This window comes from Ruegeria sp. AN11, assembly GCF_056536005.1.
Map to the genome: position 1 here is coordinate 901538 of NZ_JBQFJD010000002.1, position 57671 is coordinate 959208.

Below are 57671 nucleotides of genomic sequence, written 5' to 3' on the forward strand. Positions count from 1 at the left end.
CAGCTTCCAACATCGTCGCTGCGTGCAGATCGGTGAACAGATGATCGCGGGCCTGCATTCGAATACCCCTCCCCTGCAATTCTCTCTTTTCTGGTACAGGTCTTTATGTCATATGTCTATCCATAAAGCGGAGACACACATGACAGCCATATTCGCAAATCGCGCCCTGCTGCCCACTGGCTGGGCAGAGAACCTGCGGCTTGAGGTCGAAAGCGGGCGGATTGCGCGCCTGACCCCGGATTCCGCGGCGTGTGATGAAGATACCCGCGTCGACATTCTGCTGCCTGCCTTGTCGAACCTGCACAGTCACGCCTTCCAGCGCGCCATGGCCGGGATGACCGAGTATCGTCTGGCCGGTCGCGACAGTTTCTGGACCTGGCGCGATTTGATGTATCGCTTTACCGGCCACCTCAGCCCCGAACAGGTTCAGGCCATCGCGGCGTTGGTTTATCTTGAGATGCAGGAGGCCGGATATGCCGCGGTCGGCGAATTCCACTATCTGCATCACCAGCCGGACGGGACGCCTTATGACCGCCTTGCCGAGCTGTCGGACCGGATCATGGCCGCTGCCGCCGAGACCGGGATTGGACTGACGCATCTGCCGGTGCTCTATTCCTATGCGGGCGTCGGGGAAAAGCCGCTGGAGAGTGGCCAGCGCCGCTTTGGCAACGATGTGGACCGTTTCTGCAAATTGGTGGAGCAAGCCCGTGGCGCGCTTGGTGATCTGCCAGATGACTGCCGGGTCGGCATCGCACCGCATTCCCTGCGTGCCACCTCGCCAGCAGATTTGGCGCAGGTTATCGCCGCGCAGGGCGCTGGCCCGATCCACATTCACATCGCCGAACAACCGAAGGAGGTGGCTGAAGTGCAGGCGGGTCTGGGTGCGCGCCCGGTTGAATGGCTGCTGGACAATGCGCCGGTCGATGCCAACTGGTGCCTGATCCACGCCACGCATATGACTGAGGCCGAGACCTGCGCCATGGCTGGCAGCGGTGCCGTTGCGGGCCTCTGCCCCGTGACCGAGGCCAATCTGGGCGATGGTCCCTTTAACGGCCCTACTTACCTAATTGCAAACGGCGCCTTTGGCGTGGGTTCGGATTCCAACGTGTTGATATCCCTGACTGAAGAGTTGCGCACACTGGAGTATTCCCAGCGTCTGCGCGATCTGTCGCGCAATGTGATGGTCGTAGGTGAGGGCTCGGTCGGGCGGACGCTTTATTGCGGCGCGGCAGAGGGTGGCGCGCAGGCGCTTGGCCGCGATGCGGGGCAGATTGCCGAGGGCAAGCTCGCCGACCTCGTGGCTGTGGACGGCCAAAACCCAGCCTTGTGTGCCTTGCGCCCGGACCAGCTTCTGGACGGGCTAGTATTTGCCGCAAAGGACCATGTGGTGACAGATCTGTGGTCTGCCGGCCGCCATCGCGTGCAAAATGGCCGCCACGTGGCACGGGACCAGATCATCTCCGGCTACCGGGCCGCCATGGCCGGGCTTTTGTCTGGTCTCTAGGCCCGAACCTGTGCAAATCGGACAGACAGGACTATGGCATCAGGGGCCGGAGTGACGGTTAAGGCGTCTTCCGGCCATTCCGCCTCTCCCGCGATCAACTGAGCACCAACTGATGTGACAGCCAGACCCTTCGCAACAAAGACGAAGCTAAACGGTGCCACATCGAAATGTTGTGCACCGATATGAACATCCACGCTGGCCGTGATAGCCTGCGGATCGTAAATCACATTGAATGCCCGGCACGGCCCGCCCAGCAGCCGCGCATTCAGCGGCAACGCCCCATCGAAATACAGCGGCTTGAACGGCCGGGCCTTATAAATGTCGGTCGAGCCTTGCAAATTCAGCCCGGCCCCGTCGATGATCGTGTGCACCCGCGCCAGACCCGGAAAGCGCGAGAATGGCCCGTCACGGCCGATCTCGGCAACGCTTATGCGCCAGTCGAGTTGATTTTTGATCCGCTGGACGGCCAGTTCACGGGTCACGCCACCGCCATTGGCCCAGGGGGCGGCTGCCGTCTCCTCAAGCCTGATACGCATGCGGGTCAATTTCTTTGCATGTTGTCATTAATCTGGACATAATATGAATATGGGCAAAATGATATAGTGAGCAGAACTTGACCGAGCAGAAAAACATAGGCTTTCAGGCGATCCGCGATGAAGTGCTGAACCGCATCCAGACGCGTGTCTGGCCGCAGGGCAGCCTGCTGCCGACCGAGCTGGAACTGGCGGCTGAGTTCGGCTGCGCCCGGGCAACGGTCAACCGGGCCCTGCGCGAACTGGCAGATCAGGGGATCGTCACCCGTAAACGCAAGGGCGGCACCCGCGTGGTCACCATGCCGGTCAAACAGGCAAAACTGCCCATTACCGTGGTTCGTCAGACCATCGAAGAGATGAATGCCGAATACCGTTATGCGCTTGTCAGCCGAACTGTCATTGCCTGCCCGGCCTGGCTGCAGGCCAAGTTGGGCCTGCCCGAGGCGGCGCAGGTCCTTCATCTGTCCTGTATGCACCACGCCGACAACCGCCCTTTCCAGTTCGAAGAGCGTTGGATCAATATCGACGCCGTGCCCCATGTTGCGAACGAAGATTTCCTGACAGTTGGTCCCAACGAATGGCTGCTGGCTGAAGTACCCTTTTCAAATGCGGAAATCGCCTTTTCGGCCGTTCCCGCCACAGGCCCGTTGCAGGACTTTTTGTCCGTCCCGTCCGGAACACCGCTGTTTCAGCTGGAACGCACGACATGGTTTCAGAACAAACCCGTCACGTTCGTGCGCATGACATTCCACCAAGGCTATCAGATGCGCACAACCTATTGACTGTGGTCGCCCTCAGGCATTGTCCGGCAGTCGAAGAATACGGGTATATCCCAGTTGAAACCTGTTCAGCTTGAGACCAGCCTTCTAATGCCGACGCCTCAGGTTTCCGCAACAGCGCGCACAGGTGCATTTCCCGTCGCTGAATTATTTCAAGCGCGAAACAGAACAACCTACCTGAGCAGGAATTCTCTGGCGCAAATGCGCAGCAGCCAGTTGCGGAACTGGGTGACCGCACGCGACCCGTCGGCGCGGTACGAGGTCAGCAGGTAGTAGGCATTGCCGGTCGGAAGGCTCAAATCAAGGGGCGCAACCAGTTGGCCCTTACGCCGGCTTTCCTCACCAAAAGGGCGGCGGTCCATGGCCCAGCCCAGCCCGCTTTTGGCGGCCTGCAGTGCGTTCGAGCGATTGTCCATCTCGGCGACCGGTTTCCACGAAATCTCGCTCAGACCGGCTGCCGAAAACCAACGGCTCCACTCATTCGCGTGGTGGTTGCTGCTGATCAGAGGCTCGGACTGCATCTCTTCGGGCAAGGGAATGCTGCCTCTGGCTTCCAGATATTCGGGGGCGCAAACCGGCTGGATGATCTCATCGAACAGCTTGACGCAGCGGGCCTCCTGCGGGGGTTTGTCGGCAAAGACGATCGCCATGTCGATGTCGCTCCCTGCAAGGGTGATTTCCTCTGGCATGGTGATGATTTTGACGTTCACGTTCGGCGCTGCCTCGCGCAGGTTGGGCAGGTTCGGTATCAGCCACATATTGGCCAGTGACTGGTACATATGGACTGACACGGTCTGCTCGCTCTTGTCGCCGGTATATTCGGCGAAAGCGGCATCAAGCGTGTCCAGGGCTTGGCGCACTGGGCCGAACAGCGCTTTCCCTTCGTCTGTCAGTTCCACGCTCTGAGGCGCTCCGCGCTTCAATAGGGTCGTGCCGACAAAGGTTTCGAGTGACCGGATCTGATGGCTCACGCCCGAGGCCGTGATATTGAGCTCGCGCGCGGCCTCGATGTTGCGCCCCAGCCGTACGACGGCTTCGAACGCGCGAATGGCGGCAAATGGCGGTATCTTGCGTGACATCTGAACATCCGGTTAAGGGCCAACGTGCGGACCCTAGAACAAATGATACGCTGCTCCCAGCCCTGTCCCCTTATACGGGAGCCGTGCACAGATCGAACAGATGCCGCAGGTCTTGTGCTGCCAGTTGATCGAACTGCGCGGACAGGTCTCGGATTTCTTCGGCTCGGGTTTCACCCAAAACCGGAACGGCGAGCATGCGGAACTTTTGGGTGATCTGGTCGTCGCTGAGTGCCATGTCCGCGTCACCGCGCGGTGTGCGGGGCTCATCCACGATCCGCTGACCGTTCCTGAGGATGATTGTCACCTGCGCCCAGCGTTTGTCGGTACTTATGCGGGTCATTTCCGGATCGTCTATCAGCTTGATGGTGCGGCTTACGCGCAGGATGTCGGGGTCGCGTAGGGCTTCGGCGCTCAGTTCGTCGACGCCCACCTGACCGCGTACGAGCATCGCGGCGACGGGAAAGGCGATTGCATAGGCGAACTCATCCTGAGTTTGCGGTTCGTGACCGGCCAGCCGTGTTGCATAGTGGAAGGTGCGGATTTCGACGCTGTTCACCTGTTCGTGGGTGAAGCCGTGTTTCTGCATCATGTCGTGTACGGAATCGAGCGAGGGATGGGCCCAGCGGCAGCAGGGATAGGCCTTGTAATGCGTGTGGTCGACCAGCCGCCAGCCGGTGCCCAGATCGGCCCAGAATTCCGCGCCGTCTTCGCCCTCGCAGGTCAGCGCCGGGGCACCGGTGAACCCTTCCATTGCAAGATAAGCCGCCGTCACCCCCGAGGGCGCGCCCCAACCGACGCCATCGCGAACCATGGTGGGATGGTCGATGCAGCGCATCATCTGGCTGCGGGGGCCATGGTATTCCCCGATCCCCGCGGCCTGCCGGATCTGTTCCGCTTTACCACCCAGCAGTTTGGCTCCAGCGGCGGCGACCCCTACGGCGGTCCACGCCCCCGAGGTGTGATAATCAGCGCAGGTTGCGTGTTGCACCAACCCGGCACGGTAGGAGACTTCGTATGCGGTGGCGAGGATTTCGGCAAAGCGCCTGCCGTCGATCTGATTGCCGCTGGCCTGTGCCATTGCGATCAACGCCGGGAACACGGCTGAACCCGCATGACCTTTGCAAGGGGTGGTGCCGTCATGGGCGTCGATGCTGTCCACTGTGAATGCGCCGGCCATGGCGGCCCCGACAGGGCTGACCGAGCGGCCATCCATCAGCATCTTCGCCGAACCAGATGTGCCCGCCCCGAATATCATCGGTGCAACGCGGCGTGCGATGCCCGACATTTCGGTGGTCACGCCGACGGCCGCCACGCCGATCGTGTCGACAAAGGACCGGCGCAGCGTCCACAGGACGGTTTCGGGCAGATCATCATGGCGCAGATTGGCGGCGAACTGGTCGAATCTGTGTCCCATCAGCTCAGCACGTCCACGGCGGATTTCATGCGCTTCAAACCTTCCGATATGTTGTTTTCAGACGTTGCGATTGACATGCGATAGAACGGATCACATGAAAATCCGGGCCCGGGGACCACGACGACCCCATGTTCCAGAAAATAGGCCGCCAGTTCGGTCGAGCTGGTCAGTATCTTACCCTCGGGCGTCCGGCGTCCAAACAATCCGCCGCATTCGGGCATCAAATAGAACGCGCCGCCGGGGCTCTGTGTTTGCAGCCCTTCGATTTCGGCCAGCCCGGTCAAAGCCTGATCGCGGCGTTTCTGGTAGATGGCGCACCAGTCCTTCAGGAATTCCTGCGGCCCGGTCAGAGCCGCCACCGTCGCCGCCTGACTGATCGAGCACGGACCGCCATTGGTCTGGCTGAACAGGCTGCGAATGCCGTTGGTCCACCATTCGGGCCCACCGGCAAACCCGATGCGCCAGCCCGTCATGGCGTAGGATTTCGACACGCCGTTCACTGTCAGTATCCGCTGCTGCAGGTCCGGCGCGACAGCAGCCAGTGTCGCGAACTCCGCGCCATCGAAAATGATGTGTTCGTACAGATCGTCCGAGATCACATTGACCTGCGGATGGCGTCTGAGGACCACGGCCAGCGCCTCCAGCTCGGTGGCCGAATACACGGCTCCGGTCGGATTGGAGGGTGAGCAGATCATCATCAGCCGCGTCCGGGGTGTGATTGCCGTTTCAAATACTTCGGGCGTCAGTTTGAAGCAGCTGTCTGCAGTGTCGACCAAAACCGGCGTTCCGCCCACGGCCTGCACCATACCCAAGTGCGAGGCCCAGAGTGGTACAGGCAGGACCATCTCGTCCCCTGGGTTCAGGACTGCCTGAATGGCGGTTGCCAGCAATGGCTTCGCGCCTGAACAGACGATGATTTCTTGTGCAGAGAAGGTCAGGTTGTTGTCGCGGCGGAACTTTTCGATCACGGCCGCCTTGACGGCTCCGTTTCCGTCGGTCGGAGTGTACCGTGTGTCGCCCGCCCGAATGGCGGCAATCCCGGCCTCGCAAACATGGGCGGGTGTGTCGAAATCCGGCTCGCCCACGGAAAAGTCGATCAGATCGGCCCCGGCCTGCCGCATTTCGAAGGCTTTGTTGAAGACACCGATGATCGGTGATGCGGGCAGCGCGTCGACCAGTCGGGACAGCATCATGATGCCTCCGCCAGATCGGTCAGGGTCAGATTGGGGCCAAGACTGTCGGGGCCAACAAGAATATGGATGACGGCGGCTTTTCCGGATGCCATTGCGCGTTCCAGCGCGGGTGCGAAATCGGCGGTCGTCTCCACCCGCTCGCCATGTGCGCCATAGCCTTGCGCGACGACCGCGAAATCGGGGTTTGTCAGTGAGGTGCCCGAAATACGTCCGGGGTGCTTTCGCTCCTGATTGGTGCGAATGGTGCCGTACATGCTGTTGTCAACGATGATGAAAATAGGATCGAACCCATATTGAATTGCCGTCGCTACCTCTTGCCCGTTCATCAGGAAATCTCCATCCCCGGCGACGTAGACGGCCGGTGCATAGGGGCGCGCCACCTTGGCGGCGACCGCCGCCGGAACGCCCATGCCCATCGCGCCGGAAATCGGGGCCAGAGCGCCCAGAAACTGACGATAGTCGAAATGGATGTTGGGCCAGTCGGCCGCGTTGCCCGCACCGGTGGTCATCGTGGTTTCCCGTGGCAAAGCGGTGTTCAGCACGCGCATCACTTCGGCCATGTTGACCGGGCCGTGTTGGACAGGCAGGGTGCGCATAGCCTGGTAATCGGCACGCGCACTGGCAGGCGAGTGGCGTTTTGCGACCGGCAGCAAGGCCAGGGATTTTGCAGCTTCGTTCGGGTCGGCCAGAATGGGCAGGTCGGCCTGATAGAGCCGCTCCAGATCCTCGGGGCCCGGCAGGATGTGGACAAGCTTGCAATCCGGCTGGGGCGATTGGATGAGGCTGAATTTCAGTGTGGTCCCGTCATTCAGGCGCGCGCCCAGTGCGATCACCAGATCAGCAGATGTCGCGTATTCATTTGGCATCGGATTGCCGCCAAAACCCAGATTTCCGATAAAATTGGGATGGTCATGCGGAAACAGACCCTGGCGGCGGAACCCTACGGCAACCGGAAGCCCGTGGTCTTCGACAAAGCGGATCGCGGCGGCATGCCCCTTTTCGGTCCAGCAGGTGCCGCCCAACAGCAGCAGCGGGCGCTCGGCTTCGGCCAGAAGCGCGGACACCTGTTCCAGATCGGCAGGTGTGGGTGCGGGAGGGGTCAGTTTGACCTGCGGCAGATCGGCGGCGTCGGTCAGTTCGGCCAGCATATCCTCGGGCAGGGCCAGCGCCACCGGGCCGGGCCGTCCCGAAAGCGCGGTGCGAAAGGCGCGGTTCACATATTCCGGGATGCGGGCGGGATCGTCGATTTCGGCTACCCATTTCACCATATGGCCCAGAAACCGACGGTAATCGACCTCCTGAAACGCCTCCTTGTCGCGATGAGTGCGCGGGATCTGACCGATCAGCAGGATCAGCGGGGTCGAGCCCTGTTGCGCAGTATGAACCCCGATGGAGGCATTGGTCACCCCGGGGCCCCGTGTCACGAAACAGACCCCGGGCTTGCCTGTGGCGTCCGAATACGCCGCCGCCATGAAGGCCGCGCCGCCCTCTTGCCGTGTCGTGTAGTACTTTAGTGTGTTCGAGCAATCATGCAGCGCATCCAGGGCCGCAAGGTAACTTTCACCGGGGACACCGAAAATGGCCTCAACACCGTTGACCCGCAGCATGTCGATCAAAACCTGTCCGCCTGTCCGCATCACATTGCCTCCTGTTTCAGAGTCCATGTTTTTCAGTCGGAAGCAAAGATCGAAACTGAATTCTTCACGCCGGGATTGAGGTAAATTCATCCCGAAGGGGCGCCCGGAAAAACATCCAGGCCGTGCGACGTGCAAACGGGCGGCGCATGCCTACTCCGGGCCATGTCATGGGTGCATTTGTGTCGACCTTAGCCTTGATAATCCCATTTACACATCAACGCGCTGATCCGCGGCATCGAAGAAATGCAGGAATTCTGGTGCAAGGTGCAACCCAATTGTTGCGCCAGGCTGCAATTCGGTATCACCGGTGATGCGGACTGTAACTTTGTCTTCGCCACCACAATCGAGGATCAGGAATGTGTCTGCGCCAAGATACTCAATAACCTCGATAACGCCATCACACTGACCTGCACCTTGTGCCACGACTGTTATGTGTTCGGGGCGGATACCCAACCGTGTCGCAGCCACAGCCCGATCATAGGTGCCACTGCCACCCCCCGAAAGGCGGTAAAAACCATTGTCGGTCGTGCACGGCAGGATGTTCATTTTCGGGCTGCCGATGAATTGGGCTACGAACAGGTTCGCTGGACGCTCATACAACTCGCGCGGAGTGCCGACCTGAGCGATATGACCGTATTCCAGCACGACGATCCGGTCTGCCAGCGTCATCGCCTCGACCTGATCGTGCGTGACGTAGATCATGGTTCGTTTCAGGTTCTGGTGCAGCTTGGCGATCTCGTAGCGCATTTCGACGCGCAACGCGGCGTCGAGATTCGAAAGAGGTTCGTCAAACAGGAACGCGGTGGGGTCGCGCACAATCGAGCGGCCGATGGCGACACGCTGGCGCTGACCACCTGAAAGGTCCTTTGGTCTGCGTTCCAGAAATGGCGTCAGTTTCAGAACTTCGGCAGCCTTGCTGACCTGAGCGTCGATGTCTGTTTTTGGGGCACCGGCAACCTTCAGCGAAAACCCCATATTCTCGGCCACGGTCAGATGGGGATAAAGGGCGTAGGATTGAAACACCATGGTTAGCCCGCGTTTCGAAGGCGGGTGATCGGTGACGTCGTTGTCGTTGATCAGAATTGCGCCGCGCGAAGTATCTTCAAGGCCGCCGATCATACGCAACAGGGTGGATTTACCGCAGCCCGATGGGCCGACGAACACGATGAACTCACCTTCGTCTATGTCAAGGTCAATGCCCTTGATGACCTGAACGTTACCAAACCACTTTTCGACCGCGTTGAGCTTGATGCTGCCCATCAGTTCCTCCCTGCCCAGATCAGCCAAACGGCGGCTGTCCATGTAAACGAATTCCCGCCCGCGGGACTGCCGGTATTGGGATCGAAGTATTCAGCAAACCCGAAATTGGAAATCAACGCGGCGGTTTTGGCGCGCAGGTCTTCCGCTTCGGCCTCATGGCCCATTTCGGCAAGGCCAATGCCGATCATCATGTTCATGATCGCCCAGGTTGGTCCGCGCCAGTATCGGCGGGGATCGAATTTCGGGCTTTCTGTGTCGTGGCTGGGAATAGGGTGCGGGACCGTTTTCTGAACTTTTCGGAGCCTTTCCAGCATTTCGGGTGACTCGATGCCGGCAAACCAGCACATGAAGGAAGCGTTCGAGATACTGTTCGCCCAGTCGCCGCTATGGGCATCGCGCGAGTCAAAAGACCCCAGATCGGCATTCCACAGCGACCGCGCGCCCTCCTCCAGCCGGGCGATGTCGTTGCTCAAGCCGTCGGTTTCCAGACCGAGTTCGGTGCCTACGGCCAACAGATCGCGGGCCGCGCGTAAGGTGGTGAAGGTCATTGTCGGGTCCGCCACGCGGAACGGGTTCTTGCGGAGTAAGGTCTTCTGATCCCATCCGGCTTGGCGTCCGATCTGAACCAGCTTGATGTACCGGTCATAGTCGAACTTGGTGGGCCGGTCGTCGCTGTTGACGTGGCTTGTGTCCCGGCGGACATATTCGCCCACGTCCGAGGCATCCATACGTGCCATCGCCTTGTCCCAGTCCGGGGCGTTGTCGCGGCCCGCCTCCCAGGGGTGGGTGGTGCAGACAGCCCCCAGATCGTCCAGCCGCCATTTCATGATCCAACGGTGCCAGGCCAGCATGGCGGCGAAAAGGGGGCGAATACGAACTTCGCCCAGTGTCCGGTCCTTGTCCCAGATAAGGCGCGCCATGGTGGCCGCAATGGGTGGCTGGATGATGCCCGACGACGGGATCGGGCCGTTGCACCCCCAGACATCCGGACCGGGGAAATACCCAGGATCGGGTTTGTGAAACAGGATATGCGGGACCATCCCGTCAGCCCATTGTCCCGAGAACAGCGTCTCAAGCTCAATCCAGGCGCGATCTATGTCAAATTCGGCAAACCCAAGCGCGGCGATCGCGCTGTCCCAGTTCCATTGATACGGATACAGCCCTTCGGTCGGGATGGTGTAGCCTCCCCGGTCATTGGCGATCAGGATATTGCGCGCCTCGCGGTCGGGGTTCGTATGTTGGTTCATCTGTGTCATCCTTTGACGGACCCCGCAGTCAGGCCCTTGGTCATGAAACGTTCAAGCCCCAGGAACAGCGCCATGATCGGGACAGTGGCGATGACGGCACCGGCCATCAGGTGCTGACGGGGAATTTCTGAGGAATTCAGCATCGTGACCCCTCGGGTCAGGGTGAATTTTGACGGATCGTCCAGCAGCATGAAGGCCAGCAGGAACTCATTCCAGGCGATCATGAAGACGTAAAGCGAGACCGACGCCAGAGCCGGCAGGCTGAGCGGAAGGGTGATCTTCCAGATCACCGACAGGCGTGACAACCCATCCATCAAACCGGCTTCCTCGACCTCGGTCGGCAAGCCGCGAAAATAGCCTTGCAACATGTAGAGCGCGACCGGGATAGTTGTCACCGGATAGATCATGACAATGCCAAGGATCGAATTGCGCAAGCCGGTCAGAGAGAATGCGATATAGATCGGCAGCGCCAGTACGATCATCGGGACCATGTAGATCAACAGGATCGAGCGTGAGAACGCCTTTTGCCCCTTGAACCGGAACCGCGCAACAGCGTAGGCCCCGGGGACGCTGAAGGCCAGCGTAATGAATACCGTGAGGACCGAGACGTAGAAGGATGTCCACAAATAGGTGCCGAAATTGAAGTCACGGAACAGCTCGGTATAACTGCGGAAAAGTGCGGTGCCCTGGCTCAGGTCGACCGAGAAATCCAGCGGATTTTGCAGCAACGCCTGCTGGGATTTCAGGCTGGTCATCACCATGACGTAAAACGGGATGACCACGATGGCCGTGAAGAAAATATACCCGAAGCCGGTGCAGAACCGGATTACCGCATCCTCGAATTCGTGCCGGGTCAGCTCTCCGAACGGGGTTTCCCTGAGAATTGCAGCCAACGAGACGTGAATTACGGCGGCCATTGCCAGAACAGTAACCAGGACTGCCTGCACCGACGTGTCCGGGCCGATCAGAACGGGGCCAAACCCGGTCAGGCCGGACAGGCCCAGCATGGCCGATATACCCAGGCGGGCCGGTGCATGGTGCGCCGGGAACCGGATGTAGATCCATCCTGCCAGCGCACCCCAGATCAGGCAGAGCAGTATCTGGGGACGAAATGCCGCCCCGGTGGAAAACGACATGGTGACGGCAACGGTTGTCGCGATGACAACCAGCCAAAGCGCGCCCAGAATTGGGCCGGTTATATACCCTTTGCGCATCACAGACCCTCCTCACGGCTAATGAAGCGGAAGAAGACAAAGCTGAAGGCAATCAGGCACACCAGGATCACCACCGCCACCGCCGCACCGGCGCCGATGTTCGATATTGCAAAAGCCTGTTCATAGACATTCACGGTCAGCGTGCGAGTGCCCGCATTGCCGCCGGTCAGCAGGAAGATGTCATCGAATTTGTTGAACGTCCAAATGAAGCGCAGCAGGAACAGCACTGACAGGATACCCAGCAATTGCGGGATGCTCAGCCACCAGAATTTCTGGAATGGCGAAGCCCCGTCCATATCCGCCGCTTCATACATGCTGGAGTCGATAGATTGCATCCTGGCGAGGATGAACAGGAAGGACAGAGGGAAATAGCGCCAGATCTCAAACACTGTGACCATGATCAGGGCCAATGGGCGTTCACCGAAGAAGTTGATGGGATCGCTGGTCAGTCCCATCTGCACCAGCAACGCGTTGGCGGAACCTGAGAATGGGTCGAATAGCGTGACCCATGTGAAGGCGACCGCAATCACCGGGGCAACGTAAGGGAACAGGTAGAGGCCTCGGATGATGCCCTGCCCCCTGAAGCTTTTGTTCAGCAGCAGGGCCGCAAAGAGGCCCATGACCAGCGCACCGATTGTGCCGAATACAGTATAGAACAGAGTGACCCAAAGAACGCCCCAGAATTCTTTCCCGTCAAAGACGCGGGCAAAGTTTTCGAGGCTGAATTCAAGGCTGGTCAGTACATTCGGCCCGCTGCCGGTGACTTTCGGCTCTGATCCCTCGACCGCATCCTCGACCGCATCCGGGTCGCCGTCGAATGTGACCGGGATGCGGATACGCTCACGCTGTCCACCCTGCAAAGTGCCGAAATCGCAAAACAAGTCCTGCCCGTCCAGAACACATGGCGCAACGACTTCTCCGGCGGTCACCCCGTCAGGAAGAACATCGGCCAGGGTCACGCCTTCGATCGCGATCTCCTGGCTGGAGTTGCGCAAGCGGTATTCGATCCGCAGATCGTCGCCCGATCCGCGCAGACTTTCACGGACAACCGGCGCGGGTGGGCGCAGGTCGGACAGGGAAAATGGCTTGAAGCTGATCCAGATGATTGCCAGCAACGGCAGGATCACGACAAGCGACACACTGATCACGGTCGGAGCCAGCAGAGCCCAGGCCATACGCGCCTCGCGTTTGGCAAGTGCCCCGGTTCCGGTCGGTGGGGTTACCGAAGAAGACATGGAAGACCTCGGAGAGGGTTGGGTGCAGCGGCGCGCACGCCGCTGCGGTTTCCGATTGAGAGACGGTTCTACTGAACTTTGGCCAGTTCGTCGTTCATGGCCGCTACGGCCTGGGCAGCGTCGATTTCATCGTCGATATACTGACGAACGACACGGTTGATGGCCTGCGAGTTGATCATTTTTGATGCCAGGGACAATTGCCCCTCGGTCACGCCCCAGCGTTGTGCGACGTCAAGACCACCGACGATTTCGTCGATCATCGCCTGATCATAAAGCTCACCCAAGGGTGCCTTGCGATCCACCCCGACCGGCAATTCGGCCCAGGCTTCTGCAAAGGCCGTCGGATTTTCGGCATTGCCTCGGCGGACCGGGAACTTGCCCTCGGGCGCGATTGCCAGCGTCTGAGTATAGCCGTCATCCATGGCGTATTTCACGAATTCCATGGCTGCATCGGTGTCCGCGTCGCTGGTGATGCCGAAATACCGGACGTCACCCCAGGCCGCGCCGTCAGGATTGGAAGGGCCGGACAATTTGGTCACGATACCTGTCTTGCCCGCCAGATCACGCGAGGTCGGGTCGTCGTTGATGGTCGGCGGAGCGCTATCGCGCAGACCGGCCAGCTCGTCCAGAATGAAAGGCGACCAGATGATCATTGCCGCTTTGCCGTCAAAATACAGCTCGCGCGATTGCTTCCAGTACAACTCTCCCGGAGGTGAGGCTTTGGAAATCGCCTTGTAGAAATCCAGAACTTCGGTGGTTTTGGCTTCGTCCAGTGGTTGGAAGCCATCCGGACCAACCGGGCTGACGCCATTGGCGAGGAAAACATGCTCCAGAACCTGGCTCATGAAGTTCTCATCGACTTTGGTGGCGGACACGAACCCGTACATCTCGGGCGGATTGTGCAGTTTTTCCAATGCCGCCTGAATATCGGCAAAGGAATCCGGGGCTTCGAGACCGTTTTCCTCAAACAGGTCCTTGCGATAGACGACCATCTGGGTCCAGCCGTCTACAGGCACCGATGCGGTTTCATCGTTGAACGCGGCCATCGCGATCGCTCCGGGTGCGAATGTATCAGCGCCCAGTTCTTCGATCACTTCGGAAGCGGCTTCTGTGTCCAGAATGCCTGCTTCTGCCCATGGCAGGGCATATTGCAGGGTATGGTAAATCACGTCCGGCAGATCGCCGGCGGCAAACGCTGCGGTTGCGCGCGTGCCCAGATCGCTTTCCGTCACCGGGATCACCTCGACGGTGGTGCCTGTATCGGCTTTGAACTGATCAGCCATTTCCTGCTGTTTTGCCAGGCGTTCGGGCTGTTCTTCCGTGGTCCAGAAGCGAATGGTATCAGCTTGCGCCGACAGCGCTGACAAGGTCAGTGCAAGGGATGTGCCAAGCAAAAGCCTGGCCGTACGGGTTGCGATGCGAATAGTCATTTGGTTCCTCCCCGGATTATTCGACATGTATGGAAATCTTTTGCGCCAGTTCTTCTGGAGAACAGGTGGGCGGCCCGTCTGAAGCGCGCTCAACCAACGTGGCCTCACCCAACTCGCGCAGCGTATCTGCGGTTTCGCCCCTGATCTGACGGATCAGCAGTGTCACAAGCCTGTGCCCGGCTTGGCCGGAATCCACGTTGAAGGTGGTCAATGCCGGGTGGGCATGCTGGCTTTCGGGAATGCCGTCATAAGCAATGACCGAGACATCCCGACCAACCTGCAAGTTCAGATCAGCGGCCACGGTATAAAAGCCCAATGCAGCAAGATCAGTGGCAAAAACGATCGCTGTGGGCGGGCGGTTCAGCCGCATCAGTGCGCGGCCCTGCACGGCCCCTTCCTCTCGGGTTCGGGCTCCGTCGCGCACAAGTTCAAGATCATAGGGCAGACCTGCGATGCCCAGCCCCTCGACAAACCCGTCCCGACGCAGGTGACTGTAGTTGAATTTGAGATCGCTGCCGACATAGCCGATCCGCGTATGGCCGTGCCCGGCCAGCCTCAGGACTGCGTTACGCATTGCGCTTTCGCCGGAAATGTCGAACCAGGATGTACCTTCGGGCGGGTTCGAGCGTCCGTAACCGGTTCGTCCATACAAAATATGCGGCACCTCGAGATGGCGCAGAAGACGAACACGAGAATCATTCACGGCGGTCCGAGGCAGGATGAAGCCGTCGGCCTTGCGCTCCTCGACCAAACGGCTCAGGACTTTCAACGTGTCCTGCTCGGATTTGGCGGTCGAGATTGTCATGGTCCAGTCAAAACCGCTGGCGGCCTCGCACGCACCGGCAAGAAATTCCTGAAGGAACGGATTGTGCCCGTCCGGCTCTTCACTGTTGAGCACCATGGCGATGGCGCGAACACGTCCGGTTCGGATTGCCTGTGCATGGCTCAACGGACGGTAACCGAGCTTTCGCGCGGCGTTTTCCACCCTTTTTCGCGTTGTTTCGGCGATATCGGAATAGCCGTTCAGTGCGCGGGAAACGGTGCTTTTTGACAGCCCCAGATGTTCGGCCAGTTCGTCGATTTTGACGCGACCCGCCGCCGGGGGCGTCGCCCCGTTGTTTCTTGCCTTGGAAGTGGACGGATTCGCGTTCATGTGCTCAGGTTCGGTTTCGAAACCGGTTTCGGCAACAGTTTTGTGTGTGTTTTTTTGGATCGAGCCAAACCCGGATCCGCCGACTACTGATCCAAGTGCCAACATAGATGGTGAATTGCTGGCAACTCCGTCGCTCAGGACAGGCACAGGCTTCCCCGGCGCAAATCCAGCCTGATCACATACGAAACCATCGGGGCGATGTCCGTGGCGGTAGCCGCAAGTGGCCGATCAAGCTCGCAGGGCGATCTTATCCGCTGTGCGATGCAAGACCCAACGAACTCGCGGCAGCACGAAGCTCTGATGCGGCCTGGGCTGGCAGCCCATCCCCCTCGCTTTCGTCGAAAACCGCGTAGGCGGCATATGCGAACCGGGGGGCCGCCTTGACCAGCTTAAGCCACCCGCCTTCAAGTTCCGGTTCGATCACGCGTTTCGGAAAATAACCAGCGGCGGGAATTGAGCGCAGGTATTGAAGGCCGAGGGTTCCGATCCCCAGTTGAAGACGTGGCGTATCAAGCTCGGGAAAGTTCAGCAAATGGTCGGCCCGGAATTCCGGGCCCCAATCTATCAGGATGTAGGCGTTGCCGAGATTGGCTGGCAGGGCATCCGGGCCGCTGGTGACCAGTACAAACTCATCTTCGAAAAGTTGCACCGCAGATAGCCCTGACACGCTTCGCGGCTCGTACATTATTGCAAGGTCCAGGCCGCCCTCTTCGATTTCGCGGGTCAGGGTTGCGGAAGACGCGGCTGACGCTTTGATGGCAACATCGGGCATCAATGTCATCAACTTGGGCAGGGCGTCGGTCAAATAGCCGTCCCATAAGCTCGGCGCCGCACCGATCGCCAGCGCGGCTGTCATCGCCGCCGGAAGGCTTGCATCCAGCTTTGCCTGTGTCCAGGTGCGTACCAGAACCTGAGCGTGTTTGAGGAAATGCCGCCCCGCTGGCGTCAGGGTCGCGCCGGATTTGCCACGTTCAAAAACGGATTGGCCTAGCTGCTGCTCGAGCGTCCGAATCCTCATGCTCACGGTCGATTGTGTGACATGCACCTTGTTTGCGGCATCGAAAAAGGTGCCCGTCTCAACGACCGCCAGGAACGTGCGGGCAAGTTCAATATCCATGAGCCACCTATTTGATTGGTCGATATTATCCGTGATAAAAATTCGTTTTTCAATAAAATGAGGCCGTGCGATATTTTGTGTGTAGCGCGAAAGTGCCCCTGCCATATCGGATCACCAATCAACACTTCTAATTTCGTATTGCAGCACCCAAGCTGAGGAACCAATGAAGTCTGATACCCGAAGAAATTTCACCGGCACCGGTGCGCTACACCAACCTTGCAATGGGTAGTTGCCCATATCTGACGGAGACTAAAATGGGTCGAGATTCTGTTGTGTCACTGCTCTCGTCGCTGTTTGCCCGGCTTGTGTTCCCCATGCCCGCCGATCTGGATATGGACGGTGACGGCCTGGCCTCTCTGGCGGAGCTTCAGACGAAGTATCCTGCAGTCCCTGATGAATTCTTTCTGGAATTCGGCCCGGATGCAGATGGCTTTGTCAGTTGAGTCGAACAATCATCAGGTGCGAGGGAACCGATCCGAACTTCGGCCGTCTGCTATCTGGCGACCGCTTCGAACAAAAGCGCCTTTTGCGGCATGATCAGGAACTCGCCGTCGCGAAAGTGAGTGACCGCCTTTAGTATCTCTGAAGCAACAACGTTGGTGGCTTCCTCTCCCGCCGCGCGAAGCGCCTTTTCGTTCGGAGTTGATAACAGTTCGTCTCGCATGGCTTGCGCGTCGCAGCGCAGTTTTCGGTCGACGGAAATGGTCTTCGGTGCGGCGACGTTGAAACCAGCGGCTCCAATCAATTCGCGAACCTCATCGGCGTCGTTCCATGTGAAGGGTTGAACAGCCGTTGTGGCGGCCGTGTCACCAATGTGGACTTTCAGCACATCGGCAACGACCGCAAAAAAGGGCGGGATCGCTGACCAGCATGTCACGACAACCAGCGCGTCTGTCTTTACGATCTTTCTGATCTCGGCCAGGGCTGCGGGTTTGTCAGGAAAAAACTGCAAACCATGTTGGCAAAACGCCAGATCGACTGCCCCATCTTTCAAGGGCATCGACTGGGCCGGTGCCTCGATCCATTCAAATCGGTGCGGGCCGTCCGGCGTGTTTGCGCGGGCAACCCGGATCATGGCCGGGTTCAGATCGCATCCGACAATACGAGCGGGTGTGGTCAGCCGCTTGGCCACGGCGCGGGCCATGACCCCGTTCCGCAGGCCACGTCAAGCACGGTTTTTGCGGGGGGCAGCGAAATGGCATTCTGCGTGGCTTCTGCCATCGGGCCGAAAATGGCCGGGACGCGTTGTTTCTCGTATGTTCCCGCTGCAGAGGTCGAAAGATGAAAGGTGTTGTCTTGCGACATTGGATTGCCGTCCGAAGTTTGCTACGCGCGGGTATTGGTTGCCTTGACGGCCCAGGCGCGGGCCGGCAGCACGATCTCGTTCTCGCCCAGATCGGTCTTTAATCTGCCTTTCAGTTCGGCCTGTTGTTTCGGAGCGAGCTTTGCGAGGTAGCCCGGTGCCGGTCCAGCCCCTCGTGTGAACGGGTCCCAGAACGCTTCGAAGTCCGAAAATCGGGTGTCGCGCTGGATGGGTGCCACATCGCATTGCAGGCCCGCAGCCTTGCAAAGCTCGGCCAGCCCGTCGGGCGTGCATTGAGGAAACCGGGCCGCCTCGTCTAAACTGGCCGCGTTTTCATCAATCGATGCCGCAGCTTTCCAGAAAGTGCTGATGAAGCCCATGCCACCGCCGGGATAGTCCCAGACATAGAAGCAAACAGTGCCTCCCGGCCTTACAACGCGTATCATTTCCTGCAGCCCCGCAGTTGCATCGGGGAAAAAATTGACGGCCAGACCAGACGTCGCGATGTCGAACATCCCGGTCTCGGCAGGCAGATCTTCCGCACCGCCGACGGCAAACCGAGCACGATCATCTGCCGAGTTTTCGCGGGCGAAGGCGACGAAGCCGTCCGACGGATCAACGCCGAGCACGGATTTCGGGCGACAGTGGTCCAGAATGGTTGCGGAAAGCGCGCCGGTTCCGCATCCGACGTCTATCCAGTCGGCGTCAGGCGAAGGTGCCAGCCAATCCAGGAAATCGCCGGCGATCTGACGGCTCCACCGGCCCATGTAATGTTCGTAAGCATCACCGGCGGCCCAGCTGTCGAATTTCGCAGATGTGGTCATGACGATGCTCCGCCTGTGTCTTCGGGGATCACGGCATCCACTTCGATTTCGACCAGCCATTCCGGGTTCACGAAGCGTTCAATCGCCATGATCGTGTCCACCGGCCGGGAGTCCCTGCAATAGTGTTTCCGCGCCTCGATCGCCTCCTTCCAGTTGTCGATATCCGTCAGGATCACGCGGGTGCGGACAATGTCCTGCAAGCCGGATCCGGCGTCTTCGAGGGCCGCCTTGATGATTTCGAAACACTGTCTGGTCTGGGCATAGACATCGCCGATGCCGACCGTTTTACCGTTTGCATCGACCGGCGCAGTTCCCCCGACGGCGATGAACGATCCGACCCGAACAGCACGGCTGAACCCAACGATCTCTTCCATCGGGTTGCCGTTCGAAACGAGTTGCCGTCCCTTCATTACTGGTTCCCCCAAATTGATGCGCTAGTGTAGAGAATTCTTTTTTCTTGTCTCAGAAATAATCGACCCGGCAACCTGCGGGGACAGTTCTGTTTGACGGTCTTGAGGCAAGGCATTCTAAGTGCGATTCACACAAATCCGGGCTTCAAAAAGCAAGCCGCCGGAACAGTCCCGCGGCCAGTGTTTTCTAATCGTTTGGCCTCGGGCCCCTGCCCAGACAAGGAAGGGCTTTGGCACAAGGAAGACACACCTTCACGACGGGCAGACCGCTCTATCGACGGCCCTGCCCGCCCCGGCACAGGCCATTCGTGCCGCAGGTGAAGTCTGGTAGATGGTGCAACGGGTTGCGCAGAACGACTCACCTTTTGCTCTTAATGCGATCAGTCATAGCTGAGCGATAGGGTGTCCGTCTGCGGCAGCGACTGGCACGTCAGGATCGCCCCTTTTGCAATGTCTGCGTCTTCCAGCGCCATTCGCGCGCGCATGTGGACATCGCCTTTTGCCAGCTTGGCACGGCAGGCACCACAAACCCCGGACTGGCAGGAAAAGGGCGGTTTCAGTCCTGCGGATTTTGCCGCTTCGAGAACCGTTTGGCCGCTGGCCACGTCGACCGAATGCCTGACGCCGCCCAACGTGATCTCTGCCTTGGCAGCCAGACCTTCGACAGTGGTGTCAATCTCTACCGCGCCGCCATAGCTTTCCATGTGGATGCGATTGGCAGGAACATCCAGCGACATCAGCGATGCTTTCACGGCCTTGTTCATGCCGCCGGGTCCGCAGACGTAATACTGCGCGTCCTGTGCATAGGGCGGGTTTTCGGCAATCAGCGCCTCGATCGCGGGTTCGTCGATGATACCTCTGCGCCAATACTCGGCCGAGGACCAGAAACCGGGTTTGGAAAAGACATGGTGAATGGTCATCCGATCCGGATTGGCTTCCCCAAGGGCGTTCAGCTCGTCCAACAACAGGACAGAGTGCTCGTTGTTGTTGCCGTAAGCCAGATGCGCGAAGGAATTGGGCTCGGCCGCCATGACTGAACTAAGCATTGCGTAAAGCGGGGTGATGCCTGAACCTGCGCCAAAAAAGTAATGGGTACGCCGCGCTGTCGCTCCGGGGTCCAGGAAAAACCCACCGAAAGGTGGCATCACATCAATCACATCGCCCTTGTTCACAGTGTCATTGACGTGGTTGCTGACGAGGCCGTTCCGGACACGCTTTACGGTGATCCGCAGGGGATCACCCGTGAACGGAGACGAGGAGATTGAATAGCTGCGCCTTTGCTCCTCTCCGTTCACCACGAAGCGGAACGACAGGTGCTGACCGGGCCGCCAGACGAAGGTTTCGCGCAGGGCGTCGGGCACGTCGAACATGACTGTCTTGGCCTGGCCGCCGATTTCCTCGCGGGTATCGAGAACGGTCAGCGGGTGGAAGTTTCGCTGGTTCATTTGGCGTCCCCCAACCATTCGAGAACGACTTTCTGATGCTGCACGACCGGGCTTTCCCCAACCGCTGCGGGACCGGTTTCGAAATAAGGCGATTTCAGCGATTTTTGCTGTTGCTCACATGCGTAGATGTCTTCCCCCGTGAAGTCGCCCGCGACCATCGGGTCATCCTCGCTCATGGCGTCATGGGCTTCGTACTTGCCGCTCAGGCCAAACTTGGTCCAGAAATTCGAGGATTTCATCGAGTGCTTGGCAAACTCCCAGCCGGAACTGTTGGACACCCGCCCCCGGTTGGACACTCGCGTCAGTTCGGGGCCGAGCGGCTCAATGATGAAGATGTTCCAACCGTCCTCGGAGCCAGCCAACCCAATCCCCGGGAACAGCATCGGCACCCATGCGCCAGTCATGTCCTCGGGGATCACACGCGGGGCAATCAGCTTGCTTTCCTGATCCTTCAGAAAGTCTTCGACCGGGGGTTCCCAGAACATGTAATGGGGGCCTTCCCAGTGGTACTTCGCGGCCTTGTGATCGTACATTTGCAGCGTGTTCGAATGCAGGTGGCTCAGGTGGTAGACGTCGATGTAGTTTTCGACGACCACCTTCCAGTTGGCCTTGATCTCGTAGCTGTTGTTCAGGTCTTCATATTCGACCAGTTCCTCGGGTACGTGCGGGCCGATATGCGGTTCCACCGGCCCGAACCATTCAGCGATGGAGGGCGCGCCCGGGTCAGGATGCACAAATATCATCGATTTCCAGATGTCGACCCTGGCGGGTTTCAGACCCAGGCAGGATTTATCTACCTTTCCGAATTCCTCTTGTTCTTCGGGCACCGAGATCAGGTTGCCTTCAAGGTCATAGGTCCAGTCGTGATACGGGCATGACAGCGCCTTTTGCGTCTTGCCGACGGCCCGGATCAGTTGCGTGCCGCGGTGACGGCAAATGTTATGAAACGCGCGCAGTCGCCTGTCGCGGCCCATTACCACGAAAATGTTGTTCAGCCCGGCCTGAACGGTGATGTACTGGCCGGGTTCGCTGACATCCTCCATGAACCCGGCATAACGCCAGGTTTTCGAGAATATCTCGCGCATTTCGCGATCGAACCACTCTTGCGAAGTGTAGGCCTCGACAGGCAGCAGGTGAAGCATTCGGGTCATTCGGGTGTTCCCAAGATTGGTGTGAGCCCTAGCCGGGCAGAAAATCGGCGGTTATCAGCAAGATACCGAAGACGACCCAGGCAACCTGGATCAACCAGTACAGAACGGGGTCTTCGTCCCGCGTAACTTCAGACAACAAAAACGCATAGCCCGTGCGGTAACTCTGGACTGTCCAAAACAGGAACAGCAGCCCCCAGAGCGATTGATAGCCAAGTACTGTTGCAATCATCAGCACGGCGAAAGCGATGTAGTTGAGAGGACGCATCTGGATCATGAGCGGCTTTCCAATCCTTCCAGCAGGTTGCCCGCGAGGGATTGTGCGGCTTGCGGCCACTCCTGCGGCATGTTCAACGGTGCCAGAGACGCCACGTTCAGATATAGCGCAACGATGCCATGGGCCGCGACAGCGATCGCGTGATGGTCGGCTTGTGGATGGTCCGTGCTCAAAATACCTGCAATCGCGGCCTCGAACGCCAGAAGGGAGTCTCGGCAGGCGGCGCGCAGGTCCGCATCTTCTGCGGCACGCGCTGTCAGTGCCGCAAACGCCAGCACCATGTCCGGAGTCGATTCCATCGTGTCGGAAAATAGAAGCTCGACCAGAGCCGGCCCCGCGCCATCTTCCGGAAGCGCGGCCAACAGCGCTTCGGTCTGTTCGGCAAAGCTGCGCAGGACATAGTCCTGCAACGCCATGATCATTTCGTCCCGATTGCCCAGATGGTGTCGGATCAGTGGCCGGGTCAGCCCCGCATCGTCGGCGATTTGCGCAAGCGATGCGCCTTGAAGCCCGAAACGTGCCACGCAACGCACCAGTGCGTTCATCACCTGTGCACAGCGTTCGTCTCGGTTTGAAGGGCGCCCGGCCACGTCAGTTCCAGTACTTCAGCTGCAATGTTGATTTGGCCGTCGCGCCAGTGGTGACAGCCGCATCCTCGAATTTTGGCGGCAAGCCCCGTCGTCCCATGCCGGAAAACGCATATCCTTCGGTCGGCACTTCGCCTTTCATGTCCAGATCGCTGTCCAGGTCCTCGTCGTGCATCGCGGCGAAGGCATAGGTGCCAGCCGGAAGGTTGTGAAACGTGACCGAGACCGTTGCACCGGCAGCAGGGACCTGGGCCATCGCGATCGCCGTGGCCACGTCCATCGTCTCAAAACCAGCGGCCTGATCGAAGGCCGCCACGATCACTGCGCCATTGCCATTCCGCAGCCCGTCGACAGTCACCGAAAGCGGTGCGGTTTCGGACGATTGCGCAATGGCTGCGACTGCGGTGGCAGCAGCAAGGGCCGCCACTGAGACAAGTTTGAAAGGTTGCATCGGGTCACCAAAAGTTGTCAACGTTGACAATAATTAGGGTGGCCCCCGTTTATTGTCAATGATGACAGAATATTTTTTTGGAACGCCAAGCATCAACGAATCCGGGCGGCCTCGGCCGACGCTGTGCAGTGCTCTGCCATTCGTTCGGGATGAAAGGTCAGGTTTTCAAACAACGCCTGCGCCCAGTGTAGTGCCCCTGATGTCAGCAGGAACACTTCGGGCACGATAACCCACTCTCCAATCCAAGCGCCGCCGGACCTTTCGTGTTGGTGAAGGGTGATTTCCCCGATCTGTTCCGCTTTCTGCCGGCCGAGGCGCGACACCGCCTCCATGAATTCAGAAGCCCGCTGGTTGCGTTTATGGTGCATGGATGAGGACGCGCCTTTGCCGTTGGCATGTACTTCAGAGATCTCGGCAATGTCGGATGAGGACAGAAGGTTGATATTGTGGGCGATCTTGCAGAGCGTGGCGCAGAGTGATCCCAGTGCAGTCACCACATCCGCGATCCCGTCGCGGGCGTTTTGCCAGTGGGGCGCGACACTGCCCAGCCCCAGGCTTTCCGCAACCGCTGTCTTGACCCTCTCTCCCTCTGCGTTCTCGTAGCCTCGAAGGTCACCAACCGGGCCGCCGATTTGCACATTGAGGCCACGACCCGAAGCCTGTTCCATCGCCTTGTTGCGGCGCGCCAGTTCTGACCGCCACACCGCCAGTTTGGTGGCCAGCTTCATGGGAACCGCATGCTGACCGTTGGTGCGCCCCATCAGCCAGGTCGAAGGGTGGTCGCGGATATGTCCGTCCAGCAGTTTGAGCAGCCGGTTGATGCCAATCTCGATTTCCGCAAGGCCAAGCTTCATCTGCATGACCATGGCGGTGTCCATAATGTCCTGTGTGGTCGCCCTGTGGTGAACGTGATCTGCATGCGCGCGCACCAATGACCGAATCTGTTTCACCAGCCCCACGATGGGGCGCCCGACCAGATCCATTTCCGCAGCCAGTGCTTCGGTATCCAGATCAGAGATACCCACGGCTTCGATCGCCAAGGCCGCCTCGGTCGGGATCAGGTTCAGATCGGCCTGACAGCGCGAAAGGATCTGTTCGACCTTCAACCACGCAGCGATGGTGGCGGGCTCGGACCAGATCCTGCGCATTTCAGCGGAGGAAAAGCAGTTGCGGTAGATCCGGTAATCAAGCATCGCCCAGTCCACCGTCGGCGATACGCCGTTCATTCATGATTGACCGAATGCGGAACCCCATAGCCAAAAGGCCGAGCAGCAGGAATCCGGCGGCGATGGGGCGTTCGACAAAGATGAGCGCGCCGCCATCGGACATCAGCAGCGCCTGGCGGAAGGTTTCCTCGGCCCCCTTCGCTAGGACGAAAGAGATGACGAAGGCCGCCACGTTGAAGTCGAATTTGCGCATCAGCCAGCCCACAAACCCGGCCACAGTCATGACAGTCACGTCGAACATCGAACCTCGGGCGGAATAGGCGGCGACAAAAGCGGTCAGAAAGATCAGCGGATAGAGCACGTTGACCGGAACCTTCAGGATCAGGCGCGCAACCTGCGTGGCCCCAAAGTAGCCGATGATCCCGTAGGCAAAGATTCCCAGCATCCCGCAGGCAAAAAGCTGATAGACCAGTTCCTTGTCCGTGAGAAACAGGGTGGGTCCGACCTGAACGCCGTGGATCAGGAAAACGCCCAGCAGGATGGCCCCGATGGTCGAACCCGGGATGCCAAGCGTCAGCAGCGGCGCCATCGACGGCCCGGACACCGCGTTGTTGGCGGCCTCGGGCGCGGCGACGCCTTCCAGCGCACCCTTGCCCCATTGCTCGGGGTTCCTGGCGCGGCGCTTGCCTTCGCCGTAAGAAATGAAGGCCGCAATGGCCGAGCCGAGCCCGGGAAGAACCCCGATCCCCGCGCCGATGAATCCGCCCCGAATGGCGTGCGGGATACAGGGTTTATATTCTTCAAAGGTCAGGCTGTGCCCGGTAGGGTCGCTTTTGTTTCCACTGACTTCACCTTTGGTCTTCTTGCGCTCTTCCAGTTGGGCAAAAACCTCGCCCAGAACGAAGACGCCGATCATAAGAGGCACCAGTCCGATACCATTCGACAGATCAAACGAACCAAACGTGTACCGTTCTTCGCTGGAAATCGGGTCGAGACCGACCATGGCCACAAAGATGCCGAGCAGGGCCGAGATCAGGCCCTTGGTGATGGATTTTCCGATCACGGACCCGATCACCACGAAGGCCGCGAAGTAGATGGCGAAGGTTTCGGGCGGGCCGAGTTTCAGCGCGATGGCGGCGATGAAGCCGACACCCGCCACAAGCAGGATGTCCCCCATGAAATCGCCGATAACCGACGAGATCGTCGCAACCTTCATCGCCTTACCTGCCTTGCCTGCACGGGCCAGCGGATAGCCGTCGATCTGCGTCGCTGCACTTGCCGCCGTTCCGGGCGTATTGAACAGAATCGCGGCAACCGAACCTCCATAACGCCCCGATTTGCCAATCACATAGAGAAACGCCAATGCAAACAGAGGCGGCATGTAGAAGGTAATGGGCAGCAGCATTGCGATGGCCGCCGAGGCGGTCAGGCCGGGGGTGGCACCGACGATCATGCCGACGGCAGCAGCCAGAACAATGGCTAACAGGAGTGTCGGATCGGTGATGACCGACAGAAGGGCGGGAAAGATCTCCATTGTGTCTACCCTCGGAACCAGTCGAGCAGATCGAACACCTCGCCATAAGGCGGGAAGACGCCGAGCAACTCGAAAAAGATGATGTGGAAGATGAGCGGGCAGACGATCACGGATATGGCCAGCCCGATCCGACTGCGGACACCGAAGATATACAGAACCACCGGCGCGGTGATGGCTGTGGGCAGGACGTAGCCGAACCAGCGGAATGACTGCTGATAAATCAGAGCAATGGCAAACAGGATCAGGATGTTCAGCGTGCCCGTGTCGCCTTCTTCAACAGCGGCCTGTCGTGCCTGCACCAGGCGCAGCCCGTTCATCAGTACCAGGCCCGAGAGGGCGAGCAAGGCAACCGATGCGGCAAAGGGCACGATCCCGGCCCATGTGTCTCCGGGGCTTGCAGCCGGAACCTGCCAGGCCCCCCAGATCGCGACCAATGACAACAGCGCGAGTACAAATCCCTCGATCACGTCCCGCATGGTGTTCTCCTTCAGAAACATCTCGGGTGGAGCGGCCGGGCCGAAGCTGAGTCCGCCCCGGCCGTTGCCCACCTCAGTTATTCAGAGTCGCAACCAGCGGCACGGCATCCGCTTTCATCGCGGTCAGCGTAGCCTTGGCATCCGCGCCTGTCGCAAAGACCGGACCGGTGCCGCGCTTTGCCAGAAGCTCTGCAAATTCCGGCTTTGCCGTGATCTCGGCCAGCGCCGTTTCCATGGCGGAAACCACTTCGGCCGGCGTTCCCTTGGGCGCGAAAACGATCACCGGCGACGATACCGCGGCAAAGGGAACGCCCAGTTCGCCAAAGGACGGAACATCGGACATGATATTGTCCCGCTCGGCGCTGTTGACGGCCAGTGCGCGAAGCTGCTCTTCAAAACCGCGCAATTGCTGCACCCCGAGGAAACCGAAGTCGGCCTGTCCGCCAATCAGCGCAGCTCGGGTCGGGCCGCCGCCCTTGAACGGCACATCCTGCGCCTCGATTCCGTTGTTGGCCAGGAACCCGAGACCGCCCACGTGATGGAACCCGCCGCGCCCGGAATGGGCCCAACGCAATGACCCAGGGTTTGCCTTTGCCGCTTCAATAACGTCCTCTACGCTTTGATAGGTGCTGTCTGTGGGTACCATCAGCGAGGTCTGCAGCTGGCCGACCTGAGCGACGAAGTCAAAGCTATCCAGTGCATCAATGTCTGTGTCGCGTGTCATGGTCGACAGCAGGAAAGACCCGCCCGAGGTCATCATCATCGTATAGCCATCAGGCTTGGCCCCGACCACGGCGTTGGCGCCATTGAGGCCACCGGAACCGGGTTTGTTCACGACGACCACCGGAACGTCCAATACGCCTTCTGCAGCGGCGGAAATGGCACGCGCATAGGCATCGGTGCCGCCCCCGGCCTGATAGGGTACCACGATATTGATCGGGCGTTTCGGCCAGTCGGCGGCGAAGCTGGCGGTTGCCGTTGCGACCAGCGCGGTCGCCGCTGTGACGGCAGCAAGGAATGCTCTGCGTTTCATGTGGGCTCCTCCAAAAAGTGACGCAGCCTTTCTAGCAGGCCATTTGATTGCGATTTTTGCAAATGTAGCATTAAATAATGCAAATAATGAAAGAGTCCTGTCGATGAACATCAAAGCTCTCCGCGCCTTCCGCCATGCTTTTTCCGAAGGCTCCATTGCGGCGGCCTCGGACATCATGCATCTAAGTCAGCCTGCCATCAGCAGACTGATCAGCGGTTTGGAAGCAGAACTGAAGCTTAGGCTGTTTGACCGCAGCGGGCGCAGCCTGTCCCCCACCACCGAGGGGATCGCGTTTTACCGCGAAGCCGGGCGCATTCTGGATAACCTGGATGAGGTTCCCCGCATTGCAGCCGAAATCCGCGCTGGTCGCACCGAAAGCCTTCGGGTTGTGACGATGCCTCGGATCGCCCAATTTCTGTCGGCACCCGCTGTCGCGCAATTCACCCGGGAAAACCCCGAAGTGAGTGTGACCTTGGACGTCCGCGCGCGCCGGGACGCGAGCAAATGGCTGGCGGGACGCGAGTATGATATTGGAATAGCGGCCCTGCCGGTCAGCCATCCGGACATCAGAACGGTGCCGCTTGTCCGCGTGCGAGCCCTGGCAATTCTGCCCCGGGATCATCCCTTGGCCAATGAGGCATCGATAACCGCAGAGCAGCTTGCCAGTGAAACGATCATCCGCCTGATGCAGGGCTTGTTGCTTCGGGATCAGTTGGACGACGCTTTCAACTCGGCTGGCGTTGCGCCCGAAGTGACCCACGAAGTGTCCTCGTCCCAACTTGCTTGTGCCTTGGTGGCCGAAGGTGCAGGTATCACGATCGCCGATGAGATGGTGGCGGCGTCGTTCGGGGATCGCTTGGTATCAATCCCGATCGAGCCGGAAAAATGGATGACATTTGGAATGTTGCTTCCGAAGTATCAACAGTCGGGATCGGCGGCCAAGCAGTTCCAGGACAAGTTGGTGGAGCACGTAAAACGCGTATGCCGTTCCAGCGACACCATGCGCAGCGAGGTGTCCTGATCCACCGACTTACCGTTCAGGCGACTAATGTGGACCTGACTGGCTTGCCTGATTGGAAATCGCGCTCCAATCGAGGTGCGCGGTAGAAATCCTCGCGTTTTTAGTAGTTGTTATCGATCTAGCGAACTCAGGCAGGAACTCTCCTGACCGGCTGGCATGTGAATTGTGCCGGCATGAAAGCCTTAGTACAGTTTCTAGCAGTTCGAATTTTGGAAGCGCACTCCAGTACCGCTCCAAAACGGTCAAATTCTAACTTTCCCGACAAAGTTGGATACCGCAAACGCCAGTGACAGCCCCTATTCAGCGCTTGGAACCGGACGCGGAACTCCATTCTCGTCGATCGCAACAAAGGTGAAGATCGCTTCGGTCACCTTTTCACGGACGCCGATGAGGCCGCGCAAAACCCAGGCTTCGATGGATATGGCCATTGAGGTTCGGCCCACACGCGACACCTCTCCGTAGATGCATAACACGTCACCGACTTTCACCGGACGTATGAACTTCATCGCGTCAACAGCGATTGTGGCAACGCGGCCTTGCGCACGTGTAGCTGCAACAATTCCACCAGCGATATCCATCTGGCTGAGAACCCAGCCGCCAAAGATATCGCCGTTAACGTTGACGTCCGCCGGCATTGCTGCCGTGCGCAAGGTCAGTTCACCTCTCGGAGTTTCACTGCTCATCTTTTGTGCCCTTCTTCGGTTCAGGACACGGTCATCATGTCCGGAAGTTCTTGTCCTGCCATGAGCGCCAGAGGTGGATTGCACTGTTCAGTCGCGCGTTGCAGGCCGTTATGACGTTCCCTGGGTTCCCTTATAAGACGTTCCCTGACGTCGCCATAGCTGTGATCGCCGCAGTTCTTCACCCGAGCTTTTCCGGCGGTAGGGCTTTTTTCAGCACTTTCTCATTTATGCGACCGAACATGGCCGTCGGGCTGTGTTTGGCCATCCATATGGTCATTTTGTTCATCAGCCCCGGAGCCGTCAGGAACTTGCCACCCAGATTGCCGAGCGCTTCGGTGACAACTGCGTCTGCATTCATAACGCTTGATGGAACCTTGCTCCAATCCAACCCGGTACCGGCAGCCATCGGGGTATCGGTCGGTCCGGGCGACAGGACATGAACGTCAATGCCCTTCGGCCGAAGCTCGGCCCGCAGGGATGCGCCGAAGTTCAACACGTAAGCCTTGCTGCCTGCATAGTTTGAAAAATAGGGGTTCGGCATGTGGCCCGACAGGCTTGAGACCAGAACGATCCCGCCCCGTCCGCGCTTTAGCATTCCTTGGCAAAAGTGGTGGGTCAGGCGAAAGGTCGACAGAACATTCAGCCGCAGCAATGCCATTCCCTGATCCGCATCGGTCGTTTCAAACGCGCCGTTCACCTCGACACCGGCAGAATGAACCAACAGACCGATTTCTTCGGGGATGGTACACACCGCGTCGATGCCGGCCTCCGTTCCGAGATCAGCGGCGACACAGCGTACTTCCACTCCGTGGCGAGCGCTGAGATCGCTGGCCATAGCGTCCAGCACGTCGGCGCGGCGCGCCACGAGGATGAGGTTCATCCCGGCAGCCGCAAGCTGGTTCGCAAATTCGGCGCCAATTCCGGAACTGGCACCTGTGACCATCGCCCAATTGCCATACCTGTCCTGATACGTCCTGCCCATGCTACCCCGCCTCTCCCTTGCTTCGCTTCGTCGCAAAAACCATCGCGTGTATCCTGAGGGTCGGCACTTCTTTTGTCGATGTGGTCGCGGGTAGTTTATCGCGTCGGTTAGCGCCGTACCGGTCGACCCGCCCAGTTGAGTGCCACCCGATCCAACCTGTGCAATACACTTTCGCGCCGGCTGACGGTTATGTGGTTAGGCCCATTTGGCGTACAGCCAGATCGCGCATGATCTCTTCCGAACCGCCGCCGATGGCCATGATCTTGACTTCGCGATAAACGCGCTCGACCGGATTGCCGAGCATGTAACCTGCGCCACCAAAGATCTGCATCGATTCAGACGCCACAAATTCCAGCGATTTCGTCGCCTGTACCTTCGCCTTTGCGATTTCGGCGGCAGGCATTTGGCCCGCGTTGATGGTGTAGCAAATCTGATCCAGATAGGCCTGATTCATGTCTATCCGGGCCGAGATTTCGGCAAACTTATGGGCGATGACCTGATGATCGATCAGGCGTTTGCCAAAGGTCCTTCGTTCGCGCGCCCAGTCCAGGGAGGCGTTGAAACACAGCTTCATCATGCCCAGCGAACCGGCGATCAAAGCAAGCCGTTCATGATTGAAGTTTTCCATGATCGCAAGGAAGCCCCGGTTTTCAGGACCGATCAGCGCGTCGGCGGGAACGTGGCAATCCTTGAAGAACAAAGAGGCCTGTTCGGAACAATGCCAACCCATCTTTTCTTCGCCTCTAGTGCGGGTAAAGCCTGGTGTGCCGGCTTCGATCAGAAACAGAGAGATACCGCCCAGACCCGCATCGCCCGTCCGTGCGCCGACGACAAACCACTTCGAGGCCATGCCGCCGGTGATAAAGCACTTTTCACCATTCAAAACCCACCCGTTACCTGATCGCGTGGCGGTCGTGCGCATGTTGGCCACATCTGATCCGCCACTGGGCTCAGTGATCGCCAGCGAAGACGACATCCTGCCCGCGATAATTTCGGGCAGAACGGTGGTGCGGAAGTCATCTGATGCAAACCGCGCCATCGGCGCAATTGAAATCGCGCGCCCGCCCACGGCCGCCGCCACCCCCGATGCACCGCAGCCAAAGATCATTTCGTTGAAGTCGGCACGCAGAAAGGCATCATCCATTCCCATCCCACCGTATTCTACGGGCACCCCAAAGCCGAACACACCGAATTCGGCCACTTTTTCATCCAGTTCGGCGGGAACGGCTTTGTCGGCCTCCCACTTTTCGATGTGGGGGTGAATCTCGCTTTCGACAAATCGCTGGAAATTGTCCCGGAAGTGTTCGCGCTCGGGTGTCATAAAGGGTGAAATCAGCGCCATCTCGGCCTCCTAGCCATTCAGTACTTTCTCAACCGGCTGTTCGGATAATGCACTGGTCGCGCCCAGTTTGACCGTGTCGAGCCATTCATACCGATCTTTTGACCCGCTTGATCTCCCGGGTGTCCAGTGATTTGAAAGTCTCATGGCCGGGGAAGGCCCTTGCAAAGGTTCATCTCGGTCTCTGCTCAACGTTCGCAAGTACGTCGGGATTCTTCGTGTCTTTGTGTGAACATCATCGAAATCCCCTCAAAATGGTTACAGTGCCCGATCTGGGGCATGACTGCCTAGCTTTCGGAACTCACCAGCCGCACTTCGCTTCGCCGTTGCAGATGCGGGGTCAGCAGGTAAATGAACTCCTGCACGATTTCCGCGGTCTCAGCTTCGCTCCGGACAAATGAGTCATGTGTCAGCAAGCCACGATAGAAAATTCGGGCGATGGTCCACAGGCGAATAAATTTCGCATTGTCGCCATCCGTCGTCTTGAGATGAAGCAATGCGTTTTCATTGATGGTGTCGTTCCAGTCCAGCAGCGAGTCGTGGATCTGGTCCGCAAGCTCTTTATCCGTGCGGATCGCCACCAGAATCTCGTGCAGGGCGCGCATCGCGTCGGTGTTCATGACCTGCCGCCAAAGCCGTTCCAGATCCCTCTCGATTGTCTGCTCAGGTCGGTTTTCGCGGCCAGCCAGCCAGCGGATCGAGGCCTGCATGATCCAGTCGCTGGTCGCCACCATCAATGCGGTCTTCGAGGTAAAGTGGTGGGTCAAAGCTCCGCGCGAAAGCCCTGCCTCTTTGCACACACGCGACGTGCTGGTTTCGGAGTAGCCGTATTTCACGAGGCACCGCATCGTCGCCTCAAGGATCGTCTGCCGCGACTTTTGCGCCCTGGTCTCGCGTTTGGTCGGTTTGCTGTTGGCCATATTCCACCTTATTCAGCTTCGGTCTGCCCCTTTGCGATTTCGAAAGGTTTGATGCGACACGAAGCAGTTGACAAACAGAACGTTCTGTTTGTTTGATGGCATCAAAACTGACGCAGGTCCAGTGGATTCAAAGGGGAGTTCATGCCGAAACAAATCCGAATAGGCGGTGCCAGCGGATTTTGGGGTGAATCCGATATGGCCGTGCCGCAGTTTCTGGAAAACGGGCGGCTGGACTATATGGTGTTCGACTATCTGGCTGAAATCACGATGTCCGTTTTGGCGCGCGCGCGCGCAGCTGATGCAGACAAGGGTTATGCGGTGGACTTCGTGAATTCGGTCCTGCGTCAGAACCTGCCCGAGATCGCGCGGCAGAAGATCAAGGTCATTGCAAATGCGGGTGGCGTGAACCCCGAAGCCTGCGGCGAAGCCGTACGGTCACTCATTGCCGATCTGAGGTTGGATCTGAAGGTCGCCGTGGTTTTGGGGGACGATATTCTACCTCGCTTCAAGGCCGGGGAATTCGCTGACGCGCGCGAGATGTTTGTGAACACTCCGCTGCCGAAACCAGAAACTCTGCAAAGCGCGAACGCCTATCTGGGCGCCTTCCCCATCGCGCAGGCGCTGGCGGGTGGTGCAGAGATACTTGTAACCGGTCGCTGTGTGGATAGTGCCGTCACGCTGGGGGCCTGTATCCATGAATTCGGCTGGGGAGCGGATGATCTGGACCAACTCGCGGGTGGCAGCCTTGCAGGACACGTAATCGAATGCGGGCCGCAAGCCACAGGTGGTAATTTCACCGATTGGCGGGATGTGCCTGATATGGCCAACATCGGTTATCCAGTCGCAACGCTCACGGCCGACGGAAGCTTTACCGTCGAAAAGCCCAAAGGCACCGGCGGTTTGGTGTCCGTCGGGACCGTCGCTGAACAGATCATTTATGAAATCGGCGACCCGCAGGCCTATATCCTGCCTGATGTTGTCTGCGATTTCTCGCAGGTTGTCGTGACGCAGATCGGCCCCGACCTGGTCCGGGTTGCTGGTGCCCGGGGCCGCGCGCCAACCGAGTGTTATAAGGCCAGTGTCACTTTTCTGGATGGATATAAGGGCTCAATCATGCTGGTGTTTACCGGCTTTGACGCCGAGGCCAAGTTCCGCGCTTATGCGCAGGCGGCTCTGACCCGTGCTCGCGGAAAACTGGCCGCCAGAAACCTGCCGGATTTCGAAGAGATATGCGTTGAGCCGATCGGATCCGAAGCCAAATACGGCGATTATGCCCGAGAATTGGGCGTGCGCGAGATTGCGGGCCGGTTCACTGTAAAACACATGGATAACACCGGCGTCGCCCTTTTCTTGGCCGAGGTAATTGGCGCGGGCCTTGCAACGCCAGCCGGTCTGTCCGCCTTTGGCGGTGGCAAGCCAAAACCGATGCCGATCGTGCGCCTGTTTTCGTGCCTGATCCCGAAAGCGGATGTGCCGGTCCATGTCGTCACGGAGAGCGGCGCACAATCGGTGGATATAGCGGCGGGGCAACCATTTACGGTTTCCGAACCCCTGCCCGTTATCCCGGCTGTTTTAGAAGCCTGTACGGTTGAAGTGCCCCTGATCGATTTGGCCTTCGGACGTTCGGGCGACAAGGGCGACAAGGCCAATATCGGCCTGATCGCCCGCAAGTCCGAATACTTGCCTTATATTGCTGCCGCGGTAACCTCGGATGTGGTGGCGGCCCGCTTTTCCCATCGACTGAAAGGCGGGGTAGAGCGGTTTTATATGCCGGGCATGCACGCGTTGAATTTCGTGCTGCATGATGCACTGGGTGGCGGTGGCGCGGCCGCACTGCAGGACGATCCGCTGGGCAAGGCCTATGGGCAGATTCTGCTGGATCACCCCATTCCTGTTCCCCCTTCTGTTGCGGAGGCGCTCTGATGCCCGTTTTCCAGACCAGAATATCGACCTCATCCGAAGCGTTTGGGCAGAACCGTCGGGATATGCTGGCACTGATCACCGAACTGCGCGAGTACGAAGCGCGCGCCGTTGCGCGTTCGGACAGCCGCAAGGCCCGTTTCGACCAGCGTGGCCAGTTGACCCCGCGTGAGCGGGTCAAGCGCCTGCTGGACCCGGGTATGCCGTTTGTCGAGCTGTTCAATATGGCGAATTTTCTGGTCGACGACCCAGACCCGGAAACCTCCATTCCCGGCGCTTCGATGATCACCGGGATCGGGTATATCAGCGGCACGCGCTGTCTGGTCTATGCCGATGACAGCGGGATCAATGCGGGCGCGTCGACCAATATGTCAGTGAACAAAGGACTGGCCATTCTCAAGATTGCGCTGAAACAAAAGCTGCCCTTTGTGCATCTGGTGGAAAGCGCCGGGGCCAATCTGATGCAGTACACCGTAGAACTTTGGGCCAATGGCGGCGGGCTGTTTTACGGTCTGGCCAAACTGTCCGCAGCCGGCATTCCGACCTTTGTGGTTCTGCACGGGCCTTCCACTGCTGGTGGCGCCTATCAGCCGGGCATGTCGGATTACGTGATCGGTGTGAAACACAATGGTATGGCCGCGCTAGCCGGAGCCGCGCTGACGCAGGCCGCAACTGGTGAGGTGGCCGATGAGCGCGAACTGGGCGGTACCGAGATGCACGCTTCGGTTTCGGGCCTTGTGGAATACCTGGCCGAGGACGATGCGGATGGCATCCTGATATGTCGCGATCTGGTCGAGCGTCTGGACTGGAACAAGAACGCCCGCCCCCTGCCCCGCAAACAGGTCGAACCGCCGGTCTATTCTCCGGACGAACTCGCCGGTGTCGTCCCTGTGGATTACAGAACCGCCTTTGACTGCCGCGAGATCATGGCCCGGATCACCGATGGCTCGGACCTGCTGGAATTCAAACCCCGTTTTGGCCCCGCGACCGTTTGCGTTCAGGCCCGAATTTTTGGTCACTCGGTCGGTATCATTGGCAACAATGGCCCGTTGGACCCTCAGGGTGCGGCCAAGGCAACGCAATTCTTCCAGCTCTGCGACAGCGCAGACATGCCGATCATCTTTCTCAACAACATCACCGGCTACATGGTGGGTACCGAGTACGAGCAGGCGGGTATGATCAAGCTTGGCTCCAAGATGATTCAGGCCGTGTCAAATGTCCGCGTTCCAAAGTTTTCACTCTATGTCGGTGCCAGCTTTGGTGCCGGGAATTACGGCATGTGCGGTCATGCTTTTGATGCGGATTTCCTGTTCTCATGGCCCAATGCGCGCACCGGAGTAATGGGTGGCGAGCAGGCCGCCATGACCATGGACGTTGTTGCCCGCGCCGGAGCCGCCCGCAAGGGGGCCGAGATCACGCCCGAGATGGAAGCGAAGATGGCCAGGCAGAAACAGGCCATTCAGGACGTGTTCGAACCGCAGGAAAGCGTCTTCTACACCTCGGGCCGGATGTTGGATAACGGTATCATCGACCCGCGCGACACTCGCAAAATTCTGGGCTTTTTGATCGAGACCACATGGGAAGCACGCAACCGAGACCTGAAACCCAACACCTTTGGCATCGCAAGGATTTGAGAGGGCGCAACTTGGCTGATTTCAAGACCCATCAAACCTTCGATCTGGACAATCAGTGCAACAGCCGGACGCCGTGGTCCGACCAGGCCGAAGACACCTCCGAAACCGCAAAGGTCTGATCCATGCCGCGCTTCAACTCGATCCTTGTGGCCAATCGTGGTGAAATTGCCCTGCGGGTGATGAAAACAGCGCGTTGGCTGGGCTATCGCACCATCGCGGTCTATTCCGAGGCCGATGCCACCGCGCCGCACGTGAAATTTGCCGATGATGCGGTCTGTGTGGGTCCGGCACCGGTTGGCGAAAGCTATCTGCGTGCGGACAAAATCCTTGAGGCTGCCAGGAAGACTGGTGCGGGCGCGGTGCATCCGGGGTATGGTTTCTTGTCCGAAAACGCTGATTTCGCAAAGGCTTGTGTCGACGCGGGTTTTGACTTTATCGGTCCCACGGCCGAAGCGGTTGACCTGATGGGCAACAAGGCTGCCGCCAAGCGTCGAATGATTGAGGCGGGTGTGCCTTGTGTTCCTGGCCGTGAGGGCAAGGGTCAGTCGGACGAGCAACTGATCGCTGCCGCAGCCGAGCTCGGTTTTCCAATCATGGTCAAGGCTGCCGCAGGTGGCGGCGGGCGCGGGATGCGTCTGGTCCAGATGGCCGAGGAACTGCCCGCTGCGCTGATCTCGGCCCGGTCCGAGTCGCTAAACGCCTTTGGCTCGGACGAGTTGATTTTGGAAAAGGCCCTCATCCGCCCTCGTCATGTCGAGGTTCAGGTTTTTGCCGACGCCCATGGTAACGCCATCCATCTGGGCGAGCGCGACTGTTCCGTCCAGCGCCGACACCAGAAGATCATTGAAGAGGCTCCCTGCCCGATCATGACTCCCGAACTGCGTGCTGCGATGGGCACGGCCGCCGTCGATGCGGCGCTGTCGATCAGCTATCTGGGCGCGGGCACGGTGGAGTTCCTGTTGGACACCTCGGGCAAGTTCTATTTCCTGGAAATGAATACCCGCCTTCAGGTGGAACATCCGGTGACCGAGATGATCACCGGTCTCGATCTGGTGGCGCTGCAAATCAGCATCGCACAGGGCGAACCCCTGCCGTTGGTCCAGGATGATGTGCAGTTGAATGGCCATGCGATCGAGGCGCGTCTTTATGCCGAAGACCCGGCGCAGGACTTCCTGCCGATGACGGGTCATGTGGACCTTTGGCAACCCCATCGCGGCGAAGGCATCAGGATCGACAGCGGCATCCAGACCGGTAGCGTCGTCTCGCCCTATTATGACCCGATGATCGCCAAGGTCATCGCCTGGGGCCCGGACCGTGAAACCGCCACCGCGAGGCTGAGCGCGGCACTGGCCAAAACACGACTATTCGGCATCAAGACCAACAAGGGCTTCCTGTCGGCAATTCTAGACAAGGAAACCTTCGCCAAGGGCCAAGCTACCACTGCCTTCATCGCCGAGGAGTTCGGCGCAGAAGAAATGACGCCACCGGTGTTGTCCGAAACCGAAGCAATGATTGCGGCCGTTCTGCAGTACGACGACTCGCGCCACCGGAGTATGGCGGCCACGCTGGGTATCAACCCGGAACTGGCCAACTTCAGCTCAACTGGGCATCTGGAAACCGACTATCGTTATGTCAACGAAGGCAAGACCCGCGACGTAACGGTGACCGCCACTGAAAGCCGCTATCACGTGACCTGTGGTAAAACCCACGCCGCTATCACCATCGAGCGTCAAGAAGGCACCGAAGCCCGCTTGCGGGTGAACGGACGCATTGTCCCGGTCGGTATGCTTGTCACCGAACGTGGCCATATTCATCTGGACCATCAGGGCCGTACGTTCGCCCTGCGCAACGAGCTCGAATTTCCGGCTTTGGCCGAGGAGGCACGCGGCGGAGGCCGTGTGGCGGCACCGATGCATGGTGCTCTGCTGGAAATCAATGTGGTCGTGGGCGACACCGTCGCCAAGGGCGATCGTTTGGCGGTTCTGGAAGCGATGAAAATGCAGCACGCGATCGAAGCGGAAATCGACGGTACCGTGACCGAAGTTCAGGCCAGTGCCGGAGGACAGATTGCCGCCGATGAGGTGATCCTGATCATTGAACCCGCCGAGGAGGGAGAAGATGTTTGATCAACCGCAGGCCGTTCAGGTCGAGAGTCAGTCGCTTTACGATCTTCTGAAGGACCGGAGCGAGGAAGATCTGGCCCGCGCCACCCTGTTCAAGGGTTGGACCGCCAACCGGATCCTGGGCCATCTGCATGTCTGGAACATCGGTGCAGACCTGTCGCTGAGCAAACCCGAGGCTTTCGCGCCTTTCAACACTGACGCCATCGCCCACTTCAGCAGCGGTGATCTTGCCGGGTTTGAGGCGAAATACCTCGAGGGCTTATCGGGGCACGCGTTGCTGGATGAATGGATGTTCTACACCACTGGTATGTGCGACCGCTTTGCGCAGGCCGATCCCAAGGCTCGGGTGCCGTGGGTCGGGCCGGATATGTCCGTGCGATCGTCCATTTCTGCCCGGCTGATGGAAACCTGGTCGCACGCGCAGGCGCTTTACGATCTGTTCGGTGTCGCGCGGCAGGATCACGACTACATCAAGAATATCGTCGTTCTGGGTGTGAACACTTTTGGCTGGACCTACAAGAACCGCAGCTTGGATTTGCCCGGTACGATGCCCTATCTAAACCTGACCGCCCCTTCCGGTGAAGTCTGGGAATGGGGGGAACCCAATGAGGCCGGGCGGATCGAGGGCCGCGCCACAGAGTTTTGCCAGGTCGTCACCCAAACCCGTAATATCGCCGACACCGCCCTGCAAGTGACCGGCCCGGTTGCCACGGAATGGATGGGCATGGCGCAGTGTTTTGCGGGCCCCCCCGAAGTGCCCCCGGCCCCCGGCCAGCGCCATATGGCCCGAGGTCGTAAGAACACGTCTGGGTAAACCCCCCAAAAGTCGCCAGGTATGGCCGCGAACGTTTGGTGCGATCAGGCGACGCGCGACAGCATCTGGTGTCGGCCACGACCCTGATCGCAGACGGTATCCAACCTGTTGGTGTTTAGGTTCGAAAAACTAGCGTCCGGCACTTATTTCATTGGCTGCGAGCGGCCAATCGCCGAGCCTAATAACGAACACTACTCTATTGAGGCCAGCTAAAATCTCGGGCCGCACGGCGCCTCAATTGGCCGCAGAACGGGTCTTTTCCTGCTGGGGGCTACCCTGCGTCGCATGCTCTTGCCGTTCATTTTCTAGATTACACCATCACAAAGTAAGTAAGTTTTTGCTTTTCGATTTCAAAAATATTATGAATTGAAGCTGAATAGGATCCGCCTGCAATGAGTTCATGCATTTCAACCAACGGCCATCAAATCCCGAGAATGTGTGCAGCGAGCCTGATCCGTCTTGGCAACAGGTGCACAATCTCAAGTCTGCGGAAACCTGAAATGGCGGCTCGGGAGTTGGTAAATGGGCGATAGCGGCTTGAAAACATACGGCCCTTTCATCTCGGGTTCATTCCTGAACTGGCATGGTGAGACATTGCCGAGTGTTGACCCTGCGACGGGTCAGGAATGGTGTCGGTTTGCGTGTTGCGGGTCTGACGAGGTTGATCAGGCTGTTCGTGATGCGGACAAGGCGTTTCGAACCGGGCCCTGGGCCAATGCAACATCTTCGCAGCGCGCGGATATCCTAGATGGTCTAGCGGATGGGCTGCAGAGTCGCTGGGAAGAGCTTGTCGAGCCCGAAATCCGTGACAACGGCAAACGCATCGCCGAAGTCCGTGGACAGTTTTCCGGCTTGCACGGCTGGTACAGGTATTTTGCCGATCAGGCACGCCAGCTTTCGCCCGCGCCGCAATCGAACGGGGTGTCTGGTGTGGAAAGCACCGGCCATTGGATGCCTTACGGGGTGGTCGCCGCGATCACACCGTGGAATTCACCGCTGATGATCTTGGCGTGGAAACTGGCCCCCGCACTAGCCGCAGGGAATACGGTGGTGGTGAAACCATCCGAGATGGCGTCGGCCTCGACGCTGGAATTTGCGCGACTGGCGTGTGAATGCGGCTTGCCTTCTGGTGTATTGAACGTCGTGACAGGTCACGGGCATGAGGCTGGTGAGGCGCTGGTGCGCCACCCGCTGACCCGCAAAGTGACCTTCACCGGCTCTGATATCGGCGGGCGCAAGGTTGCCGAGGCGGCAGCGGCCGGAGTTGTTCCAACGACCCTGGAACTGGGTGGCAAGTCCCCGCAGGTCGTGTTTGCCGATGTCGACCTGGAAAATGCGGTCAACGGCGTCATGTCGGGAATCTTTCTGTCGAATGGTCAGACCTGTGTCGCCGGGTCCCGTCTGATTCTGGAGGAAACGGTTACCGCCGCCTTTACCAATCGCCTTCTGGAACGCGCCCGCATCCTTCGGCCTGGTGACCCGATGAAAACAGAGACGCAGATCGGACCGTTGGCGAACGAACCGCATTGGACCAAGGTTGCGGCCATGATCCGGCAGGCGAAGGCCGATGGCGCGATTTGCCTTCTTGATGGTACCGAGACAGGGGCCGGGTATCCCGGTTTTTATATCGGACCAACGATTTTCGCCGAAGTGACACCGGACATGCAGCTCTGGCGTGAGGAGGTTTTTGGTCCGGTCCTTGCGATCACCACCTTCGCAACTGAAGACGAGGCCATCGAATTGGCCAACGACACCGACTACGGCCTGGCGGGCGGAGTCTGGACCTCTGATCCGGACAAGGGCGCGCGCGTTGCCGGCGCCATTCATGCAGGCACGGTTTACATCAACCATTATCGAAGCGTCGATCCGGTAAGTCCCATCGGCGGGTTCAAACTGTCGGGATATGGCCGGGAATTGGGGCCGGATGCCGTCAAGGACTTCCTGCAAAGCAAATCGATCTGGACCGGATCTTCCCCGGTTCCCGACCCCTTCCCGGAACCGACGGAAACAACCCTTTGTGACCCGGAAAGTATGGAGCAATGACATGAGCAATCCAGCCGACGACACCTTGTTCGCAGTTCCCGAGGGTGATTTCCGAGGTCATGACCAGCAACAGGTATGGTCACTTGAGCATGATCCGGAACTGACCGAAGTCGGCCCCGGCACACCTTGCGGCGAGTATCTGCGGCGGTTCTGGATGCCGGTCGCGATGACGGATCAGATTGGCGATCTGCCCTATCGACTGCGCATACTGGGCGAAGTTCTTGTCCTGTTCCGGGAAAAGAAGGAAGGCAAGCTGGGCCTGACTCATCTGCACTGCTGCCACCGCAACATGAGCCTGGAATTCGGTATCGTCGAAGAGGGTGGAATCCGATGTTCCTATCATGGCTGGAAATACGGTCTGGATGGCACGGTTCTGGAAACGCCCTGCGAACCCCCTGCCAGCCAGGTCAGGAAAAAGGCCTGTCTGGGGGCTTATCCGGTGATCGAATACAAGGGGCTTGCCTTTGCTTATCTGGGTCCAAAGAACGAAATGCCGCCATTCCCAGTCATGGACACGTTCGATGATGAAGGAGACGAGCTTGTTCCCTATCTGATCAAATCTCCGTGCAACTGGCTCCAGGTGATGGAGAATGCTTGGGATCCGTTCCATGTCGTGTACCTGCACACGCTGGCCGCCCGCGTGCAGTTCACCGAAGCGTTCGCGCATATGCCGATGATTGAGTTTCACGACTGCGCCACCGGTGATTTCTATACCAACGTGCGCCGGGACGGGGACTATATCTGGGTGCGCGTGCACGACCACATGCTGCCCAGTTTCACTCAGAATGGCGGGCATTTTCCGGTGCCGGACCGGTCGCGCTATTTCGGTCGCGGCGGGCTGACGCGCTGGATCACACCGATTGACGACACCAATACGATGGTCATCGCCTGGCGGCACTTTCGCGCCCCCGAGTTCAATGATGACCCGCGAGGGCTGACCAATCGTGACGAGGTCGGGTTCGGCAAGACGGATTTCTACGGACAGGGTCCCGACCGCCCATATGAAACGCGCCAACGCGATCCAGGCGACTACGACGCCTGGGTCAGTCAGGGCCCGATCAATATCCATGCCCGCGAAAACCTGTCGTTTACCGACCGTGGGGTCGCCAAGGCGCGGCGGATGGTACGCAATGCGATCCGGGCGCTGCAAAAAGGCGAGCGCCCCGCACAGCCGACCGACCATTTCACCGGCAGGGTGATCCCAACCTACGCCGGTGACACGGTGTTGAAGATCCCGCAGCAGGAAGGCCGCGACGACGGTGCCCTGCAGAAAGAAGTCAGCTTCAAGGTCGCCGAAATCCTGAAATCGGGCGATCACCTGACCGGCAAACAGAGACGCGACTTTATCGTGAAGGAACTGAAGGTTTACGAATCTGGCTGGACTTGACGGTTAAGGGCAAGGCGACAGGAAAAGGGGATTGGACATGACGCGCATACCGCACAATCCGGGGCAGGTCGAGTGGTCGGGGGAAAACCCGGGCATCTACCTGAAGCGGGATCCGGGTAAGGAGAGCTTTGACACTCTGGCGCTTTTCTTCCGCGTGGTTGTATCGCCGTACGGACGGGGTCATGCGGCCATCGTGCTAGGTGCGCCGGATGACGCACTCGGCTGGCCTAGGGTGCCCAACCTGATCATGACAGATAATCAGCGTATGATGCGTTGGATCGTTGATGGCTGGGTGACGAAAATGCCGACATTCGTAGGCAAGGCCGGGCTGTCCGCGATGACATGGCTGGACTGTGACAGCGTTGAAAAACGTCCCGGAGACCTGAAATCCCGGTATTCGGAGACCCTGCGCGGGTCTGGCGTGACACTCGAGATGATCTGGCGGGATATGGGCCCGCCGCTGCCGGTCGAGGTGACCAAAGAGAACTCGGCGACCAAGGAACACGAGATGTATTCCGTTTTCCTTGAGGCGGGCAAGGCGGAGATCAAGATCAACGGCACAACCCTGCCCGGCCAAGTGGCGGAACGTCAGTTCTTTGGCCGCAGGATGAGCACCGCCTTTCTGGCCTTTTCAGAAACCTGGGTCACGCCGCAGGAGGATGCCTGATGCCACTGAATGAACCGATCACACCGGGCGTGGTTGACTGGACCGGGGAAAATCCCGGAATCCTGTTGAAAGATGACGACGGGAAATTTAGCGCGATGGCCCTGTTTTTCCGTGTTGCCTGGTCGCCTGTGGGACAGGGGCAGGTTCTGCTGCTGTACGGCACCCCGTCTCAGGTCGAAGGCACTTCGGATGCGCCGAATGTCATCCTCAGCGACAATCCCGATCTGACCGCTTTTCTGAAAAAGAACTTCATCAGCAAACTTGCAGCCTTTGCCAACGCGCCAGCTTTTGAAACCCTTCCGGAAATCGGCGCGCAGGTGGTTCGCAGCTCGGGTGACCCGATGAGCCATCGTTACTCTGAAACCATCGTGGGCGGAACCCTGACGGTTGAACTGGTCTGGGAGAAGCTTGAACCACCCCGCGCATTGGAGTTGTCCCCGCATGAGGTGGCATCGGGTGAACAGAACATGTTCTCGCTTCTGATCCCGGCGAAATTCGCGCAGATCATTGTAAATGGGCGTGCATTGCCGGGAAAATTGGGGACACGGGTTCAGGCCGGGTTCGAGACTACGACCGCGTTCCTCTATTTTTCGGAAACCTGGATCATCCCGCCGGAGGTCTCATGACTCAGCACCCCGCCGACCAGCTGGCGTTTGACCGGGCGATGGTGACGCAACCGGTCTGGAACCGTTTCAACACGGCCTCCGAAGCAGTCGGGTTGGCCGAAAACGTGTTGTTGCATGCTGGTCCGGCGTTCTCTGCGCCGGAACAAATCACTGTACCGATCCTGAATTCCGCCTGTGTCGCGGCAGTCTGGGAAGGGTTGGCCCGGGATTTCGATCAGGCCGAAGCGATGATCATGGCACAGGAAATCCTGTTGCAACCAGCGCAAGACCATGACGTGGTCACACCACTGGCTGCCGTTGTCTCCGCAAATATGCCCCTTCACACGATTTACGATGCGTGGCGGGGACAGACGCGGGTATTCACCCCGATCAACGGTGGCGCGCGCCCGTCCATGCGGCTGGGTCTCCGATCCCAGGCAGTGCTGGATCATATCCGCTGGCTGAACACGCGATTTCTGGACATCCTGCAAAACGGCATCGCCGAGGGCATTGCACTTGTGCCTCTGGCGGTCATTGGTCTGGTGGGTGGTGATGATTGTCACGGGCGAACCCCCGTCAGCACGGCTGCCCTTGTCGAGGAGTTGAAAGACCGCGGTCCGAAGGGCATTGATGACGCGGATGCGCTGGAATTCATGGCGACCTCACCGTCCTTGTTTCTGAACCTTTGGATGGCCGCAACCAAGATCATGATGAAGCTGGCCGAAGGGGTCGAAGGGTCCAGTTTTGTGACCGCGGCCGGCGGAAACGGGCGCGACGTCGGCATACAGGTATCTGGCCTGCCCGGGCGTTGGTTCACCATTCCGGCCGCTCCGCCATCAGGTAAGTTCGATGTCGATCTACCGGCCGAGCGTGCCCTGGGCGCCATCGGTGACAGCGCTGTGGTCGACGCGTTTGGGCTGGGCGCCATGGCCATCGAACACAGCCCTGAGCAGTTAAAGGGTTTGGGTGCCTTTTTGCCTGGCGATGCCAGGACCCGTACATCCGGCTTGTCCGTGGGCGCGCACCCGTATTTCAATGCTTTTGATATCCGTCTGGGCTCGACCGCCAGAGGGGCGGTTGCGCAAGGGGCAGGTCCGGTGGTCAGCCTTGGCATTCTGGATCGGCTGGGACAGGCTGGGCGCTTAGGCGGTGGGATTTATGACATGCCGGTCGATCCTTTTGCGGCTGCCTTGCGGGCGCTGTCTTCATGACAGAACTGAATGAGCTTGGGGCGTTTGAGCTTGCCGCGCTGATCCGGGCGGGCCAAGCCAAACCGTCCGAAGTAATGGCCGCCCATTTGCATCGCATGGCACGCAGAGAGCCTGAAATTGGCGCCTTCGAATACCTCGATGCTGAGCATGCCATGGAGCGGGCGATCCGAGCCGACGCTCTGCCTGTCAACGGGCCGCTGTTTGGGGTGCCTTTCGCGATTAAAGACATCATTGATACCGAAGACATGCCAACAGGATGGGGCAGTGACTTGTTTGCCGGGCGGCAGCCAACGCGTAATGCGGCCTGCGTTCAGACATTGATAGATGCGGGCGCGATTGCAGTCGGCAAGACGGTGACGACTGAGTTCGCCTATTTTCGCCCGGGCAAGACGGCAAACCCCCACAACACCTTGCATACACCCGGCGGATCTTCGTCAGGCTCAGCCGCAGCGGTGGCCGACTTCATGGTGCCGCTGGCCTTTGGTTCGCAAACGGCGGCTTCCCTGATCCGGCCAGCGGCCTATTGCGGGGTATATGGGTTTCGGCCAACTATCGGTGGCTATCCGCTGGACGGAGTCATGGGTTTGTCGCAAAGCCTGGATACCCTGGGCGTGCTGGCCCGAAACCCCCGTGATCTTTTGTTGGCGGATTCTGTCTTGCGGGGAACCCATGTGCCGCCGCCGCCAGACTTCCAAGACAACCTGCCGCGTATCGGGCTGATGCGTGGCCCACACTGGATGGATGGCACGGTCGAAATGCGCGATACATGTACTCGTGCGCTGGCTGCAATTGCGGCGGCCGGAGCCGACACAGCAGAGGTCGCCTGCCCGCAGGTGTTTTCCGGACTTTCCGACGCCCAAAACACCGTCATGAGTTATGAGGCCGCCCGGTTGCGCGCTGTCGAATACAGCGCGGGCGAGTCCGCGATCAGCCCGCAATTCCATTCGCTGATCGAGAACGGCCTTGGGGTGCGTGATACGGACTACCGGCAGGCGCTGACAATCCGCGACAGCGCGTCTGTCGTTCTGAACCAGTTGTTCCGGGATATTGATGCCTTGCTGGTGCCATCGGCTCCGGGACCTGCACCTAAGGGGTTGGAAGCCACCGGCGATCCACTGTTTTCCCGAATGTGGAACCTGTTGCAGGTCCCGTCCTGCGCCGTACCGTTCGGGGCTGATCCAAGCGGCCTGCCGTTGGGATTTCAGTTGATCGCACCATGCGGTGCCGACGCGCGGTTGTTGGGCATTGCGCAATGGGTTCATGATATTCTGCAGGCTGAGCCATAAAATAATGGGCACGAATCCCGGTCCAAGTGGCGTGTAGGTTGCTGGCTATTTGGTTTTCAGTAGTCCTTTGCTGGGGCCACGGGGTCCGCTTCAAAACAAAATTCTGTCGCACGACTATCGGCCGAGCGAGCAAGTGCATGTCGCTAACGAGAACTTCTGTCGCAAATCGGCTTGTCGAAGCATTGGCGCGACGGCAAGATCAATCGCATGAGAGCGAGTCACATCTTGAACCCTCTGGACCGTCGCGCGACCGGTTGCGATCTGGTCGCGTCAGCCTGAAGCGCGGGCATCTGCCCGGGCTCATCTGCGCTGTGACGATCATATCCGGAAAACTTCATGACATTTCAAAGACTGCGTCTGGCCATCGATATTGGCGGCACATTTACCGATACGGTTCTGGTATCCGGTGAAGAGACGATACTGGCTTCGACAAAAACGCTGACCACGCACCAGAACCCGGCAGATGGCGCGATGGAGGGCGCGGTGCGCGTAATGGCACAGTCCGGGCACGACCTGAATGAAGTAACAGGGTTCATTCACGGGACCACCCTTGCAACCAATGCACTGATTGAGCGGCGCGGCGCTGTTGTGGCGACGGTGACGACCGAAGGGTTCCGGGACATCCTTGAGATCGCGTACGAGCGGCGGTACTCGCAATATGACATCAATCTGGAAAAGCCCGATCTGCTGGTGCCGCGCGAACGGGCGCTGACCGTTCGTGAAAGGATGGCGGCGGATGGCAGTGTGCTGATCCCTCTGGAGGATGACGCGATTGATGCATTGTTGGCCGATCTAGACGCCAGCGGTGCCGAGGCGGTCGCGATCTGCCTGATGCATGCTTATGCCAATCCCGACCATGAGCGGCGCCTGCGCGATGCGCTAGCCGAGAAACGCCCCGGTCTGACGGTTTCGATCTCGTCCGATGTCAGCCCCGAGGCGCGTGAATTCGACCGTCTCTGCACCACGGTTGCCAATGCATATATCCAGCCGCTGATGGAAAGCTATCTAAGGCGGTTCGTCGCCCGGTTCGAGGCCGAAGGCGTGACCTGCCCGATCCTGATGATGACTGCAGGGGGTGGCATGTGCACGGTACGAACCGCCGCCCGGTTTCCGATCCGACTGGTGGAAAGCGGACCAGCGGGCGGTGCCATCCTTGCCGCGCGCATCGCGGCGCGGGCTGGGATTTGCGATGTTCTGTCCTTTGATGTGGGCGGCACAACCGCCAAGCTGTGCCTGATTGATAACGCCCGGCCCCAAACCTCACGCCAGTTCGAAATCGCGCGCGCAGCACGGTTCATCAAGGGATCGGGTATGCCCGTGCGCATTCCGGTGATCGAAATGATCGAGATTGGCGCGGGCGGTGGTTCTATCGCCGGTGTCGATCGTCTGGGTCGGTTAACCGTTGGCCCGAAATCAGCAGGGTCGGAACCCGGTCCCGTAGCGTTTGGTCGGGGCGGCACAGAACCAACCGTAACCGACAGTGATATCACGCTGGGTTACATCGTGCCGGACACCTTTGCAGAAGGATATATCCAGCTCGATCCCGAAGCCTCAAAAGAGGCCCTGACCCGTGTGATCGGATCACGCCTGGACACTGATGCGACGGGATCGGCCGATGGGGTCAGCCGGATCGTCGATGAAAGCATGGCCAGCGCTGGCCGGATGCATGCCGTGGAATCGGGCAAAGACCTCGGTTCTCGCACCATGATCGCCTTTGGTGGTAACGGGCCGCTGCACGCCAGCCGTGTGGCGCGTTCGGCCGGGGTCAGCCGGATCGTGATCCCGCCCAATCCGGGCGTCGGCTCGGCGGTGGGTTTCCTGTTCGCACCAGTCAGTTTCGAAATCGTGCGCTCGCGTTATTCGCTGCTGGAAACGCTGGATTTTGATGGGATCAACACCCTGTTCGCCTACATGATTGCCGAGGCCAGCGGCGTTGTTGCACAAGGTGCAGGCGATGCGCTTACCGAGACGCAACGCACTGCCTTTATGCGCTACAACGGTCAGGGTCACGAGATCGAGATTCCCCTGCCCGACCGTGCCTTAACGGCGGATGATATCAGCCCGCTGATAACGGCGTTCGAAACGGAATACCGCAAGCAGTTCTCGCGCCCGGTGCCGGGGATGCAGATCGAGATTCTGAACTGGGCCGTGCGCGTTGCCACGCCGGATGCCGAGTTGCCGGATATTCCGACAACACCTGATCTGACCACGATCACACCTTCCGAGACGCGCCCCATCACCTGTGATGTTGACGGACAGAAAAAGCAGGCAAGCTTTGTCCCCCGCGACAGCCTGAGACCCGGCGACCGGATACATGGCCCGGCACTGATCATCGAACCGCAGACCACAACATTGGTCTCGGCTGATTTCTCGGCGCATGTGGACGCCATTGGAAACCTTGTCCTGATCCAGGACCAAAAAGGAGGCGCATGATGACTGCCGATCATTCTCCCGCCCGCCTGCAAGTGATGTGGAACCGTCTGCTGGCAGTGGTCGAGGAACAGGGCCAGACCCTGATCCGTGCAGCGTTCTCACCTATAGTACGGGAATGCGGCGACATTTCTGCCGGGATATTCGACGTTCATGGCCGGATGTTGGCGCAGGCCGTCACCGGCACACCGGGCCATATCAACACCATGGCCGAAGCGGTGATGCATCTGCGCGAACGTTTCCCGGTGCAGAATATGAAGCCCGGCGACATCTATATGACCAATGATCCCTGGCTCGCCTCGGGGCATCTGAACGATTTTCTGCTGATGATGCCTGCGTTCAAGAACGGCAAGGTCCTGGGCTTTACCTCGTGCACCTCGCATCTGGTCGATCTGGGTGGCCTCGGCATGGGGCCAGAGGGTTCGGACATCTATGACGAAGGTCTGCTGATCCCGCCCTGCAAACTGGTCGAAGAAGGCGTGCCGAACGCGCTGCTGCTCGACATCGTCCGCGCCAACAGCCGCGAGCCAATTGCAAATGAGGGTGACATCTACGCGCTGATCGCCTGCTGCGAGGCGGGTGTGACCCGGTTGGTCGACATGATGGACGAGTTCGGCATCGACGATCTGGACAGGCTGGGAAGCTACATCATCGACACCTCGCGCCGCGGTACGCTTGAGGCGATCGCCGAAGTGCCGGAAGGCGTCTACAGGAACGCGTTGAAGATGGACGGCTATGAGAACGAACTGGAACTGCACGCGACACTGACCGTAAGCAAATCGGGCATGCATGTTGATTTCACCGGCACCTCGGGTTGTTCGCGCAAGGGTATCAACGTGCCGCTCAACTATGCCACCGCCTATACAGTGTTCGCACTGCGTTGCATCGTCGGCTCTGACATCCCCAACAATGCCGGGTCGTTGGAACCGTTCACCGTGGACGGACCAAAGGGCTGTATCCTGAATGCACAGCGCCCGGTGCCGGTCGCCATGCGGCATACGCTGGGACAGGTGACGCCTGATCTGGTGCTGGGGTGTCTGCATCAGGCGCTTCCCACTGCAGTGCCGGCCGAAGGTGCCTCGTGCATGTTCGACCTGCCAATGCGCCATGCCCCCGAAGTGGCCCGTGACGGTGGGCGCGAGTTTGCGGTTGAACCGGTACATAATGGCGGCACCGGCGCTCGGCCACACGCGGATGGCCTGTCGGCCACTGCTTACCCTTCGGGCGTATTCGGATCACAGGTCGAGATCACTGAAAGCGTGGCGCCCGTCACCATCTGGCGGCGCGAACTTCGCCCCGATTCCGGCGGCGCAGGCACGTATCGCGGCGGATTGGGTCAACGGATCGAGATGACCTCGGCCAACGGTGCACCCTTCATCGTATTCCTCTCGGTCGAACGGCTGAAGTTCCCCGCCCTGGGCGTATGGGCGGACGGCCAGGCGCACCCGGGCGCATCCGTTTCCGCGACGGAGAAGGCGACATTCCCGGCAAGGGCGAGTTGCGGGTCGAAGGCGGCGACTATCTGATTTTCGAAACCCCCGGCGGAGGTGGTTTCGGAGATCCCTCCAAACGCGACGCACAGGCACTTGCGCTGGATCTGAAACGCGGCCTGATCAGCGAGGACGGCGCCAAATCCTACGGCGTTGTGTCATGATCCGCCCGGTTTCCCATGTCGGCGCGATGGCGGCGTATGCGCTGGCCGATCTCGGCGGCGCGGACACCATCTCGCTGGCCCAGAACGAAAGTGCCTTTCCTGCAAGCCCCGCTGCCATCGCGGCGGGACAGGCTGCAATGAGTGATTTGCCACTCTACCCCGATCCGGAGTGGCCGGAACTGCGCGCCGCTATTGCCGATGTGCATCGGCTGGATCCGGCGCGAGTGTTATGCGGTGCCGGCTCGATGGAACTGATTGGTTGCCTGATCCGGGCCTATGCCGGACCTGGCGATCGGGTTCTCGGTACGGACTATGGATATGCGTTCGTCTCGTCCGCTGCGGCGCAGGTGCAGGCTGATTATGTCAAGGCCCGCGAAATTGACCTGACTGTATCCGTTGACGACATTCTGGCTGCGATGTCGTCCAAGACGCGGATCGTTTTTGTCTGCAACCCCGGCAACCCGACGGGCACCTTGATTCCGAACTCCGAGATCCTGCGCCTGCGGGACGGGTTGCCCGCAGATGTTCTGCTGGTCGTGGATCAGGCCTATGCCGAGTTCTCTGACGAAACCAATGACCCCGCCGGGATTTTTGCCCTGACTGACAGGGGCGATACCGTGGTCATGCGGACGTTTTCCAAGGTTTATGGTCTTGCGGGTGCTCGGGTGGGCTGGGGGTATTTCCCGCCGGCGATTGCGACTGAGATACGAAAGCTTCTGAATCCCAACAATATCTCGATCGCCTCGCAAGCCGCCGCAACCGCCGCGATGCGCGATCAGGCGCATATGCGGGACGTGATTGCCCGAACCGCCGGCATTCGCGACCGCTTCGCCGATCAATGCCGCGCCATGGGCCTGCGCGTCCCCGAAAGCCACACCAACTTCGTCCTGCTGCGTTTTGCCTCGGCCGAAGAAGCACAGCGTGCTGATGCGGCGCTGCGTGCTGAAAATCTGTTGATGCGCGGAATGGGCGGCTATGGGCTGAGCGACTGCCTGCGCGCCACCATATGCGAGGCACCGGTCATGGATCGATGCCTGGCGGTGCTAAAAAAGGTGATATCATGATTTGCGAAACGCGAAGACGAGCCAAAATCGGCGTCCTTGTGCCCTTCACCAATACCAATCTGGAGCCGGATATGGAATTGATGCGCCCGCCGGACACCACCGTCCATTTCCAGCGCATGGGTGGGTACGACGTGGACGAGATCCGGGATCGGACCAGATGGCAGGACTTGGCGCCTCCGATATCAGTCACGACCTGCGAATGATCGCGGGCGTTCGGCCGGACGTGGTATTATACGGTTGCACTTCTGCCACGCTGACTCATGGCCCGTCATTTGACGCGGATCTTGCGCGGCAGATCAAATCCGGTTCGGGCGCGCTTTCTCTGACCGCCGCAGGGTCACTGATTGCGGCGATTACAGCGCTGGGAGCTGCCAAAGTCGGGTTTTCCTCGCCCTACCTGGGGGAAATCAATGCACAGGCGATTGATTTCATGTCTCAAAACGGCATCGAAACCGTTCGTTGCGCTGACATAGGCAGCGAACTGGGAAATTTTGGTCAGGGTGAACTGACTCCGGATGAGGTTTTGATCTGGCCTGTCAGGCCGATCATCCCGACGCGCAGGCAATTGTTCTCAGCTGCACGGACATGCGATCCGTGGAAGCAATTGACCGGATCGAAGAAAAGCTGGGCAAACCAGTGGTGACGTCCAATCAGGCGATGATGTTCTGCCTTATGCGGGCCCTGAATCTTCCGCGTCACGATGCGTTGCCAGGCCAGTTGTTCGAGTGGCTTTGATCTTCGCCCGTATTCAAGTGCTGTTGGCAGCGTCGTAGATCAGTGCGCCAAGGTCCGAGAACTTTGATCCGGCTTGGTTGAGCCCGAGAACCGCGTCCCGAATGGCGACGGCCCGTTCTGTACCCAGCGACGGGCTGGCGAATTCCATGAACTTTCCGACAACCTCGTCCTGATCCATCGGTGCTTCGGGGCCGCCGCGCGCGTGTACGTCACCCGAGTTCAGCACCTGTCCGTCGGTCAGAGTTATGCTGACATCGGCAGTGCGGCTTTGCGGGAAGCGGTCAGAGTGGCGTGCGGTTTCCGCAACCGTGATGCGCTCGACAATGCTGGCCACCAGCGGGTCGGACAGACCTGCGCCGGTGATGTGCTCGACACCGATCCGGCCATGTGCCGCCATTGTGGCGACCGCAAAAGGCAGCGAGTATTGCGCCTTGGACGTATCATCCGGCATGCCCCGGAACAGGCAGGCGCTTTCCTTGAAGGTGTTCACGTGGATGGCCGCGATATCCTGATGGCTCAGGTTGTTTTCGCGCATCAATGCGCGGGTTGCGTCAATGGCAGCGTGAGCCCAGCGGCAAATCGGATAGGGTTTCACATACTGATGTTCCATCTGCCAGAACTGGCCCAGGTCCTGCCAATGCGCGGCGGCCTCTTTCGCCTCAATGGTGATGGCAGGCGCACCGGTAAAGCCCTTTTCTGCCAGAACCGCCGAGGAAATACCCACCAAAGCCCCCCAGCCCGAGCCGTCGTGCAACATGGTCGGGTTAGCGATCTCTCGCATCATCTGACTGCGCGGACCGTGATATTCGGCGATGCCCATTGCCTGCCGCATCTGTTCAGCGCTCAGGCCGCGAAGACGGGCTGCAACCGCCACCACGCCTAGTGCGTTCCAGGCGCCCGACGTATGATAGTCGCTGACCGTATCATGCAGAGCAATCCCGGCCCGTCCGGCAACTTCATACCCAATCGTCACGGCGGCCAGCGCTTGAGGCCCCGAGAAATCGGGCACCGTTTCCGCCAGTGCCGCCAGGGCGGGAACCACGACGACCCCGATATGGCCCTTTGTCGGGTTATACCCGTCATGACCGTCCAGATTGTCTGTTTGGGTCGCGGCTGCGTAAGCGGCTCCGGCCACGCTGACCCTGCGGCCATCGAACAACATGCGTGCGCTCAGCCCCTGTTCACCGGCACCGTATAGGGCTGCCGCGCAGTCTCTTGCGATTTGCCCGGCCTTCATGGGGCCAGCGCCGATGGCGATGCCCAAAGTGTCGAGCAGCATCAGAGCCGCCGCATTGAGAGTGGAGTCCGGAATGTCCTGCGGTTGGCGCCCCAGTGTGAAATCGGCAACGGCTTGAAAGGTGTCTGTCACGGTGTCCTGCGGGCGTTTTCTTTTGACTTCCCGAAAATTCTAGCAGGGTTTACGATTGGCAGAACGAAAACTATCGGGGGCATTGGCCCTTGATTTTTTGCGACACTTTCCAATCTTTGCGGGACCAAAAAGGACCGTTCAGGCGTCGCTGACGGACAAGAAGGTGCACAGTATGCGCTTCACTTTGGTTCTGCGTCCCATCTGAGATACCGTTGCCATGATGAATCTGCCCCACCTCACCTTCCTGCGCTCGTTCGAGGCGGCAGCGCGCCATCTGAGCTTTACCAGCGCGGCGCAGGAACTGAACTGCACGCAGTCGGCGGTCAGCAACCACGTGCGCTCGCTTGAGGAATTTTTGCATCGTCCGCTTTTTGTTCGCCATGCCCGGTCATTGACCCTGACAGATGTGGGTGAGGCCTATCTGCCATCCGTGCGCCATGCCCTGAACGAAATCGACGTGGCCACGCAATCCGTCATTCTGAACACGCACAAGCGGCGGGTCGTGGTGTCCTGCCCTGTCAGCCTGGCGGAAAACTGGTTGCCGGATGTAATCCGGGGCTTCAACGCCGTGCATCCGGATATCGATCTGACGGTCCATGGCACCGTCTGGACAGATGTCGGCGCAAATGTTTCTGATATTTCTCTGACGATCAATCATGCTGAAGACGTGGCGGAAGGTGCCAGATGTCTTTGGGTTGAAAAGCTGGCCGTGGTCTGTGCTCCTGATTTTTTGGTCGATGGAAGACCCCTGACCGTCCCCGCCCAATTGCAGGATGCGTCACTGATCCACATTCTGGGTCGCCCCGCCTATTGGGAGCGTATTGCGCAGCATTTCGGATTATCGGATCTGAACCAAAAGGACGGCTTGCGCACCAATATTTCGAACCTGGCAATGGAGATGGCGGTCAAGTCTCTGGGGTGCATAGCACTACCCCGTTCGCTTGCGCGACCCTATGTCGACAGGGGATTTTTGGTTGAACCCTTTAGCTTTGAGCTGGAAAGCCCATGGGCTTATTTCATACAGCTCAAAGAAAAATCGGCCTCGCCTCCGGTCAGGCTATTTCAGGACTGGCTTTTGAAGGCTGCCGCTGAATTGAATACCTGACCGGAACAAGCTGCACTGTTTGTTATGCGCCGACTTCTTCCACAACCGGGGCCGTGTCGCGTAGGCGGTGCCCTGCGGGGTCAAAGGGCGGCTCAGCCAGGATTTTGGCCTTGTGCGGTTTCCCAAGAATGAAGACATCGACCGTATCGCCGGGCTTGGCGACAGCGGGGTTGGCATAGCCGATGGCAAGGGATTTGCCGACTGAATAGCCGTAAGCGCCCGAGGTCACGCGACCGACTGGCGTGCCGTCCGGGGTAAAGATCGGCTCGCCGCCTGTCGCATCGGCATCGGTTACGTCGACCTCGAAGATCGACAGAATTTCGCGGGCGGCGTTATCCTTGATGGCCAGATAGGCGTCCTTGTGCAGGAAATCCTTGTCCAGCTTGATCAGGCCCGCCAGCCCGACCTCCTGCGGCCAATATTCCTGTGAATACTCGCGACCCCACGAGCCATAGCCCTTCTCGATCCGCAACGACCCAAGCGCACGGCCGCCCACCGGGCCGCCATTGCAATCCTTCGCCGCCTCAAGCAGCGCAGAGTAGAGCCTGATCTGGTCCTCTTCGGCGCAGTGCAACTCCCACCCCAGGTCACCGGTAAAGCTGACACGGATCGCGAGGCAGGACACGCCTGCCACCTCGATCGTGGCCGATCGCATGAAACGGAAGGACTCGTTCGACAGGTCCGCATTGGTCAACCGCTGCAGAAGGTCACGCGATTTGGGCCCTGCGACGTTGAAACCCGCGATCCGGTCTGTCGCCACCTCGAACGTGGTGCTCTCGGGCAGGTCGATCATGTTGAAGAAGCGCTGATGATAGCGTTCAGCCATGCCCGAGCCGATCATCATGTAATCGTCGTCAGCCACCTTGGTGATGGTAAAGTCTCCGGCCACACCGCCACGCACCGAGATCAGTGGTGTCAGGCAGGACCGGCCAACCTGGTCGGCACCCGGTTGGCGACCAGCTTGTCCAGCCACGCATGGGCGCCTGGTCCCTTGATCACGTAGTTTGCAAAGTTCGAGATGTCGATGACCCCAACGCTCTCGCGCAGCATCTTCACCTCGCGGCCCACCGGTTCCCACCAGTTCTGTCGTGTGAAACCGTTGGCTTCGACCGCCCCGGGCTGATCTGCAAACCAAAGCGGGTGTTCCCAGCCGCAGTTCAGGCCAAAGACACAACCCATGTCCTTTTGCATCTCATAGGCCGGGCGCACGCGGGCCGGTCGCCCGGCACTGCGTTCCTCGTTCGGGAAATGGATGGCGAAGCGGTGGGTATATTGGTCCTCGACCCGCGCCTTGGTGAATTTCTTGTCCGCCCAGTCGCCGAACCGGGCCAGATCCCAGGCAAACATGTCGTATTGCGGCTCTCCCTCGATCATCCACTGAGCCGCAAGCAAGCCCAGACCGCCCGATTGCGAGAAGCCGGGGATAATGCCGGTGCAGCAGAAATAGTTCCGCAGCTCCGGGACCGGCCCCCAGATCGCGTTGCTGTCCGGGGACCAGATCATCGGTCCATTGATCACCCGCTTGACCCCGGCCGTGGCGGCCACCGGCACACGCTCGGTGGCGCGGATCACATTCTCCATGATCCGGTCCAGGTCATCGGGGAACAGGTCATGGGCAAAGTCCAGCGGCGTACCGTTTTCTGCCCAGAACTTCATGTCTTTTTCATAAGCTCCGATCAGCAGGCCGTTGCCTTCCTGGCGGAAGTAGTATTCGCCATCCCGGTCGGCGATCGAGGGCAGACGTCGGCCCAGGCTCGCGACCTCGCTAATCGCCTCGGTCACGAAATACTGGTGTTCGGTCGGCTGCAATGGCAGCTCGATCCCCGCCAACGCCGCGACTTCGCGTCCCCAGAGGCCCCCGGCATTGACCACCCATTGAGTATGGATGTCGCCTTTTTCGGTGCGCACGATCCACGAACCGTCGGGCTGTTGTTCCGTCCCGATGACCGGGCAAAACCGCTCGATCGATGCGCCCATTGCGCGGGCCCCTGCGGCATAGGCGTGGGTCACACCCGAAGGGTCAACATTGCCGCCGTCGGGTTCGTACATGATGCAACGGATGTCATCGAACTGCGCCAGTGGGTGCAACTCCTTGGCCTGCTCGCGGCTGATTTCGTGAAAGTTCAGCCCGTAGAACCGCGCTTTGGCCTCCTGCAGACGCAACTGGTGTTCACGGTTCTCGGTCTGCGCCAGATACAGCGAGCCCGGTTGGAACACGCCGCAACCCTGTCCAGTTTCCTTTTCCAGCTCTTTATACAGGTTCATTGTATAATGCTGGATGCGGGTGACGTTGTTGTTATCGTGCAGCCCGTGAATATTTGCCGCCGCATGCCAGGTCGATCCGCTGGTCAGTTCGTCCCGTTCCAGCAGGACAACGTCCCTCCAGCCCAGCTTGGCCAGGTGATACAGGATAGAGCAACCAACAAGGCCGCCTCCGATCACTACAGCCTGCGCGTGCGTCTTCATCGGTGTTCCTTCTCGAAATCAAAGACGTCAGATATTCTGAGTCATCATGGTTTTGGTCATCCGACCATTTCTCGTTCGTCGGATAACGGCACGATTCGTGACAAAACTAAACGATCACCTGTTGCTCGACCTGCAAAATATTGTGGGGCAAAGCCCCGGAGATTTTCCATGCATACTGATTGAGAATGAACATGCGGGACCAAAGCTATTGGATCATCACAAATTCGATGGGTTGAGGTGTCAAAAAGAAAATGCCCGGCAGATTCAGCAATTGGTATCAATAGGTTCGACATGTCCTGCGTAGGCCGTCATAGTGGCTTTCAAGAGGCAGTCGCTTTGACTCGCCAGTCATCCAGGGGGTTGCAATGACTTTGGTCAGAGGTTTTTTGCCGATCTTCGACACGGCGCATTTTATGCCCCGCGACAACGTTCTAAGATGCCGGACGCTGCAGACGGGATCGTCTGCGTACCGCAATAAGCAAAGGCTTGAACTGTGAACCCGGATTTCAGGATGTCTGCGTCCCCCAGACACGAGTTGCGCAATACCCGCAATCAGGGAACGACGTTCCCGGCACTCGCGTTTCTGTTCAGTGTTTTTGTCAATCTGCTGATGCTGACCGGGCCATTGTTCATGTTGCAGGTCTATGACCGGGTTTTGGGATCGCGCGCGGTCGAGACGCTGACGGCTCTGTTCCTGCTGGTTGCACTGCTTTATGTCCTGATGGCCATGCTGGATTATGCACGCGGCAGGATTGTCGCCCGGT

The 57671-nt window shown here is 59.2% G+C and carries 51 protein-coding genes and 2 pseudogenes (2 of these 53 running past the window's edge); 22 read left to right on the forward strand and 31 right to left on the reverse strand.

All coding sequences use genetic code 11. The annotated features are described in order from the left end of the window. Positions 1-58 carry the 5' end (the start) of an imidazolonepropionase gene (hutI, locus tag ACR3EQ_RS23985; RefSeq protein ID WP_480492355.1) on the reverse strand. Its footprint begins 1154 nt before the window's first position, so the window shows 58 of its 1212 coding nt (coding positions 1-58); its start codon is at positions 56-58; the stop codon falls past the left edge of the window. Positions 59-139: 81 nt separating this feature from the next. Between hutI and ACR3EQ_RS23990 the strand changes: the two genes are divergently transcribed. Beyond that, positions 140-1504 (forward strand): formimidoylglutamate deiminase, encoded by a 1365-nt coding sequence (locus ACR3EQ_RS23990; RefSeq protein ID WP_170614031.1) that lies wholly within the window; start codon positions 140-142, stop codon positions 1502-1504. Here the strand turns inward: ACR3EQ_RS23990 and ACR3EQ_RS23995 are convergent. Continuing rightward, the gene (locus tag ACR3EQ_RS23995; RefSeq protein ID WP_170614032.1) at positions 1501-2040 is read right to left on the reverse strand and encodes a HutD family protein; all 540 of its coding nucleotides are present in this window, start codon (positions 2038-2040) and stop codon (positions 1501-1503) included. The two genes, ACR3EQ_RS23990 and ACR3EQ_RS23995, sit on opposite strands and share 4 nt — an antisense overlap. A 77-nt stretch (positions 2041-2117) precedes the next feature. On the opposite strand from ACR3EQ_RS23995, the gene ACR3EQ_RS24000 reads away from it, so the two are divergent. Beyond that, on the forward strand, positions 2118-2819 hold the full coding sequence (locus ACR3EQ_RS24000) for a GntR family transcriptional regulator (RefSeq protein WP_170614033.1): 702 nt from the start codon (positions 2118-2120) through the stop codon (positions 2817-2819). A 170-nt stretch (positions 2820-2989) separates the two neighbouring features. On the opposite strand, the gene ACR3EQ_RS24005 is transcribed toward ACR3EQ_RS24000, so the two are convergent. The 11 genes from ACR3EQ_RS24005 to ACR3EQ_RS24055 all read right to left on the reverse strand — a co-directional run bounded on the left by ACR3EQ_RS24005 (position 2990) and on the right by ACR3EQ_RS24055 (position 16795). Beyond that, entirely contained in the window at positions 2990-3895 is a 906-nt protein-coding gene (locus ACR3EQ_RS24005; protein ID WP_170614034.1) for a LysR substrate-binding domain-containing protein, read from the reverse strand. A gap of 70 nt (positions 3896-3965) precedes the next feature. Then, the gene (locus tag ACR3EQ_RS24010) at positions 3966-5309 is read right to left on the reverse strand and encodes an MmgE/PrpD family protein (RefSeq protein WP_170619355.1); all 1344 of its coding nucleotides are present in this window, start codon (positions 5307-5309) and stop codon (positions 3966-3968) included. Next, entirely contained in the window at positions 5309-6502 is a 1194-nt protein-coding gene (locus ACR3EQ_RS24015; RefSeq protein ID WP_170614036.1) for a pyridoxal phosphate-dependent aminotransferase, read from the reverse strand. Before ACR3EQ_RS24015 ends, ACR3EQ_RS24010 begins: the two co-directional genes overlap by 1 nt. Further along, a complete protein-coding gene (locus ACR3EQ_RS24020) occupies positions 6499-8139 on the reverse strand; it encodes a thiamine pyrophosphate-dependent enzyme (protein ID WP_480492358.1) in 1641 nt (546 codons plus the stop codon). Before ACR3EQ_RS24020 ends, ACR3EQ_RS24015 begins: the two co-directional genes overlap by 4 nt. A gap of 207 nt (positions 8140-8346) precedes the next feature. Further along, positions 8347-9399 (reverse strand): ABC transporter ATP-binding protein, encoded by a 1053-nt coding sequence (locus ACR3EQ_RS24025; protein ID WP_480492416.1) that lies wholly within the window; start codon positions 9397-9399, stop codon positions 8347-8349. Next, the gene (locus ACR3EQ_RS24030; protein ID WP_480492360.1) at positions 9399-10646 is read right to left on the reverse strand and encodes an MGH1-like glycoside hydrolase domain-containing protein; all 1248 of its coding nucleotides are present in this window, start codon (positions 10644-10646) and stop codon (positions 9399-9401) included. Before ACR3EQ_RS24030 ends, ACR3EQ_RS24025 begins: the two co-directional genes overlap by 1 nt. A 5-nt stretch (positions 10647-10651) precedes the next feature. Then, the gene (locus ACR3EQ_RS24035) at positions 10652-11860 is read right to left on the reverse strand and encodes a carbohydrate ABC transporter permease (RefSeq protein WP_170808044.1); all 1209 of its coding nucleotides are present in this window, start codon (positions 11858-11860) and stop codon (positions 10652-10654) included. Continuing rightward, positions 11860-13095, reverse strand: a complete 1236-nt coding sequence (locus ACR3EQ_RS24040) for a carbohydrate ABC transporter permease (protein ID WP_170614040.1) — start codon at positions 13093-13095, stop codon at positions 11860-11862. The genes ACR3EQ_RS24035 and ACR3EQ_RS24040 overlap by 1 nt, the downstream gene beginning before the upstream one ends. A 68-nt stretch (positions 13096-13163) precedes the next feature. Beyond that, positions 13164-14525, reverse strand: a complete 1362-nt coding sequence (locus ACR3EQ_RS24045; protein WP_170808046.1) for an extracellular solute-binding protein — start codon at positions 14523-14525, stop codon at positions 13164-13166. A 16-nt stretch (positions 14526-14541) separates the two neighbouring features. After that, positions 14542-15678, reverse strand: coding sequence for a LacI family DNA-binding transcriptional regulator (locus ACR3EQ_RS24050; protein WP_170614115.1), 1137 nt, complete (start codon positions 15676-15678; stop codon positions 14542-14544). A gap of 247 nt (positions 15679-15925) precedes the next feature. Further along, on the reverse strand, positions 15926-16795 hold the full coding sequence (locus tag ACR3EQ_RS24055; RefSeq protein WP_170619352.1) for a LysR family transcriptional regulator: 870 nt from the start codon (positions 16793-16795) through the stop codon (positions 15926-15928). Positions 16796-17049: 254 nt separating this feature from the next. Here ACR3EQ_RS24055 and ACR3EQ_RS24060 point away from each other — a divergent pair, with 254 nt between their 5' ends. Further along, complete coding sequence (locus tag ACR3EQ_RS24060; protein WP_170614043.1) at positions 17050-17238, forward strand: hypothetical protein; 189 nt, start codon at positions 17050-17052, stop codon at positions 17236-17238. A 50-nt stretch (positions 17239-17288) separates the two neighbouring features. On the opposite strand, the gene ACR3EQ_RS24065 is transcribed toward ACR3EQ_RS24060, so the two are convergent. From ACR3EQ_RS24065 to ACR3EQ_RS24120, 12 genes are all read right to left on the reverse strand, one after another. Beyond that, positions 17289-17939 (reverse strand): class I SAM-dependent methyltransferase, encoded by a 651-nt coding sequence (locus ACR3EQ_RS24065; RefSeq protein WP_480492362.1) that lies wholly within the window; start codon positions 17937-17939, stop codon positions 17289-17291. A 182-nt stretch (positions 17940-18121) separates the two neighbouring features. Beyond that, the gene (locus ACR3EQ_RS24070; protein WP_480492364.1) at positions 18122-18922 is read right to left on the reverse strand and encodes a class I SAM-dependent methyltransferase; all 801 of its coding nucleotides are present in this window, start codon (positions 18920-18922) and stop codon (positions 18122-18124) included. Beyond that, entirely contained in the window at positions 18919-19332 is a 414-nt protein-coding gene (locus ACR3EQ_RS24075; RefSeq protein ID WP_480492366.1) for a RidA family protein, read from the reverse strand. Before ACR3EQ_RS24075 ends, ACR3EQ_RS24070 begins: the two co-directional genes overlap by 4 nt. Before the next feature lie 380 nt (positions 19333-19712). Continuing rightward, complete coding sequence (locus ACR3EQ_RS24080) at positions 19713-20777, reverse strand: 2Fe-2S iron-sulfur cluster-binding protein (protein WP_480492368.1); 1065 nt, start codon at positions 20775-20777, stop codon at positions 19713-19715. Further along, positions 20774-21928, reverse strand: coding sequence for an aromatic ring-hydroxylating oxygenase subunit alpha (locus ACR3EQ_RS24085; RefSeq protein ID WP_480492370.1), 1155 nt, complete (start codon positions 21926-21928; stop codon positions 20774-20776). Before ACR3EQ_RS24085 ends, ACR3EQ_RS24080 begins: the two co-directional genes overlap by 4 nt. Positions 21929-21956: 28 nt before the next feature. Further along, positions 21957-22202, reverse strand: coding sequence for a hypothetical protein (locus ACR3EQ_RS24090; protein ID WP_170808052.1), 246 nt, complete (start codon positions 22200-22202; stop codon positions 21957-21959). Continuing rightward, on the reverse strand, positions 22199-22747 hold the full coding sequence (locus ACR3EQ_RS24095; protein WP_480492371.1) for a TetR/AcrR family transcriptional regulator: 549 nt from the start codon (positions 22745-22747) through the stop codon (positions 22199-22201). Before ACR3EQ_RS24095 ends, ACR3EQ_RS24090 begins: the two co-directional genes overlap by 4 nt. A 46-nt stretch (positions 22748-22793) precedes the next feature. Next, positions 22794-23240, reverse strand: coding sequence for a DUF2141 domain-containing protein (locus ACR3EQ_RS24100; protein WP_170619345.1), 447 nt, complete (start codon positions 23238-23240; stop codon positions 22794-22796). Between the two features lie 92 nt (positions 23241-23332). Further along, positions 23333-24466, reverse strand: a complete 1134-nt coding sequence (locus ACR3EQ_RS24105; RefSeq protein ID WP_480492373.1) for a lyase family protein — start codon at positions 24464-24466, stop codon at positions 23333-23335. Beyond that, on the reverse strand, positions 24426-25940 hold the full coding sequence (locus ACR3EQ_RS24110; RefSeq protein ID WP_170619343.1) for a tripartite tricarboxylate transporter permease: 1515 nt from the start codon (positions 25938-25940) through the stop codon (positions 24426-24428). Before ACR3EQ_RS24110 ends, ACR3EQ_RS24105 begins: the two co-directional genes overlap by 41 nt. Before the next feature lie 5 nt (positions 25941-25945). Beyond that, on the reverse strand, positions 25946-26416 hold the full coding sequence (locus ACR3EQ_RS24115) for a tripartite tricarboxylate transporter TctB family protein (RefSeq protein ID WP_170619342.1): 471 nt from the start codon (positions 26414-26416) through the stop codon (positions 25946-25948). Between the two features lie 73 nt (positions 26417-26489). After that, the gene (locus ACR3EQ_RS24120; RefSeq protein ID WP_170619341.1) at positions 26490-27449 is read right to left on the reverse strand and encodes a tripartite tricarboxylate transporter substrate binding protein; all 960 of its coding nucleotides are present in this window, start codon (positions 27447-27449) and stop codon (positions 26490-26492) included. A gap of 103 nt (positions 27450-27552) precedes the next feature. Between ACR3EQ_RS24120 and ACR3EQ_RS24125 the strand changes: the two genes are divergently transcribed. Then, a complete protein-coding gene (locus tag ACR3EQ_RS24125; protein WP_170619340.1) occupies positions 27553-28470 on the forward strand; it encodes a LysR family transcriptional regulator in 918 nt (305 codons plus the stop codon). A gap of 296 nt (positions 28471-28766) precedes the next feature. Here the strand turns inward: ACR3EQ_RS24125 and ACR3EQ_RS24130 are convergent, their stop codons facing one another. The 4 genes from ACR3EQ_RS24130 to ACR3EQ_RS24145 all read right to left on the reverse strand — a co-directional run bounded on the left by ACR3EQ_RS24130 (position 28767) and on the right by ACR3EQ_RS24145 (position 32394). After that, positions 28767-29153: an acyl-CoA thioesterase gene (locus tag ACR3EQ_RS24130; protein WP_170614046.1), complete on the reverse strand. Its 387-nt coding sequence runs from the start codon at positions 29151-29153 to the stop codon at positions 28767-28769. Between the two features lie 178 nt (positions 29154-29331). Further along, positions 29332-30135, reverse strand: coding sequence for an SDR family NAD(P)-dependent oxidoreductase (locus ACR3EQ_RS24135; RefSeq protein ID WP_480492375.1), 804 nt, complete (start codon positions 30133-30135; stop codon positions 29332-29334). A gap of 187 nt (positions 30136-30322) precedes the next feature. Further along, positions 30323-31477: an acyl-CoA dehydrogenase family protein gene (locus tag ACR3EQ_RS24140; RefSeq protein ID WP_480492377.1), complete on the reverse strand. Its 1155-nt coding sequence runs from the start codon at positions 31475-31477 to the stop codon at positions 30323-30325. Positions 31478-31761: 284 nt separating this feature from the next. Beyond that, on the reverse strand, positions 31762-32394 hold the full coding sequence (locus ACR3EQ_RS24145) for a TetR/AcrR family transcriptional regulator (RefSeq protein ID WP_170614049.1): 633 nt from the start codon (positions 32392-32394) through the stop codon (positions 31762-31764). A gap of 141 nt (positions 32395-32535) precedes the next feature. On the opposite strand from ACR3EQ_RS24145, the gene ACR3EQ_RS24150 reads away from it, so the two are divergent. From ACR3EQ_RS24150 to ACR3EQ_RS24225, 16 genes and pseudogenes are all read left to right on the forward strand, one after another. Continuing rightward, positions 32536-34317 (forward strand): acyclic terpene utilization AtuA family protein, encoded by a 1782-nt coding sequence (locus tag ACR3EQ_RS24150; RefSeq protein WP_480492378.1) that lies wholly within the window; start codon positions 32536-32538, stop codon positions 34315-34317. Further along, positions 34317-35948: an acyl-CoA carboxylase subunit beta gene (locus tag ACR3EQ_RS24155; RefSeq protein ID WP_480492380.1), complete on the forward strand. Its 1632-nt coding sequence runs from the start codon at positions 34317-34319 to the stop codon at positions 35946-35948. The genes ACR3EQ_RS24150 and ACR3EQ_RS24155 overlap by 1 nt, the downstream gene beginning before the upstream one ends. 122 nt (positions 35949-36070) lie before the next feature. Continuing rightward, entirely contained in the window at positions 36071-38074 is a 2004-nt protein-coding gene (locus ACR3EQ_RS24160) for an acetyl/propionyl/methylcrotonyl-CoA carboxylase subunit alpha (RefSeq protein ID WP_480492382.1), read from the forward strand. After that, a complete protein-coding gene (locus ACR3EQ_RS24165) occupies positions 38067-38885 on the forward strand; it encodes a TIGR03084 family metal-binding protein (RefSeq protein WP_170614053.1) in 819 nt (272 codons plus the stop codon). The genes ACR3EQ_RS24160 and ACR3EQ_RS24165 overlap by 8 nt, the downstream gene beginning before the upstream one ends. Before the next feature lie 522 nt (positions 38886-39407). After that, complete coding sequence (locus ACR3EQ_RS24170) at positions 39408-40928, forward strand: aldehyde dehydrogenase family protein (protein WP_480492383.1); 1521 nt, start codon at positions 39408-39410, stop codon at positions 40926-40928. Position 40929: 1 nt separating this feature from the next. After that, positions 40930-42315, forward strand: a complete 1386-nt coding sequence (locus tag ACR3EQ_RS24175) for a Rieske 2Fe-2S domain-containing protein (protein WP_480491830.1) — start codon at positions 40930-40932, stop codon at positions 42313-42315. A gap of 37 nt (positions 42316-42352) precedes the next feature. Next, the gene (locus ACR3EQ_RS24180) at positions 42353-42982 is read left to right on the forward strand and encodes a hypothetical protein (RefSeq protein WP_480492385.1); all 630 of its coding nucleotides are present in this window, start codon (positions 42353-42355) and stop codon (positions 42980-42982) included. Continuing rightward, on the forward strand, positions 42982-43608 hold the full coding sequence (locus ACR3EQ_RS24185) for a hypothetical protein (protein ID WP_480491834.1): 627 nt from the start codon (positions 42982-42984) through the stop codon (positions 43606-43608). Before ACR3EQ_RS24180 ends, ACR3EQ_RS24185 begins: the two co-directional genes overlap by 1 nt. Then, positions 43605-44798: a YlbE family protein gene (locus tag ACR3EQ_RS24190; RefSeq protein ID WP_480492387.1), complete on the forward strand. Its 1194-nt coding sequence runs from the start codon at positions 43605-43607 to the stop codon at positions 44796-44798. The genes ACR3EQ_RS24185 and ACR3EQ_RS24190 overlap by 4 nt, the downstream gene beginning before the upstream one ends. Then, complete coding sequence (locus ACR3EQ_RS24195) at positions 44795-46084, forward strand: amidase (protein ID WP_170614058.1); 1290 nt, start codon at positions 44795-44797, stop codon at positions 46082-46084. The genes ACR3EQ_RS24190 and ACR3EQ_RS24195 overlap by 4 nt, the downstream gene beginning before the upstream one ends. Before the next feature lie 336 nt (positions 46085-46420). Then, the gene (locus tag ACR3EQ_RS24200; protein WP_480492389.1) at positions 46421-48517 is read left to right on the forward strand and encodes a hydantoinase/oxoprolinase family protein; all 2097 of its coding nucleotides are present in this window, start codon (positions 46421-46423) and stop codon (positions 48515-48517) included. 35 nt (positions 48518-48552) lie between these two features. Further along, positions 48553-50168, forward strand: a pseudogene (locus ACR3EQ_RS24205) (hydantoinase B/oxoprolinase family protein). Then, positions 50165-51232 carry a pyridoxal phosphate-dependent aminotransferase gene (locus ACR3EQ_RS24210; RefSeq protein WP_480491847.1) on the forward strand — a complete coding sequence of 356 codons (1068 nt, stop codon included), beginning with the start codon at positions 50165-50167 and terminating at the stop codon, positions 51230-51232. The pseudogene ACR3EQ_RS24205 and the gene ACR3EQ_RS24210 overlap by 4 nt, the downstream one beginning before the upstream one ends. After that, entirely contained in the window at positions 51229-51435 is a 207-nt protein-coding gene (locus ACR3EQ_RS24215; protein ID WP_480492390.1) for a hypothetical protein, read from the forward strand. Before ACR3EQ_RS24210 ends, ACR3EQ_RS24215 begins: the two co-directional genes overlap by 4 nt. Further along, positions 51390-51875 carry an aspartate racemase/maleate isomerase family protein gene (locus tag ACR3EQ_RS24220; RefSeq protein WP_480492391.1) on the forward strand — a complete coding sequence of 162 codons (486 nt, stop codon included), beginning with the start codon at positions 51390-51392 and terminating at the stop codon, positions 51873-51875. The genes ACR3EQ_RS24215 and ACR3EQ_RS24220 overlap by 46 nt, the downstream gene beginning before the upstream one ends. Then, the gene (locus ACR3EQ_RS24225; protein WP_480492393.1) at positions 51818-51967 is read left to right on the forward strand and encodes a hypothetical protein; all 150 of its coding nucleotides are present in this window, start codon (positions 51818-51820) and stop codon (positions 51965-51967) included. Before ACR3EQ_RS24220 ends, ACR3EQ_RS24225 begins: the two co-directional genes overlap by 58 nt. Positions 51968-51980: 13 nt before the next feature. On the opposite strand, the gene ACR3EQ_RS24230 is transcribed toward ACR3EQ_RS24225, so the two are convergent. Next, on the reverse strand, positions 51981-53336 hold the full coding sequence (locus tag ACR3EQ_RS24230) for an MmgE/PrpD family protein (RefSeq protein WP_170614062.1): 1356 nt from the start codon (positions 53334-53336) through the stop codon (positions 51981-51983). Positions 53337-53553: 217 nt separating this feature from the next. Between ACR3EQ_RS24230 and ACR3EQ_RS24235 the strand changes: the two genes are divergently transcribed. Continuing rightward, complete coding sequence (locus ACR3EQ_RS24235; protein WP_170614063.1) at positions 53554-54441, forward strand: LysR substrate-binding domain-containing protein; 888 nt, start codon at positions 53554-53556, stop codon at positions 54439-54441. Positions 54442-54463: 22 nt separating this feature from the next. Here the strand turns inward: ACR3EQ_RS24235 and ACR3EQ_RS24240 are convergent. Continuing rightward, positions 54464-56907, reverse strand: a pseudogene (locus ACR3EQ_RS24240) (GcvT family protein). Between the two features lie 511 nt (positions 56908-57418). Between ACR3EQ_RS24240 and ACR3EQ_RS24245 the strand changes: the two are divergent. Continuing rightward, positions 57419-57671, forward strand: the beginning of a protein-coding gene (locus ACR3EQ_RS24245) for a type I secretion system permease/ATPase (protein WP_480492395.1). 1469 nt of this gene lie beyond the right edge of the window; only the first 253 of its 1722 coding nucleotides appear in the window; the start codon lies at positions 57419-57421; its stop codon lies beyond the right edge, outside the window.

Coding starts and splice junctions, on each gene's coding strand:
- ACR3EQ_RS23990 (WP_170614031.1), top strand. CDS start 140: ATGACAGCCATATTCGCAAATCGCGCCCTGCTGCCCACTGGCTGGGCA.
- ACR3EQ_RS23995 (WP_170614032.1), bottom strand. CDS start 2,040: ATGCGTATCAGGCTTGAGGAGACGGCAGCCGCCCCCTGGGCCAATGGC.
- ACR3EQ_RS24005 (WP_170614034.1), bottom strand. CDS start 3,895: ATGTCACGCAAGATACCGCCATTTGCCGCCATTCGCGCGTTCGAAGCC.
- ACR3EQ_RS24010 (WP_170619355.1), bottom strand. CDS start 5,309: ATGGGACACAGATTCGACCAGTTCGCCGCCAATCTGCGCCATGATGAT.
- ACR3EQ_RS24015 (WP_170614036.1), bottom strand. CDS start 6,502: ATGATGCTGTCCCGACTGGTCGACGCGCTGCCCGCATCACCGATCATC.
- ACR3EQ_RS24020 (WP_480492358.1), bottom strand. CDS start 8,139: ATGCGGACAGGCGGACAGGTTTTGATCGACATGCTGCGGGTCAACGGT.
- ACR3EQ_RS24025 (WP_480492416.1), bottom strand. CDS start 9,399: ATGGGCAGCATCAAGCTCAACGCGGTCGAAAAGTGGTTTGGTAACGTT.
- ACR3EQ_RS24030 (WP_480492360.1), bottom strand. CDS start 10,646: ATGAACCAACATACGAACCCCGACCGCGAGGCGCGCAATATCCTGATC.
- ACR3EQ_RS24035 (WP_170808044.1), bottom strand. CDS start 11,860: ATGCGCAAAGGGTATATAACCGGCCCAATTCTGGGCGCGCTTTGGCTG.
- ACR3EQ_RS24040 (WP_170614040.1), bottom strand. CDS start 13,095: ATGTCTTCTTCGGTAACCCCACCGACCGGAACCGGGGCACTTGCCAAA.
- ACR3EQ_RS24045 (WP_170808046.1), bottom strand. CDS start 14,525: ATGACTATTCGCATCGCAACCCGTACGGCCAGGCTTTTGCTTGGCACA.
- ACR3EQ_RS24050 (WP_170614115.1), bottom strand. CDS start 15,678: ATGAACGCGAATCCGTCCACTTCCAAGGCAAGAAACAACGGGGCGACG.
- ACR3EQ_RS24055 (WP_170619352.1), bottom strand. CDS start 16,795: ATGGATATTGAACTTGCCCGCACGTTCCTGGCGGTCGTTGAGACGGGC.
- ACR3EQ_RS24060 (WP_170614043.1), top strand. CDS start 17,050: ATGGGTCGAGATTCTGTTGTGTCACTGCTCTCGTCGCTGTTTGCCCGG.
- ACR3EQ_RS24065 (WP_480492362.1), bottom strand. CDS start 17,939: ATGGCCCGCGCCGTGGCCAAGCGGCTGACCACACCCGCTCGTATTGTC.
- ACR3EQ_RS24070 (WP_480492364.1), bottom strand. CDS start 18,922: ATGACCACATCTGCGAAATTCGACAGCTGGGCCGCCGGTGATGCTTAC.
- ACR3EQ_RS24075 (WP_480492366.1), bottom strand. CDS start 19,332: ATGAAGGGACGGCAACTCGTTTCGAACGGCAACCCGATGGAAGAGATC.
- ACR3EQ_RS24080 (WP_480492368.1), bottom strand. CDS start 20,777: ATGAACCAGCGAAACTTCCACCCGCTGACCGTTCTCGATACCCGCGAG.
- ACR3EQ_RS24085 (WP_480492370.1), bottom strand. CDS start 21,928: ATGACCCGAATGCTTCACCTGCTGCCTGTCGAGGCCTACACTTCGCAA.
- ACR3EQ_RS24090 (WP_170808052.1), bottom strand. CDS start 22,202: ATGATCCAGATGCGTCCTCTCAACTACATCGCTTTCGCCGTGCTGATG.
- ACR3EQ_RS24095 (WP_480492371.1), bottom strand. CDS start 22,747: ATGAACGCACTGGTGCGTTGCGTGGCACGTTTCGGGCTTCAAGGCGCA.
- ACR3EQ_RS24100 (WP_170619345.1), bottom strand. CDS start 23,240: ATGCAACCTTTCAAACTTGTCTCAGTGGCGGCCCTTGCTGCTGCCACC.
- ACR3EQ_RS24105 (WP_480492373.1), bottom strand. CDS start 24,466: ATGAACGGCGTATCGCCGACGGTGGACTGGGCGATGCTTGATTACCGG.
- ACR3EQ_RS24110 (WP_170619343.1), bottom strand. CDS start 25,940: ATGGAGATCTTTCCCGCCCTTCTGTCGGTCATCACCGATCCGACACTC.
- ACR3EQ_RS24115 (WP_170619342.1), bottom strand. CDS start 26,416: ATGCGGGACGTGATCGAGGGATTTGTACTCGCGCTGTTGTCATTGGTC.
- ACR3EQ_RS24120 (WP_170619341.1), bottom strand. CDS start 27,449: ATGAAACGCAGAGCATTCCTTGCTGCCGTCACAGCGGCGACCGCGCTG.
- ACR3EQ_RS24125 (WP_170619340.1), top strand. CDS start 27,553: ATGAACATCAAAGCTCTCCGCGCCTTCCGCCATGCTTTTTCCGAAGGC.
- ACR3EQ_RS24130 (WP_170614046.1), bottom strand. CDS start 29,153: ATGAGCAGTGAAACTCCGAGAGGTGAACTGACCTTGCGCACGGCAGCA.
- ACR3EQ_RS24135 (WP_480492375.1), bottom strand. CDS start 30,135: ATGGGCAGGACGTATCAGGACAGGTATGGCAATTGGGCGATGGTCACA.
- ACR3EQ_RS24140 (WP_480492377.1), bottom strand. CDS start 31,477: ATGGCGCTGATTTCACCCTTTATGACACCCGAGCGCGAACACTTCCGG.
- ACR3EQ_RS24145 (WP_170614049.1), bottom strand. CDS start 32,394: ATGGCCAACAGCAAACCGACCAAACGCGAGACCAGGGCGCAAAAGTCG.
- ACR3EQ_RS24150 (WP_480492378.1), top strand. CDS start 32,536: ATGCCGAAACAAATCCGAATAGGCGGTGCCAGCGGATTTTGGGGTGAA.
- ACR3EQ_RS24155 (WP_480492380.1), top strand. CDS start 34,317: ATGCCCGTTTTCCAGACCAGAATATCGACCTCATCCGAAGCGTTTGGG.
- ACR3EQ_RS24160 (WP_480492382.1), top strand. CDS start 36,071: ATGCCGCGCTTCAACTCGATCCTTGTGGCCAATCGTGGTGAAATTGCC.
- ACR3EQ_RS24165 (WP_170614053.1), top strand. CDS start 38,067: ATGTTTGATCAACCGCAGGCCGTTCAGGTCGAGAGTCAGTCGCTTTAC.
- ACR3EQ_RS24170 (WP_480492383.1), top strand. CDS start 39,408: ATGGGCGATAGCGGCTTGAAAACATACGGCCCTTTCATCTCGGGTTCA.
- ACR3EQ_RS24175 (WP_480491830.1), top strand. CDS start 40,930: ATGAGCAATCCAGCCGACGACACCTTGTTCGCAGTTCCCGAGGGTGAT.
- ACR3EQ_RS24180 (WP_480492385.1), top strand. CDS start 42,353: ATGACGCGCATACCGCACAATCCGGGGCAGGTCGAGTGGTCGGGGGAA.
- ACR3EQ_RS24185 (WP_480491834.1), top strand. CDS start 42,982: ATGCCACTGAATGAACCGATCACACCGGGCGTGGTTGACTGGACCGGG.
- ACR3EQ_RS24190 (WP_480492387.1), top strand. CDS start 43,605: ATGACTCAGCACCCCGCCGACCAGCTGGCGTTTGACCGGGCGATGGTG.
- ACR3EQ_RS24195 (WP_170614058.1), top strand. CDS start 44,795: ATGACAGAACTGAATGAGCTTGGGGCGTTTGAGCTTGCCGCGCTGATC.
- ACR3EQ_RS24200 (WP_480492389.1), top strand. CDS start 46,421: ATGACATTTCAAAGACTGCGTCTGGCCATCGATATTGGCGGCACATTT.
- ACR3EQ_RS24210 (WP_480491847.1), top strand. CDS start 50,165: ATGATCCGCCCGGTTTCCCATGTCGGCGCGATGGCGGCGTATGCGCTG.
- ACR3EQ_RS24215 (WP_480492390.1), top strand. CDS start 51,229: ATGATTTGCGAAACGCGAAGACGAGCCAAAATCGGCGTCCTTGTGCCC.
- ACR3EQ_RS24220 (WP_480492391.1), top strand. CDS start 51,390: ATGGCAGGACTTGGCGCCTCCGATATCAGTCACGACCTGCGAATGATC.
- ACR3EQ_RS24225 (WP_480492393.1), top strand. CDS start 51,818: ATGCGATCCGTGGAAGCAATTGACCGGATCGAAGAAAAGCTGGGCAAA.
- ACR3EQ_RS24235 (WP_170614063.1), top strand. CDS start 53,554: ATGATGAATCTGCCCCACCTCACCTTCCTGCGCTCGTTCGAGGCGGCA.